This window comes from Sinimarinibacterium thermocellulolyticum (assembly GCF_040327995.1).
In the GTDB taxonomy this organism is placed as follows: Bacteria; Pseudomonadota; Gammaproteobacteria; order Nevskiales; family Nevskiaceae; genus Solimonas; species Solimonas thermocellulolyticum.
Genome location: NZ_JBEPIJ010000006.1, coordinates 1 through 54,895, shown reverse-complemented (window position 1 = coordinate 54,895; position 54,895 = coordinate 1). Strand labels below are relative to the sequence as shown.

57 protein-coding genes, 1 tRNA gene and 1 pseudogene (1 of these 59 cut by a window edge) are annotated in these 54,895 nt (G+C 66.3%); 27 read left to right on the top strand and 32 right to left on the bottom strand.

From position 1 onward, the window contains the following. Nucleotides 1–364, bottom strand: the beginning of a protein-coding gene (locus tag ABSH63_RS06995) for a neutral/alkaline non-lysosomal ceramidase N-terminal domain-containing protein (protein WP_352888581.1). 2,018 nt of this gene lie to the left of the window's left edge; 364 of the gene's 2,382 nt are visible here — the first part of the coding sequence; the start codon lies at nt 362–364; the stop codon falls past the left edge of the window. A gap of 252 nt (nt 365–616) precedes the next feature. On the opposite strand from ABSH63_RS06995, the gene ABSH63_RS06990 reads away from it, so the two are divergent. The 6 genes from ABSH63_RS06990 (at nt 617) to ABSH63_RS06965 (ending at nt 7,092) form a co-directional block, all read left to right on the top strand. Continuing rightward, nucleotides 617–1,063 carry a hypothetical protein gene (locus ABSH63_RS06990; RefSeq protein WP_352888579.1) on the top strand — a complete coding sequence of 149 codons (447 nt, stop codon included), beginning with the start codon at nt 617–619 and terminating at the stop codon, nt 1,061–1,063. 89 nt (nt 1,064–1,152) lie between these two features. Further along, nucleotides 1,153–2,973 (top strand): long-chain-acyl-CoA synthetase, encoded by a 1,821-nt coding sequence (locus tag ABSH63_RS06985; RefSeq protein WP_352888577.1) that lies wholly within the window; start codon nt 1,153–1,155, stop codon nt 2,971–2,973. A 195-nt stretch (nt 2,974–3,168) separates the two neighbouring features. Beyond that, nucleotides 3,169–3,633: an SRPBCC family protein gene (locus ABSH63_RS06980; protein ID WP_352888576.1), complete on the top strand. Its 465-nt coding sequence runs from the start codon at nt 3,169–3,171 to the stop codon at nt 3,631–3,633. Nucleotides 3,634–3,676: 43 nt separating this feature from the next. Continuing rightward, a complete protein-coding gene (locus ABSH63_RS06975; protein WP_352888738.1) occupies nt 3,677–4,984 on the top strand; it encodes an acyl-CoA dehydrogenase family protein in 1,308 nt (435 codons plus the stop codon). Nucleotides 4,985–4,995: 11 nt separating this feature from the next. Beyond that, nucleotides 4,996–6,216 (top strand): acyl-CoA dehydrogenase family protein, encoded by a 1,221-nt coding sequence (locus ABSH63_RS06970; RefSeq protein WP_352888575.1) that lies wholly within the window; start codon nt 4,996–4,998, stop codon nt 6,214–6,216. A 90-nt stretch (nt 6,217–6,306) separates the two neighbouring features. Further along, nucleotides 6,307–7,092, top strand: coding sequence for a MerR family transcriptional regulator (locus tag ABSH63_RS06965; RefSeq protein WP_352888573.1), 786 nt, complete (start codon nt 6,307–6,309; stop codon nt 7,090–7,092). Between the two features lie 53 nt (nt 7,093–7,145). Here ABSH63_RS06965 and ABSH63_RS06960 read toward each other — a convergent pair whose 3' ends face one another. The 10 genes from ABSH63_RS06960 to ABSH63_RS06915 form a co-directional block, all read right to left on the bottom strand. Beyond that, on the bottom strand, nt 7,146–7,985 hold the full coding sequence (locus tag ABSH63_RS06960) for an SDR family NAD(P)-dependent oxidoreductase (RefSeq protein ID WP_352888572.1): 840 nt from the start codon (nt 7,983–7,985) through the stop codon (nt 7,146–7,148). A 16-nt stretch (nt 7,986–8,001) separates the two neighbouring features. Beyond that, nucleotides 8,002–10,539: an efflux RND transporter permease subunit gene (locus tag ABSH63_RS06955; RefSeq protein WP_352888570.1), complete on the bottom strand. Its 2,538-nt coding sequence runs from the start codon at nt 10,537–10,539 to the stop codon at nt 8,002–8,004. Nucleotides 10,540–10,564: 25 nt separating this feature from the next. Beyond that, entirely contained in the window at nt 10,565–11,635 is a 1,071-nt protein-coding gene (locus ABSH63_RS06950) for a WD40/YVTN/BNR-like repeat-containing protein (RefSeq protein WP_352888569.1), read from the bottom strand. Nucleotides 11,636–11,657: 22 nt separating this feature from the next. Next, nucleotides 11,658–13,274 carry a DUF1329 domain-containing protein gene (locus ABSH63_RS06945; protein ID WP_434223255.1) on the bottom strand — a complete coding sequence of 539 codons (1,617 nt, stop codon included), beginning with the start codon at nt 13,272–13,274 and terminating at the stop codon, nt 11,658–11,660. 67 nt (nt 13,275–13,341) lie between these two features. Then, a complete protein-coding gene (locus ABSH63_RS06940; RefSeq protein ID WP_352888568.1) occupies nt 13,342–15,498 on the bottom strand; it encodes a DUF1302 domain-containing protein in 2,157 nt (718 codons plus the stop codon). Between the two features lie 148 nt (nt 15,499–15,646). Continuing rightward, nucleotides 15,647–16,705 (bottom strand): hypothetical protein, encoded by a 1,059-nt coding sequence (locus ABSH63_RS06935; protein WP_352888567.1) that lies wholly within the window; start codon nt 16,703–16,705, stop codon nt 15,647–15,649. A 10-nt stretch (nt 16,706–16,715) separates the two neighbouring features. Continuing rightward, the gene (locus ABSH63_RS06930; protein ID WP_352888565.1) at nt 16,716–16,943 is read right to left on the bottom strand and encodes a hypothetical protein; all 228 of its coding nucleotides are present in this window, start codon (nt 16,941–16,943) and stop codon (nt 16,716–16,718) included. A gap of 118 nt (nt 16,944–17,061) precedes the next feature. Further along, complete coding sequence (locus ABSH63_RS06925) at nt 17,062–18,066, bottom strand: AraC family transcriptional regulator (RefSeq protein ID WP_352888564.1); 1,005 nt, start codon at nt 18,064–18,066, stop codon at nt 17,062–17,064. 10 nt (nt 18,067–18,076) lie between these two features. Beyond that, nucleotides 18,077–18,544 carry a gamma-glutamylcyclotransferase family protein gene (locus tag ABSH63_RS06920; protein WP_352888562.1) on the bottom strand — a complete coding sequence of 156 codons (468 nt, stop codon included), beginning with the start codon at nt 18,542–18,544 and terminating at the stop codon, nt 18,077–18,079. After that, nucleotides 18,544–19,170: a 2-hydroxychromene-2-carboxylate isomerase gene (locus tag ABSH63_RS06915; RefSeq protein ID WP_352888561.1), complete on the bottom strand. Its 627-nt coding sequence runs from the start codon at nt 19,168–19,170 to the stop codon at nt 18,544–18,546. Before ABSH63_RS06915 ends, ABSH63_RS06920 begins: the two co-directional genes overlap by 1 nt. A 149-nt stretch (nt 19,171–19,319) precedes the next feature. Here ABSH63_RS06915 and ABSH63_RS06910 point away from each other — a divergent pair, with 149 nt between their 5' ends. The 3 genes from ABSH63_RS06910 (at nt 19,320) to ABSH63_RS06900 (ending at nt 23,378) form a co-directional block, all read left to right on the top strand. Continuing rightward, nucleotides 19,320–21,137, top strand: coding sequence for an acyl-CoA dehydrogenase C-terminal domain-containing protein (locus ABSH63_RS06910; RefSeq protein ID WP_352888560.1), 1,818 nt, complete (start codon nt 19,320–19,322; stop codon nt 21,135–21,137). Nucleotides 21,138–21,343: 206 nt separating this feature from the next. Next, nucleotides 21,344–22,699 carry a DUF1329 domain-containing protein gene (locus ABSH63_RS06905; RefSeq protein WP_352888558.1) on the top strand — a complete coding sequence of 452 codons (1,356 nt, stop codon included), beginning with the start codon at nt 21,344–21,346 and terminating at the stop codon, nt 22,697–22,699. 100 nt (nt 22,700–22,799) lie between these two features. Continuing rightward, complete coding sequence (locus ABSH63_RS06900; RefSeq protein WP_352888557.1) at nt 22,800–23,378, top strand: rhomboid family intramembrane serine protease; 579 nt, start codon at nt 22,800–22,802, stop codon at nt 23,376–23,378. 4 nt (nt 23,379–23,382) lie between these two features. On the opposite strand, the gene ABSH63_RS06895 is transcribed toward ABSH63_RS06900, so the two are convergent. From ABSH63_RS06895 to ABSH63_RS06885, 3 genes are all read right to left on the bottom strand, one after another. Continuing rightward, nucleotides 23,383–24,411 carry a TerC family protein gene (locus tag ABSH63_RS06895; protein WP_352888556.1) on the bottom strand — a complete coding sequence of 343 codons (1,029 nt, stop codon included), beginning with the start codon at nt 24,409–24,411 and terminating at the stop codon, nt 23,383–23,385. A gap of 316 nt (nt 24,412–24,727) precedes the next feature. After that, a tRNA-Leu gene (locus ABSH63_RS06890) sits at nt 24,728–24,814 on the bottom strand. Between the two features lie 42 nt (nt 24,815–24,856). Then, nucleotides 24,857–25,672 carry a hypothetical protein gene (locus ABSH63_RS06885; RefSeq protein ID WP_352888554.1) on the bottom strand — a complete coding sequence of 272 codons (816 nt, stop codon included), beginning with the start codon at nt 25,670–25,672 and terminating at the stop codon, nt 24,857–24,859. A 115-nt stretch (nt 25,673–25,787) separates the two neighbouring features. Here ABSH63_RS06885 and ABSH63_RS06880 point away from each other — a divergent pair, with 115 nt between their 5' ends. Then, on the top strand, nt 25,788–26,384 hold the full coding sequence (locus ABSH63_RS06880) for an NUDIX hydrolase (protein ID WP_352888553.1): 597 nt from the start codon (nt 25,788–25,790) through the stop codon (nt 26,382–26,384). A gap of 97 nt (nt 26,385–26,481) precedes the next feature. Beyond that, the gene (gene fdxA / locus ABSH63_RS06875; RefSeq protein ID WP_352888552.1) at nt 26,482–26,805 is read left to right on the top strand and encodes a ferredoxin FdxA; all 324 of its coding nucleotides are present in this window, start codon (nt 26,482–26,484) and stop codon (nt 26,803–26,805) included. Between the two features lie 23 nt (nt 26,806–26,828). Here fdxA and ABSH63_RS06870 read toward each other — a convergent pair whose 3' ends face one another. The 7 genes from ABSH63_RS06870 to ABSH63_RS06840 all read right to left on the bottom strand — a co-directional run bounded on the left by ABSH63_RS06870 (nt 26,829) and on the right by ABSH63_RS06840 (nt 34,820). After that, entirely contained in the window at nt 26,829–27,569 is a 741-nt protein-coding gene (locus tag ABSH63_RS06870; RefSeq protein WP_352888551.1) for a general secretion pathway protein GspB, read from the bottom strand. Further along, on the bottom strand, nt 27,566–29,194 hold the full coding sequence (locus ABSH63_RS06865; RefSeq protein WP_352888550.1) for an AAA family ATPase: 1,629 nt from the start codon (nt 29,192–29,194) through the stop codon (nt 27,566–27,568). Before ABSH63_RS06865 ends, ABSH63_RS06870 begins: the two co-directional genes overlap by 4 nt. Before the next feature lie 77 nt (nt 29,195–29,271). Further along, entirely contained in the window at nt 29,272–29,736 is a 465-nt protein-coding gene (locus ABSH63_RS06860) for a GNAT family N-acetyltransferase (protein ID WP_352888549.1), read from the bottom strand. 8 nt (nt 29,737–29,744) lie between these two features. Next, a complete protein-coding gene (gene astB / locus ABSH63_RS06855) occupies nt 29,745–31,103 on the bottom strand; it encodes an N-succinylarginine dihydrolase (RefSeq protein ID WP_352888547.1) in 1,359 nt (452 codons plus the stop codon). Next, nucleotides 31,100–32,587, bottom strand: coding sequence for a succinylglutamate-semialdehyde dehydrogenase (astD, locus tag ABSH63_RS06850; protein ID WP_352888546.1), 1,488 nt, complete (start codon nt 32,585–32,587; stop codon nt 31,100–31,102). Before astD ends, astB begins: the two co-directional genes overlap by 4 nt. Continuing rightward, the gene (astA, locus tag ABSH63_RS06845; protein WP_352888544.1) at nt 32,584–33,603 is read right to left on the bottom strand and encodes an arginine N-succinyltransferase; all 1,020 of its coding nucleotides are present in this window, start codon (nt 33,601–33,603) and stop codon (nt 32,584–32,586) included. The genes astD and astA overlap by 4 nt, the downstream gene beginning before the upstream one ends. 2 nt (nt 33,604–33,605) lie before the next feature. After that, the gene (locus ABSH63_RS06840) at nt 33,606–34,820 is read right to left on the bottom strand and encodes a hydrolase (RefSeq protein ID WP_352888542.1); all 1,215 of its coding nucleotides are present in this window, start codon (nt 34,818–34,820) and stop codon (nt 33,606–33,608) included. A gap of 63 nt (nt 34,821–34,883) precedes the next feature. Between ABSH63_RS06840 and ABSH63_RS06835 the strand changes: the two genes are divergently transcribed. The 7 genes from ABSH63_RS06835 (at nt 34,884) to ABSH63_RS06805 (ending at nt 39,040) form a co-directional block, all read left to right on the top strand. Next, nucleotides 34,884–35,690, top strand: coding sequence for a transporter substrate-binding domain-containing protein (locus tag ABSH63_RS06835; protein ID WP_352888540.1), 807 nt, complete (start codon nt 34,884–34,886; stop codon nt 35,688–35,690). Then, complete coding sequence (locus ABSH63_RS06830; RefSeq protein WP_352888538.1) at nt 35,677–36,639, top strand: amino acid ABC transporter permease; 963 nt, start codon at nt 35,677–35,679, stop codon at nt 36,637–36,639. Before ABSH63_RS06835 ends, ABSH63_RS06830 begins: the two co-directional genes overlap by 14 nt. After that, nucleotides 36,632–37,375 carry an amino acid ABC transporter ATP-binding protein gene (locus ABSH63_RS06825; RefSeq protein WP_352888537.1) on the top strand — a complete coding sequence of 248 codons (744 nt, stop codon included), beginning with the start codon at nt 36,632–36,634 and terminating at the stop codon, nt 37,373–37,375. Before ABSH63_RS06830 ends, ABSH63_RS06825 begins: the two co-directional genes overlap by 8 nt. 311 nt (nt 37,376–37,686) lie before the next feature. Next, on the top strand, nt 37,687–37,926 hold the full coding sequence (locus ABSH63_RS06820) for a FitA-like ribbon-helix-helix domain-containing protein (RefSeq protein WP_352888536.1): 240 nt from the start codon (nt 37,687–37,689) through the stop codon (nt 37,924–37,926). Further along, a complete protein-coding gene (locus ABSH63_RS06815) occupies nt 37,923–38,348 on the top strand; it encodes a PIN domain-containing protein (RefSeq protein ID WP_352888534.1) in 426 nt (141 codons plus the stop codon). Before ABSH63_RS06820 ends, ABSH63_RS06815 begins: the two co-directional genes overlap by 4 nt. A 100-nt stretch (nt 38,349–38,448) precedes the next feature. Next, entirely contained in the window at nt 38,449–38,727 is a 279-nt protein-coding gene (locus tag ABSH63_RS06810) for a hypothetical protein (protein ID WP_352888533.1), read from the top strand. Further along, nucleotides 38,714–39,040, top strand: coding sequence for a hypothetical protein (locus ABSH63_RS06805; protein ID WP_352888532.1), 327 nt, complete (start codon nt 38,714–38,716; stop codon nt 39,038–39,040). Before ABSH63_RS06810 ends, ABSH63_RS06805 begins: the two co-directional genes overlap by 14 nt. 266 nt (nt 39,041–39,306) lie before the next feature. On the opposite strand, the gene ABSH63_RS06800 is transcribed toward ABSH63_RS06805, so the two are convergent. Next, nucleotides 39,307–39,885: a hypothetical protein gene (locus ABSH63_RS06800; protein ID WP_352888530.1), complete on the bottom strand. Its 579-nt coding sequence runs from the start codon at nt 39,883–39,885 to the stop codon at nt 39,307–39,309. A gap of 52 nt (nt 39,886–39,937) precedes the next feature. On the opposite strand from ABSH63_RS06800, the gene ABSH63_RS06795 reads away from it, so the two are divergent. From ABSH63_RS06795 to mobF, 4 genes and pseudogenes are all read left to right on the top strand, one after another. Then, nucleotides 39,938–40,207, top strand: coding sequence for a TA system antitoxin ParD family protein (locus ABSH63_RS06795; RefSeq protein WP_352888528.1), 270 nt, complete (start codon nt 39,938–39,940; stop codon nt 40,205–40,207). A 390-nt stretch (nt 40,208–40,597) separates the two neighbouring features. Next, the gene (locus ABSH63_RS06790; RefSeq protein ID WP_352888527.1) at nt 40,598–40,813 is read left to right on the top strand and encodes an antitoxin VbhA family protein; all 216 of its coding nucleotides are present in this window, start codon (nt 40,598–40,600) and stop codon (nt 40,811–40,813) included. Continuing rightward, nucleotides 40,810–40,995, top strand: coding sequence for an AbrB/MazE/SpoVT family DNA-binding domain-containing protein (locus tag ABSH63_RS06785; RefSeq protein ID WP_352888526.1), 186 nt, complete (start codon nt 40,810–40,812; stop codon nt 40,993–40,995). The genes ABSH63_RS06790 and ABSH63_RS06785 overlap by 4 nt, the downstream gene beginning before the upstream one ends. Nucleotides 40,996–41,072: 77 nt before the next feature. Beyond that, nucleotides 41,073–41,855: pseudogene (gene mobF / locus ABSH63_RS06780) on the top strand (MobF family relaxase). Here the strand turns inward: mobF and ABSH63_RS06775 are convergent. After that, nucleotides 41,814–42,155, bottom strand: coding sequence for a hypothetical protein (locus ABSH63_RS06775; protein WP_352888525.1), 342 nt, complete (start codon nt 42,153–42,155; stop codon nt 41,814–41,816). The pseudogene mobF and the gene ABSH63_RS06775 overlap by 42 nt on opposite strands. A 30-nt stretch (nt 42,156–42,185) precedes the next feature. Between ABSH63_RS06775 and ABSH63_RS06770 the strand changes: the two genes are divergently transcribed. The 3 genes from ABSH63_RS06770 to ABSH63_RS06760 all read left to right on the top strand — a co-directional run bounded on the left by ABSH63_RS06770 (nt 42,186) and on the right by ABSH63_RS06760 (nt 44,002). Further along, nucleotides 42,186–42,617 carry a hypothetical protein gene (locus ABSH63_RS06770; RefSeq protein ID WP_352888523.1) on the top strand — a complete coding sequence of 144 codons (432 nt, stop codon included), beginning with the start codon at nt 42,186–42,188 and terminating at the stop codon, nt 42,615–42,617. 552 nt (nt 42,618–43,169) lie between these two features. Further along, a complete protein-coding gene (locus ABSH63_RS06765) occupies nt 43,170–43,499 on the top strand; it encodes a type II toxin-antitoxin system PrlF family antitoxin (protein ID WP_352888522.1) in 330 nt (109 codons plus the stop codon). Beyond that, nucleotides 43,496–44,002: a type II toxin-antitoxin system YhaV family toxin gene (locus ABSH63_RS06760; protein ID WP_352888521.1), complete on the top strand. Its 507-nt coding sequence runs from the start codon at nt 43,496–43,498 to the stop codon at nt 44,000–44,002. The genes ABSH63_RS06765 and ABSH63_RS06760 overlap by 4 nt, the downstream gene beginning before the upstream one ends. Before the next feature lie 28 nt (nt 44,003–44,030). Here the strand turns inward: ABSH63_RS06760 and gspG are convergent, their stop codons facing one another. From gspG to ABSH63_RS06735, 5 genes are all read right to left on the bottom strand, one after another. After that, nucleotides 44,031–44,579: a type II secretion system major pseudopilin GspG gene (gene gspG / locus ABSH63_RS06755; protein ID WP_352888520.1), complete on the bottom strand. Its 549-nt coding sequence runs from the start codon at nt 44,577–44,579 to the stop codon at nt 44,031–44,033. A gap of 194 nt (nt 44,580–44,773) precedes the next feature. Beyond that, nucleotides 44,774–45,082, bottom strand: coding sequence for a hypothetical protein (locus ABSH63_RS06750; protein ID WP_352888518.1), 309 nt, complete (start codon nt 45,080–45,082; stop codon nt 44,774–44,776). Between the two features lie 224 nt (nt 45,083–45,306). After that, on the bottom strand, nt 45,307–45,765 hold the full coding sequence (locus ABSH63_RS06745; RefSeq protein WP_352888517.1) for a DUF7673 family protein: 459 nt from the start codon (nt 45,763–45,765) through the stop codon (nt 45,307–45,309). Further along, complete coding sequence (locus tag ABSH63_RS06740) at nt 45,765–46,001, bottom strand: hypothetical protein (protein WP_352888516.1); 237 nt, start codon at nt 45,999–46,001, stop codon at nt 45,765–45,767. Before ABSH63_RS06740 ends, ABSH63_RS06745 begins: the two co-directional genes overlap by 1 nt. Before the next feature lie 428 nt (nt 46,002–46,429). Continuing rightward, a complete protein-coding gene (locus tag ABSH63_RS06735) occupies nt 46,430–46,735 on the bottom strand; it encodes a hypothetical protein (RefSeq protein WP_352888515.1) in 306 nt (101 codons plus the stop codon). 68 nt (nt 46,736–46,803) lie between these two features. Between ABSH63_RS06735 and ABSH63_RS06730 the strand changes: the two genes are divergently transcribed. Further along, nucleotides 46,804–47,112: a hypothetical protein gene (locus ABSH63_RS06730; RefSeq protein ID WP_352888514.1), complete on the top strand. Its 309-nt coding sequence runs from the start codon at nt 46,804–46,806 to the stop codon at nt 47,110–47,112. Nucleotides 47,113–47,177: 65 nt separating this feature from the next. On the opposite strand, the gene ABSH63_RS06725 is transcribed toward ABSH63_RS06730, so the two are convergent. From ABSH63_RS06725 to ABSH63_RS06715, 3 genes are read right to left on the bottom strand one after another with little or no spacing between them, the layout of a single operon-like run. After that, nucleotides 47,178–50,537 carry a conjugal transfer protein TraG N-terminal domain-containing protein gene (locus tag ABSH63_RS06725; RefSeq protein ID WP_352888513.1) on the bottom strand — a complete coding sequence of 1,120 codons (3,360 nt, stop codon included), beginning with the start codon at nt 50,535–50,537 and terminating at the stop codon, nt 47,178–47,180. 5 nt (nt 50,538–50,542) lie between these two features. Then, entirely contained in the window at nt 50,543–51,985 is a 1,443-nt protein-coding gene (locus tag ABSH63_RS06720) for a conjugal transfer protein TraH (RefSeq protein ID WP_352888511.1), read from the bottom strand. Beyond that, nucleotides 51,982–53,100: a replication protein RepA gene (locus ABSH63_RS06715; protein ID WP_352888509.1), complete on the bottom strand. Its 1,119-nt coding sequence runs from the start codon at nt 53,098–53,100 to the stop codon at nt 51,982–51,984. Before ABSH63_RS06715 ends, ABSH63_RS06720 begins: the two co-directional genes overlap by 4 nt. 403 nt (nt 53,101–53,503) lie before the next feature. Between ABSH63_RS06715 and ABSH63_RS06710 the strand changes: the two genes are divergently transcribed. Next, nucleotides 53,504–54,544: a hypothetical protein gene (locus ABSH63_RS06710; protein WP_352888507.1), complete on the top strand. Its 1,041-nt coding sequence runs from the start codon at nt 53,504–53,506 to the stop codon at nt 54,542–54,544. 98 nt (nt 54,545–54,642) lie between these two features. Here the strand turns inward: ABSH63_RS06710 and ABSH63_RS06705 are convergent. Then, a partial coding sequence (locus ABSH63_RS06705) for a transposase (protein WP_352888505.1) occupies nt 54,643–54,895 on the bottom strand: 253 nt, incomplete at its 5' end.

Sequence of the window (54,895 nt, the reverse complement as noted above, 5' to 3'; positions counted from 1 at the left end):
CGTATTGGCGCGTGTACAGGCCGCGGAACACCTGCGTCGGGTCCTCCCAGCCCATGCCACTGGTGTTCGCGACCGGGCCGGTGATGTCGTACAGGCCCGAGCCGAAGCGGAAGGCGCGGTTGTCGGCGCAAGCGCCGCCGGCGCGGCCGACGTTGCCGGGTTCCACTGCGAGCCGGCGTCCCGGTGCGTCGATGCCGGCGCCGACCTGAAGGTAGGGGCTGGAAAGCGTGCACGCGGCGCGCTCGACGTCGGCGACGCTGCGCGCGCTGCCGAGGCCGCCCGGCGGCGCCGAATCCCCGCAGGCACCGAGGCTCAGGGTCAGGGCGATGACGACGAAGCAGGGCGCTGGGGCTGGGCGTGACATCGTGGAAGCAATCGGCAACGGGGTCGCCCATCCTAGCCCGCGCGACGCGAGCGTGTCCGCTCGTCTTGCCGCATCGGCCCTTGATCGCGCCGCGGCCACGGCCGGCCGGTCGCCGGGGTATGAACCACAGCGTCGGCTCCGACGCTCGCGCCGGAGGCAGGGATGCCGGGGTCCGACACCAAGGTTTGCCCTCCGGGTCTTGCGGGACGCAGGCCCGAGAGCGCCAACGCCCCCGTTGGAGGTTGCAGGCTCGTGGGTCACGCAGTCCCCGTCGAATCGATCTGGCCGTTTCACCCGCGCGCCTTCCTCGAAACCTTGCGCGGCCGGCTGTTGCGCGTGACCACCGGCATGCCGCCCGGCGTGCAGCGGCTGGAGCTGGCGATCGAGGTGTTCTGGTATGCCGCGCTCGATCTGGGCGCGGGACGGCATCTGCGCTGGTTGGCGCTGACCCGCGACGGCCATCCGCTCGGCGAGCTGATCGGCCCGGTGCGGCTGATGCTGCGCTCGGAGCTGACCCACGCCGGCGCGCGGCAGCCGGACGCGCTGGTCGACGACGTGCTGCAGCAGGTGCTCGCCGTCGCCGAGCACGAGGCCCGACTGGGTCGCCGCGACTCGCTCCTGCGCGAGGACTTCACCACCTGGCTGCGCCGGCGCATAACCGGCGTCGGCGGCGAGCCGGCGTTCGCACGCTTGGCATAGGATCGCCACGGCGCGTTGTCGCGCCAGCGATTGCCGATTGCGCGGCGCTGCGGAACAGTAGCGGTCCGGCCCGTTACGTTCGACGCCCGATGAGTTCTTCCCCCACCGCAGACGTCATCCGTTTCCGCGACCTCGTGCGCGGCGCCGTCCACAGCTTGCCCGATGCGCTGACGGTCAACCGTGGCCTGTTCAACCTGATTTGGCTCAAACCGGATCATCGACACTCGATCGGCCGCGTGCTGGAAAAGCTCGCGGCGTCGCAGCCGCGGCATCCGGCGTTGCGCTTCGAGGAACGCGTCTGGACCTATTCTGAGTTCAACGCCTGGGCCAATCGCATCGCTAGCATGCTACGCCAGCAGGGCGTGCGCGCCGGCGACAGCGTCGCGATCCTGATGGAGAACCGCCCCGAGGTGCTGGCCTGTGTCGCGGCGACGGTCAAGCTCGGCGCGATCGCCGGCATGATCAACCACCAGCAGCGCGGCGAAGTGCTCGCGCACAGCCTTGCGCTCACCCGCGCGCGCGTCATCATCTGCGGCGAGGAATGCATGGCGGCGCTGGCGTCGAGCGGTTATACCCCGGACGAGATGCCCGGCCTGCGCTGGATCTGGGTCGGCGAGGGCAGCGCGCCGATCGGCTGGCTGCACCTCGCCGACGGCGTCGCCGGCGGCGAGCCGACCAACCCGCCCCAGACCGCGCGCGTGCGCCTGCGCGATCCGTGCTTCTACATCTTCACCTCGGGCACGACCGGGCTACCGAAGGCCTCGGTGATGACGCACTACCGCTGGATGCGCGGCATGGCCGGCCTCGGCCAGATGGCGCTGCGGCTCAAGCCGGCCGACGTGCTGTACTGCTGCCTGCCGCTGTATCACAACAACGCACTGACGGTGTCCTGGGGGGCGGTGCTCGGCACCGGCGCGACGCTCGCGCTGGGCCGCAAGTTCTCCGCCTCGCGCTTCTGGGACGAGATCCGCGCGCACGGCGCGACCAGCTTCTGCTACATCGGCGAGCTGTGCCGTTACCTGCTCAACCGTCCGGCGGATGCGCGCGATCGCGATCACGCGGTGCGCGTGATCGTCGGCAATGGCCTACGCCCGGAGATCTGGGACGCCTTCCAGCAACGCTTCGGCATCGAGCGCATCAGCGAGTTTTACGGCGCGTCCGAGAGCAATCTGGCCTTCGTCAACGGCTTCGATGTCTCGCGCACCGCCGGCTTCTGTCCGCTGCCGTTCGCGGTCGTCGCCTTCGATGCCGATTCTGAGGCGCCGCTGCGCGACGCGCGCGGCTTCATGCAGAAGGTCAAGCGCGGTGAGATCGGGCTTCTGATCTGCGAGGTCACCGACCGCGCGCCCTTCGACGGCTATACCGACGAGCAGGCCAGCCAGGCCAAGCTGCTGCGCGACGTCTTCAAGAAGGGCGACTGCTGGTTCAACACCGGCGATCTGGTGCGCGACCAGGGGTTCCGTCATATCCAGTTCGCCGACCGTATCGGCGACACCTTCCGCTGGAAGGGCGAGAACGTCGCGACGACCGAGGTCGAAGCGGCTTGCAACACCTTTCCCGGCATCGAGCAGGCGGTGGTCTACGGCGTGCAGGTGCCGAACGCCGACGGCCGCGCCGGCATGGCCGCGCTGTGCTTCGCGCAGCCGCCGGATGCACAGACCCTGCAACGGCTCGCGCAGCACTTGTGCGCGGCACTGCCACCCTACGCGGTGCCGCTGTTCCTGCGCCTGCGCAGCGAGCAGGAGACCACCAGCACCTTCAAGTTCCGCAAGAACACCCTCAAGCGGGAGGGTTTCGATCCGTTCCGGATTGCCGAGCCGCTCTACGTGCTGCGCGACCGCAGCGTCGGTTACGAGCCGTTGACGCCGGAGTTGTTCGCCGCGATCGGCAACGGCACCTTGCGTTTCTGAGCGATTCCGTCGGATCCCACGTTGGGAGGATCGGCGTCAAAGGCGCGTGGTTCGCCGCCAGGTCCGCGCGTTCGCCGGATGCAGCGCGCCGGATTGACCGAACCGACCCGGTGTCCCACCCTCGCGGCCAAGGTTGCCGTGCGTGGCGGATGCCAAGCTCTGCGGCATACCCATCCGTGGTTCAAGCAAAACGGTATGAAGGTCAACATCCAGATTTCGCGCAGTCTCGACGTGGATGCGCCGATCGAGCGCGTGCGTACGCTGCTCGACGACTACGAGAACACGATCCGGCGCTTTCCCAAGCTGCGCAAGCTCACTGCGCTGGAGCCGAACGCCTACCTGTGGGAGATGGCGCCGATCGGCTCGCGCACCGCCGGCATCTCCCATGAGGTGCGCTACGCGGCGCGCTACACGGTCAAGCCCGAGCAGGGCCTGCTCGAATGGACGCCGCTGCCCAAGCACGGCAACGCGACCATCGAAGGGCGCATGCAGCTCGCATCGCGCGGCCAGGGCACGCGCCTGTCGTTCGACGTCAAAGGCGAGCTGCGCGACGTGCCGGTGCCGCTGATGTACCGCCTGGTGGCGCCGCCCTTCATCCAGGGCACGTTCACGCGCCTGGTCGACATCTTCCTCGAACAGACGCGCGACGCCTTGATCTGACACGCCCACCACGGAGGCGCCCATGGGCATCGGCGGCAAAACGATGGGACTTGGCTTGCGGGCACTGAATCGATTCGCGGGGCTCGCGCTGATCGACCGGCTCGGTCTGCGCAAGCCGGCGGAGAAGGCGCTGTACCATGGCGCCCGCCTCGGCTTTCGCGGCGCCGGCTCGCTGGCGCGCGGACTTGGCGCGACGCAGAAGCTGCTCAAGCCGGCGCGTCTCGCGCGCGGATCGTCGAGCGGCCTGTTCGACCTGACGCCCACCGAGGAGCAAGCGATGCTGCGCGACGCGGCGGCGAGCTTTGCGCGCGAGACGCTGCGCAGCGCCGCAGCGGCGGCCGATGCCGCCGGTGCGGCGCCGCTGGAGGTGCTGGCCGGCATCAACGAGCTGGGCATCGCCGCGATGTCGATCCCCGAAGCCTTCAGCGGCGTCGGCAGCGAGCGTTCGGCGGTCACGCAGGTGCTGATTCACGAGGCGCTCGCCTATGGCGACATGGGCCTTGCGGTCGCCGGACTCGCGCCGTCGGCGGTGTCGACCGCGCTGGTGCTCTGGGGCGATGAGGCGCAGCAGTCGGCCTATCTGCCGGCCTTCGCCGGTGAACACGCGCCGGTCGCAGCGCTCGCGGTCAACGAGCCGCAGCCATTGTTTGATCCCCTCAAGCCGCAGCTGCGCGCGCGATGCACCGCCGAGGGCTTCGTGCTCGACGGCGTCAAGTCGCTGGTGCCGCGCGCCGATCAGGCCGAGCTCTTGATCGTCGCCGCGGCGCTCGACGATGGTGCGCCGCAGCCGCGACCGGCCCTGTTCCTGGTCGAGGCCGCCGGCGCCAAGCTGCGCTACGCGGCCGAGCCGGCGATGGGTTTGCGCGCGGCATCGACGATGCGCGTCGAGTTCGACGCCGTGAAGCTGCCGAGCGCAGCCCTGCTCGGCGGGGGCGATCCGACGATCTACCGCGACTGCATTCGTCTTGCCCGCCTCGGCTGGTGCGCGCTCGCGGTCGGCACCGCGCAGGCTGCACTGGACCACGTGATTCCCTACGTCAACGAGCGCGTCGCCTTCGGCGAGCCGATCAGCCATCGCCAGTCGGTGGCGTTCGCGGTCGCCGACATCGCCATCGAGCTCGAAGGCATGCGCCTGGCCACCTGGCGCGCCGCGAGTCGCGCCGAGCAGGGTCTGGACTTCGCCCGCGCGACCGCGATCGCGCGCCGCCTGTGCGCCGACAAGGGCATGCGCATCGGCTCGGACGCGGTGCAACTGCTCGGCGGCCACGGCTTCGTCAAGGAGCACCCGGTCGAGCGCTGGTACCGCGACCTGCGCGCGGCGGCGGTGATGGAAGGCGTGGTGCTGATTTAAGGGTGCAGCCGATGATCAACCTCGAAACGCCGAAGAAGTTCCGCAGGCTCGTCGAGCAGGCGCATCAGGTCGCCACCGAGCTGTTCCGGCCCAACTCGCGCCGCTACGACCGCGCCGAGCACGTGTATCCGAAGGAACTCGACATGCTCGGCGCGCTGCTCGACGGCATGAACGCGGGGGGCGGGGGCGGTGGTGCCGGCGCCGCCGGCGTGCGCCGCAACGGCGGCGAGGACGAAGGCAACCGCAATGGCAGCAATCTCGCGACCGTGCTCGGCACGATGGAGCTGTGCTGGGGCGACGTCGGCTTTCTGTTGACCATGCCGCGTCAGGGCCTCGGCAATTCGGCGATCGCCAGCGTCGCCACCGACGAGCAGCTCGAACGTTTCAAGGGCAAGTGGGCGGCGATGGCGATCACCGAGCCGCACTGCGGCTCGGACTCGGCGGCGATCCGCACGACCGCAAGGCTCGACGGCGATCACTACGTGCTCAACGGCGAGAAGATCTATGTGACCGCCGGCGAGCGCGCCGAGCTGGTGGTGGTCTGGGCGACGCTGGACCGCAACGCCGGCCGCGCCGCGATCAAGCCCTTCGTCGTCGAGAAGGGCACACCCGGCTTCGAGCTCGTGCGTCTCGAACACAAACTCGGCATCCGCGCCTCGGACACCGCGGCCTTCGTGCTCAAGGACGTGCGCGTGCCCAGGGAAAACCTGCTCGGCGATCCGGCCATCAACGTCGACAAGGGCTTCGCCGGCGTGATGCAGACCTTCGACAACACGCGTCCGCTGGTCGCGGCGATGGCCGTGGGTCTGGCGCGTGCCTGCCTCGAAGAGACGCGCAAGCTGATCGAGCAGGCCGGCATCGAACTCGATGACGATGCCCCGGCCTACGCCCAGCACGCCGCAGCGAGCGAGTACCGGCGTCTCGAAGCGGACTACGAGGCAGCGCGCCTGCTCACGCTGCAGGCGGCGTGGATGGCCGACAATCGCAAACCCAATTCGCTGCAAGCGTCGATGGCCAAGGCCAAGGCCGGGCGCAGTTGCGTCGAGGTCGCGCTCAAGTGTGTCGAGCTGGCCGGCACGCTCGGCTACGCCGAGGGCGAGCACGGCGCCGGTCTGCTCGAAAAATGGGCGCGCGATGCCAAGATCCTCGACATCTTCGAGGGCACCCAGCAGATCCAGCAGCTCATCATCGCCCGGCGCCTGCTCGGCAAGACCTCGGCGGAGCTGAAGTAGCCGCGCGAGCCGCGGCGGTCGGCCTTCGGGCTATCATCGACCGCCATGGCAGCCCCAAAGACACGCAGGACGACGGACAGCGCGCCGCTCGTGACCAAGGCGGACGAGCCGCGCCGGTCCGCCGAGTACAGCGTCGAGGACCTGGCGCGCGCCGCGCGGACCACGGTGCGCAACGTGCGCGCCTACCAGGACCGCGGCCTGATTCCGCCGCCGGAGCGACGCGGACGCATCGGTGTCTACAACGAATCCCATCTGTCGCGGCTGCGCATCATCGGCCAGATGCTGGAGCGCGGCTACACGCTGAGCAGTATCGGCGAGCTGCTCGAAGCCTGGGAACGCGGCTCGGATCTCGCCGGCCTGCTCGGGCTGGAATCGGCAGTGTCGAGTCCGTGGACCGACGAGACGCCCAAGCTCTATTCGCTGACTGAGCTGGTCAAGCTGTTCGGGGGCAGCTTCAAGCTGCCGTGGCTGGTCAAGGCCGCCGAGCTGGGCATCCTCGTCCCCGAGGGCGCGCGCTTTCGCGCGCCGAGTCCGCGCATGATCCAGGCCGGCGCCGAGCTGGTGAAGGCCGGCATTCCGCTCGACGAGATGCTCGACGTGGTCGCGCAACTGCGCGGTAATGTCGAGCTGGCGGCGGACCGCATGGTGCAGCTCGTCGAGCAGCACCTGTTCGACCGCTTCGGCAAAGGCCTGCCGCCGGCCGAGGAAGTGCCGCGGCTCGGTGAGATCATCTGGCGCCTGCGTCCGCTGGTGGAGATGGCGGTGCACGCCGAGGTCGCGCGCGCGATGGAGGCCGCGGCGACGCGCCACTTGGGGGACCGCCTCGCGGCGATCCTCGACCACATGACGCAGGCCAAGAAGAAGGCCAAGAAGTAGGGCAGAGCGAGTGTTGCGAGGCTCGAAGATTCGCGCTTGAGGGAGCTGCCTGCCTACCGTATCGACAGTCTCGTGAGCCCCGAGACCACGCGCTGGTAGGCGGTGGGCATCAGGCGCACGGCGAGATCGATGACGCGCGCATCCGCGCCGATCAGCACGCGCCGCGCATTGCGCTCGACGCCGCGCAGGATGGTCTTCGCCGCGCTCTCGGCGCTGGTGCGGAACAGCTTTTCGAAACGCGCCTTGGCTTCGTCGGGGTCGCGGCCGGTCAGCGCCCGCATGCTGTCGCTGTCGTAGCGCGCGGCGCGGGCGATGTTGGTCTTGATGCCGCCGGGGTGCACGCAGGTCGCGCTCACCGGCGCCCCCGCGAGCTCCAGCTCCTGGCGCAGGCATTCGGTGAAGCCGCGCACGGCGAACTTGGTGGCGTTGTAGGCGCCCTGGCTCGGTACCGCGACCAGTCCAAACACGCTGGAGATGTTGATCACATGGCCTTCGCCGGAGGCGCGCAACTGTGGCAGGAAGGCGCGCGTGCCATGGACCACGCCCCAGAAGTTGATGTCCATGATCCAGTGCAGGTCTTCGTCGCTGGCGCCTTCGATGCTGGCGCCGAGCGCGACACCGGCGTTGTTGAACACGAGGTTCGCCGGACCGTGGTCGGCTCGGGTCGCCTCGGCCCAGGCATAGATGGCATCGCGGTCGGCGACGTCGAGCGCCGCGGTGGTGACCTTGACGCCGTGCGCACGCGCCGCCTCGGCGGTCTGTTCCAGCGCCTGGGTGTTCACGTCGGACAGCGACAGGTGACAGCCGCGGCGCGCCAGTTCGATCGCGAGCGCACGGCCGATGCCGGACGCCGCGCCGGTGATGGCGGCGACCTTGTTCTGGAAGGTTTTCATGGACGAGACCGGAGCGTTAAGGTTTGACGGGTTTGTGGACGAACGAGGCCAGCGCTGGCAACAGCAGGATGGCGCCAAGCATGTTGGCGGTGAACATGAACAGCAGCAAAAGGCCCATGTCGATCTGGAACTGCAGTTCAGACCACAGCCAGGTCAGCACCGAGATGCCGAGTGTCGCGCCGGTGAAGATCACCGCCTTGCCGGTGCCGCGCAGGGTTTCGAAATAGGCTTCGCGCACCGGCTGACCTGCCTTGAGTCCACTGGCGAGCACGCCGTAGACGTAGACGCCGTAGTCCACGCCGATGCCGACCGCGAGCGCCAGAACCGGCAGCGTCGCCACCTTCATGCCGATGTCGAGCGTCGCCATGACCCCGTAGCCGAGCTGCGAGACGATCGCCAGCGGCAGCACGATGCACAGGATCGCGCGCCAGTCGCGGAACGACAGCCACAGCAGCACCAGGATCACGACGTAGACCCAGAGCACGACCTCGGTCTCCTTGTCCTTGACCACTTCGTTGGTCGCCGCCATCACGCCGACGTTGCCGGTGGCCAGCGCGAAGTTCACCGGGCAAGGCAGGTCCATCGCCTCGTACTCGGACAGCAGACGGTCGCGTTCGGCCGCTGCAGCGCGCTGCGCCTCGGGATCGCCGCTCGTCGCGGCATCGAGCACGCGCGCGCCGGCCGCCTTGTAGGCGCGGAACGCCGCGTACTTGGCGTCGCAGTACTCGGGCGTGACCTCGGGATGGCGCTCGAAGAAGTCGGCGCGGTTGGCCTCGTTGAAGGCCTTCACCTCGTCGACGATGTGGCTGATGGTGTCGGCCTTGTGGTCCTTGGTGAACAGGTAGACCGCGAGCGCGTCGCAGTCGTCGTTGAGCAGGCCGGTACTCGTCGGCACCAGAGCCGTGGCCTGCGCCAGCGCATAGCGGTTGCGCGGCAGGACCAGGGCGTTGAGCCGGCCTTCGGACAGGCCTTGGTAAACCAGCTTGGCAAAGGTCAGCAGCGACAGCGTCGACTGTACGCCGGGATTGTTTTCGAGCTGCCAGGCGAAGCGGTCGATCTGCTCGACCTGCTCGTAATCGATGCAGCCGTTCGGTGGCATCTCGGCGATCACCTTGAAGATGTCGACGGCGATGTCGTAGTTGTCGGTGATCGCGTTGAAGTCCTGGTTGAAGCGCGAGTCCGGGCGCAGTTCCGGCACGCCCTTGATCGCGTCGCCGATCTTCAGATCCTTGGCCGCCCAGAACGACCAGGCGGTGATGCCCGCGGCGACGACGAACACGCTGACCGCAACCGGCTTGTGGGTGACGCCGGAGAGCCACCACCAGAGTTTGTCGAGCACCGCGTCGCGCTTGTTCTGGCGCTCGACGAAGGCATCGACGTCCTTGATTCTGATCATCGTCAGCCAGATCGGCACGAACAGCTTGTTGGCGACGATGATGCCGATGCCGCCGAGCACGGCGTTGAGCGACATCTCGCGGATGATCTGGATCTCGATCAGATAGATCGTCGCGAAGCCGGCGATGTCGGTCAGCAGCGCGACGGTGCCGGCGATGGCGAGACGGCGGAAGGTGATCAGCGAGGCATCGTAACTGCTCTTGCCGGCGTGGACCTCATCGACCCAGGCATTGACGTACTGCACGCCATGGCTGACCGAGACCGCGAGAATCAGGAACGGCACGAGGATCGCGAACGGATCGAGACCGAAGCCGATCGTGCGCAGCAGGCCCATCTCCCAGATCACCGCGACGACCGAGGAGGCCAGCGGAATCATGCCGAGCTTGAACGAGCCGCAGTAGAGCCACAGCAGCAATCCGGTGATGATCAGCGCGAGGAAGAAGAAGCCGGCGACCTCGAGCGAGGCCTTGGTCATGTCGTCGACGATTTTGGCGAAGCCGATGATCTGGACGGTGATGCCGTCCTTCTCGTACTTCTCGCGCAGCTTTTCGAGATAGGCGCCGACGGCGCGGTAGTCGAGCTTCTCGCCGGTGGTCGGATCGATCTCCAGCAACTCGGTCATGATCATCGCGCCGCGCTGGTCGTTGGTGACCAGGCGGCCGATGACCTGCGCCTTGGCGACGTTGGAGCGCACCTTCTCCAGCATCTCCGGCGTCGGTTGGTAGTCCGGCGGGATCACGGTTGCGCCGGCCAGACCGCCCTCGACGTTCTCGACATAGTTGACGTTGGGCGTGAACAGCGACATCACGCGCGCACGATCGACGCCTGGGGTAAAGAACACGTCGTCGGTCGCCCGCTGCAGCGTGTTCATGAACTCGGGGTTGTAGATGTCGCCGTCTTCCTGGATCAGCGAGAACAACACGGTGTTGGCGCCGCCGAAGTCGCGGTAGTACTCGCGGAACTTCTGCATGTATGGGTGGTTCAGCGGTACCGCCTTCAGGTAGCCGGCATCCGGCTGCAGGCGTGCGGTCTGCACCAGGAAGAACGCCGTGAGGATCAGCAGGATCGCGTGCGTGAGGTGGCGTCGCGTGTAGACGATCGGTTCGACGACGCGCAGGATGCGGTCCGTAATCGGACCGCTGATGGCGGCTCCAGCCATGGTCTATTTCCCCGAAGAATGACGGTCAGGGCAGCGCGACGCGCTGCACGCCGGCGGTGCCGACGACGATCAACGCGTCGCCGTCGGCGATGCCGGCATTCATGTTGTTGTCCGGTACCACCGGCAGCCGTACCAGGCGGCCGCCATCCAGGTCCGCCTGCATCACGTGGCCGTTCATGCCGACCAGCAGCACGCGGCCGTCCGCGGTCACCAGGGCATCGAATAGGCTTTCGACCTGCTCGCTGGCGAGCGCACGCCAGCCGCTGACCTCGGTCACCGGGCTGGCACCGCTGCTGGCGGCGCCCGGATCGAGTGCGGCATCACGCAGCGCCTGCAGCGCCTCGGCGCTGAGCGGCTCGACGGCATCGAGGTCGGCGGCGTAGAAGGCGTTGCCGCGTAGGCCGAACACCAACACGCCGGACTGGCCAATCGGCAGCGCGCCGAAGTACGAGCCGGTGTACGGCGAGCGCAGGCGCTGCCAGCTCGCGCCGCGATCCCGTGAGCGCGCGAGAAAGCCCCGCTCACCGGCGATCAAGAGCGAGCCGTCTCCGAGCGCGACCAGGTTGTACAGGTTCGGCTGGTCCTCAAAGGCCTCGGACTCGATCGGCGAGAGTGTCCTGCCGCCGTCGTTGGTCGCCAGCAGACTGCCGTTGGCACCGACGAGCAGGCCGTGGTCGCGGTCGAAGAAGTGCAGGTCGAAGTACGGGCGTCCCCAGTCCGGGTCGAACTGCAGCAGCGTCCAAGTACTGCCGCCGTCCTCGGTGCGGAGCAGCGTGCCGTCGTAGCCCACCGCCCAGCCGTGGCGCTCGTCGAAGAAGTGCAGGCGCGTGAGCGTCGCGTCAACCGGCACTGCGACCTGCTGCCAGTCGCGGCCGTCCGCCGACAGCAGGATGTTGCCGCGCGCTCCGGCGACGACCCCGCCTTTGCCGGAACGCGCGACATCGAGCAGCAGCGCCGAGGCGGCGCGCGGCGCGATCAGCGCCGGACGCGGCCGGCGCGATGGGTCTTCACTCACGCCGCCCTGTGCTGCGGTCGCGAGTGGCTGCAGCAGCAGTGCGGCGCTCGCCGCCAGCACAACGCGATATGTTCGACACATCCGGCTTCTCCGCTGCGCTTTTTCAGCGACTCTGCGCCCGGCGCGATAGGCTGTTGGGAGCAAAGTCCTTGTCCTGCAGCTTGATCTTGAAGTCGCTGATGCGGTCTTCGTTCTGCAGCGCGGTGACGAAGTAACGGCCGCTCTGCAGGTCGTAGATGATCTCGGGGATGCCGGTGACCGTCGGCACGAACGGTACCGTCAGCAGCTGCGCCTCCTGCACTTTCCAGAGCTGGTCGCGGTTGTCGTAGCAATCGACCACCGCCACCGCCCAGGAGTCCTCGTCGATGTAGAAGCGGCGCTTCTTGAACTGGTGGCGCAGCCCGTCGCGCAGCGTCGCCTCGACGATCCAGACGCGGTGCAGCTCGTAGCGCGACAGATTCTGGTTGATGTGCCCGGGGCGGATGATGTCGGCGTACTTGATCAGCGGCGCATTGATCAGGAAGGAGTTGTACGCGATGTACATCTCCTTCTTGCCGATCAGCTTCCAGTCATAGCGGTCGAGCGCGCCGTTGAACATGTCCACCTGGTCGTTGAACTGCTCGCCGTCAGTGCCGATGTAGGGGTTGTCGTAACCCACGTCCGGCGCGCGGTTCACCCGGCCCAGGCCTGGGTTGTAGATCCAGGCATCGCGGCCGCTGCCGCCGGCACCGGAGGTTTCGTGCACCAGCGTGAGCTGGCCGGCGACGCGCGGCGGCGAGAGCACTTCCGAGAGGTAGTACAGCAGGATCTTGGTCCCCGGATTCGCTTCTTCGAGGTTGGCGTACTTGAACTTCACGTCCTCGACGAGTTTGGAGATCTTGTAGCTGCCGTCGAGTTTGACGATGGCCTGGTTGTTGAAGCGGCGCACCGCGCTGCCGCGGAAACGCATCTTGTGGTTCCACAGGACCTCGGCGCCGCTCTTGGGAATCGGGAACGGAAAGCCGAGCACTGCGCCCTTGACCTCGTCGGTGCCGATCAGCTCGGCGGTGCTCGCGTTCTTGATCGTTGCCTGCTCGATCTCGGGCGGGAAGTACGCGGTGCGCAGCGACGGATAGACGATCATGCGGTAAGAGGGGTACTTGGCGAACATCGCCTTGTGGCCCTCGGTGAGCTTGTCGGCGTGCTGGGCGAGGTTGTCCTTGGTGATGATGAACTGCGGCGCCTCATACTCCCCGCCACCGCCGATCTGCTGGCGCTGCTTCTGCGCCAGCGCCTGCAGATTGCCGTCGGCAGGCAGGCCTGGGATCTTCTTCGCCGCGTCCTGCTGGCCCTTGTCGAGCTCGGCGAGGCTCTTGGGAAGCTGGCCGATGATCGCGTCGATCTGCTTGGAGATCGCTGGATAGTCTTTGATCTCGAACTTGTCGAGATACTTCAGCAGCTCGTCGAACGCCGCTGGATTCTTGCTGCGCACGGCCTCGAACTGCTGGCGCACGAGCTCCAGGCTCTCCGGCGTCTGGCTGCGGATGGTGTCGTCGAAGTACTTGCCGCCGACCCACTCGGGAATGGTGCCGTCGGCGTTGCCGGCGCGCACGGCGCCGACCGCGGTGAGCTCCTTGCCGAGTTTGGCCGCCTCGTCGGCGCTGGCCTTGGCCAAGGCCGCCGAGCTCATGGTCAGTCCGGCTGCCGTCAGTAGCGTCATCCACCCACTTGCCTTACGCATGTCGCACTCCTCGTGTTGCCGACCGTCACCCGCGCGGCATGCGCCGGGTGCAGTCATCAGAACGCCTTCAGAACGTGTACGAAACCGCAAAACCCGCAAAATCCTTGTCGCGATAGCCGTTGACGGTGCCGCCGTCGGCCCATCCTTGATAAAACAACTGCGCGCCGAGCTTCTGCGTGATCTCGATGTCGGTGCCGACCTGCCAGAGCATCGTCCCTTCGATGAAGTTCTGGTTCGGGCTGGGCGCCACGCCGTAGACATCGTGCGACCACAGGATCTGCGGCTTGAAGTTCCAGCCGAAGATCACGTTGTTGTACTCCAGGCGTAGGATCAGGCGGTAACCGGCGGCGAAATCGTCGGCAAAGCCTTCGGTCTGCTGCGTCGGATTGAGACGCTGCGTCGGCTTGACGCCGGGATCGCCGACATCGCCACTGCCGTCGGCGCCGGGGCTGGCGTGGGTGTTGTTGTAGTCGCCGCCCTCGAACTGCAGCACGTCGCGCGAGGGCATGTCGGTGATCCAGGTGAAGCCGGTTTCGGCGATGATCTGCACCTGCTCGGCACCGATCGGGTTTTCGCTGTTGCCGAGTACGCGGATGCCGGTGAAGTCCATTTGCACGGCGTTGAGCCGCTCGTAGCCGGTGATGAGCTGGTTGGGTTCGATCCGGTCCCAGCCGCGATAGGCCATCAGATAGCTCGGTACCGCGACCGCACGTGGCGGCAGCGCGAAATCGTTCTCGGGATTGGCGATGAGTTGTGTGAGCAGACTGAGCGTGCGCGGCGAGGTCAGCACGCCGAGCGCCGTCGTCGGATCCAGGCCGATGCTGATCAGGCCGGGGAGCGTGAGATCGCCGACCGTGCCCAGACCAAGCACGATCTCGTTCTCGGGCAGCGCCGGCTGCAGTGCGGTGAACACCACGTCGGTGATCTGCACCTGCACCGGTAGGTTGGGGCGATACGCGACCTCACCGGCGAGCGACCACTTGCCGATGGTGGTGTTGAAGCTCACGCCGTAGAGCTGGATGTCCTCGGGATAGTCGAGGAAGATGCGCGCGCTGTCGATCGGCGTCGGTTCGAGGCCGCTCGGTGTCAGGCGCATGCCGTCGCAGTCGGCGGTGGCCTGCAGCACGTCGGTGGTCGTGTCCTGGATGCAGGTCGCGTCGGTCGCGTACATGCTCAGGTAGGGCAGGCGGCTGTGGTAGTTCAGCGCGTAGAAGCCGAACTCGGTGCTGATGTCGGCGGCATACCAGGTCAGTTTGACGCCGAACTGACCTGCGTCGCGCGGTTCGCCCTCGGTTTGGCTCACTGGCACCGTCAGCGAGGTGTCCGAGATCTCGGCGCCGATGCCGGGCAAGCGCTGCAAGCCGTTCGGGTCCTCGTGGAACTGGCCGAGCGAGACCGTCGCGTAGTCGCGACCGATGACATCGAAGGGGGCGAAGAAGGCGCCGCCCTCGGGTACTTCGACACCGCGCCAGCCCAGCAAGTAGATCAGGTCCACGGCGAGGCTGTCGCCCAGCGTCGTCGACAGCACCGCTGCCGGCGTGGTCTGGAACACCGCGGCGATCTGCGTACCCGGCTGATACAGAAAACGCGCGTCCGGCGCGTTGATCTCACTCAGACTGTTGATCGCGATCAGGGTCGATTCGCCCCAACGGATGGTCTGGTAGCCGATGGTCGCGACGAAGTCGCGGTCCAGCGCCTCGAAGGCGGTGCTGACCAGCAGATTGCCGATCTGGAAATCGTGACCGACACTGCCGCGCACGGCGTCGTTACGTGGCGTGCGCTGCGGCTGGTAGGTCGTGTCCGGATGGAATTCGTCGAAGTCGTCGTTGATCGGGTCGTAGAACAGTGTGCCGCCGGCCTTGAACACCCATTCGCCCCAGGTCAGCGACAGCTCGCTGCTGATCTTGGACACGGCGGCGACGACGTCGCCTTGGTCGTAGTTCAGGTTGCCGTCGTCCTTGTTCAGGCCGAAGAATGCGCCGGGGGCGTCGATCATCTTTTGGTTCAGCGCCGGATTCTCGTTGAACGAGATGCAGGCGTCGTCGACGCCGCTGCCGCACAGCGTCGGGTCGAGATTGTTCTTGTCGATCAGCGCCGGGTTGCGGTCCTCGACGCGCCACGAAGCGCCGAACGAGACGCGCGTCTTGAGATCGCCGAAGATTTCTCCGTATTCGAAGCGGAAGGCCTGGGCCGGCGTGGCCAGAGCCAGGCCGGCGATTCCCATCAAGGTCCAGTGGATCGACGTCCGCTGACGGACGGTCCGCATTCCGCACATGTTCACTCCCCCTGCGCTTGGTCTCGAGTGACCGCCGCGCGCCCCCTGCCGTCGGAGTGCGCGACGAACGCTACTGTGACAGCAAACGATGGTACTGTCACCCTGCTCGTGCCGCATTGGCCAAGTTGACGCCGCGCTGGGCGGCGAAGTCAGCGCGCGCCGCGTCCAGGCGCGCAAGGACGTCGCCGCCCTGGCGCTCGGCGAGCGCGGCGGCGCGTTGCTGCAGCGCTGGGTCCAGGTGGCCGACCAGCGGCAGGAGCTGCGGCCATAGTCCGCCGGCATCGGTGGCGCGGATCAGCGCGGCCAGCACCGCGTCGTCGTGCAGTCCCGGGGCACGCGCCAGGCGCGCGCACTCCGCCTCCGGCATCTCGGCGATCAGCATCAGCAGCTCGCCCCACAGGTTCTGGGTCTGGGTCAGCGCGAGCATGCGCGCGATCTGCGCGTCGTCGAAGCCCGCGGCGATCGTGGCCATGCGCTGCCTCGGCCGTGGCCCGACGGCGTTGATCAGCGCCAGCGCATCGGCCCAGAGTTCGGCGCCTTGCGCGATCGCGATCGCGATCATCTCGCGCAGCCGCGCATCCGGCAGCATCTCGATGACCGCGTCGAGCTGCGCCGGGTCTTCGACGTACAGGCCGATCCGCAGCAGCGCTTCGTCGTCCCGCAGGGCGTCGAGCACCGCACGCATCGCCGGCTCCGGCAGGCAGTCGACGAAGCGACCCATGACGATGTAGGCCTTGCGCTCTGCGAGTTCACGGGCCACGTCGACGATGCGTGCGACCGGCATGCTCGCGATCAGTTCGCGCACACGGCGCGGGTCCAGTTGCAGGCAGACGTCGGCGAGGAACGCCGTCGGCAGCCGCTTGGCGATGTCGACGGCACGATCCGGCGGCAGCTGGCCGGCGATGCGGGCGCACAGCAGTGGGCCGAGGGCCTTCTCGGCGATGACCGCGGACAAGGGCCCCGGCATCAGCCGGGTCGCCGCGGCGATGCGGCCGAACAGCTCGGCGTCGGCGTCGAACAGCACCGCCGTGATGCGCTCGCGCAGCGCGCGGAGCGTGCGCAGGTCGAGCTTGTCGAGAAACGGCAGGTCCGCGAGCGGCTTGCCGAGCAGCAGCGCGAGCTTGTGCACTTCCGCCTGATGGGCGAGTCGGGCCATGGGGTCGAAGCTAGTGGGGTAGCAGGATCTTGCGCACCGCCCCGCGTAGCAAAAGCGGCAGGTGGCCGAGCGCCGCATCCGTCGCCTGCGCCAGTTGCCGCTGCTGCTCGCGCCGCGCGCTGCGCACCGCGTCGACCAGGGTCTGCAGCTCGGCGTCGTCGAGTTTTTCCAGGCCGGGCACCGCGGCGCCGCCGAGCACCTCGGTCAGCGCGTCCAGCGGCCTTTTCTGTGATGGCATCGGCGGTGTCTCCTCGCGCCGGTTCGTGGCCGGCCGTTTAGCGGGGCAGGCTAGCAAGCGCGCCCGCGCACCGCATTGACCGGGCCGCCAGTGCGGATGTCGCGCCGGCAGGCGCGGCTCAGCCGCTGCGGTGGCGCTCGCGGTACTGCACCGGCGTCATGCCCGACCAGCGTTTGAACGCGCGGTAAAAGGTGCTCGGCTCGGAGAAGCCGGTGAGATAGACGATGTTGTCGATGGACTCGTCGGTGCGCGCGAGCAGGCGCCGCGCGAGCGCGTAGCGGAAGTCGGTGACGATCTGCGAAAAGCTGGTGCCGGCGCGGGCGAGCTCGAAGCGCAGGCGCCGCGGCGGAAGGCCGACCTCGGCGGCGACGTCTTCGAGGTCGCAGGACTCCAGTTCCAGACGCTGCGACAGCACTTTGCGGATCTGTTCGACCAGGTCGCGGCGGCGCAGGTCGGACAGGCGCTTGGCCGCCAGCTCCTCGTGCAGTTTGAGCAGATCCGGGTCCCAGCGCGGCGAGCGGTAGTCGAGCAGCGCCGGGTCGAACCAGATCTCGCTCTCGTGGCCGTCGAACTCCACCGGGCAGCCGAACACCGCTTCGTACTGCGCGCGCGGGCTGCGCGCGCTGCAGCGCAGCTTGACCTTCAGCGGCGGCGCGAAGCGGTTCTCGGTGACCGAGCGCGCGAACTGGATCAGCTCGTAGACCACGCAGATCTCGGTGTGGCGCAACTGCGGCGCCTCCAGCGCACTGCCGATCACGCCGATGCGCGCGCCGGCCGTATCGTGCACCAGACGCACCGACAGGGCATCGCTGATCAGGCGCAGGTACTTGAGTGCTCGCTGGATGCCGTCGCCGAAGGTCGGGCTGCTGAACATCAGGTACTCGATCACCTCGCCGCGGAACGGCGGCAGGTGCGGGCACAGGTGCAGACCGATGTCGGCGTCGCCGGTCACGCCTTCGACGATCTGCCAGAACAACGCCTGCTGCTGGTGCGGCGTGCGCAGTTCCTTGAGCGGCAGTTTGACGGCATCGTAGCCGAGCTTGCGGTAGACGGCGTCGACGTCGACGCCGGCCTTGACCATGGCCTCATGCACGACGAGCAGGAACTGTCCCGAATCACGCATGTCTGCTGGCTTATCGTTCTTGACGCGGCGATGGGCCCGTAGTGTGCCGCAAGCGCCGGTCGCGGTCACGGCGCCAGATGCGGGCGCGCCGCGCGCACGAGGATGCGTGGCGCCGGGCGAAGTCGTGCAGGGTCCAGGTCCTCGTGGTGGCGAGATGACGATGCGCTGGCGCGAGCAGATAGGCTTGGGCCGCGAGCACGCTGCCGTCGGTCATGTGCACGGTGACGGCGCTGCGCTCGAAGAAGTCGCTCTCCCAGTCATCGAGGTAGGCCAGCTCACGCACACCGACGGCGATCACGGCGCCGCAGGTGCGAGCGCCGCTCGCCGGCACGAGGCCAGGAAAGTCTTGGCCGCGCAGCGCGCAGCGACGATGCTCCGCGAGCTCTGCGGCCGCGAGCATCGGCACGCGGTCGAGCAGGGCGCGCAGCACCGCCGGGACCAGCAGACTGCCGTAGACGAACAGCGTGAGCGATCGCATCAGCGCTGCAGCGCATGCGCGCCGCGGGCCCAGGCGAGCGCCTCGTCGAGGCGGTCATTGCCCCAGAACAGTTCGCAGCCGGTGTCCTCGTCGCCGACGCGAAAGCTCGGCGCGCCGAACAGGCCGAGCGCCGCGGCGCGCTCGGTGTTCTCGCGCAGACGCTGCTTGAGCGGCGCAGACTGCGCTGCGGCGAGGCGTTCATCGGCGTCGGCGACACATGCGGCGAGCAGCTCGCGCACCAGCTCGGGCGCGTCGATGTCGCGGTCGAACTCGAAGTTGGCGCGAAACAGCGCGCGCACGAAGTCCGGCACCCAGGGCTCCCGTGCATAGGCGGCGACCACGCGCGCGCCGAGCACGCTGGTGCGCGGGAACGACGAGGGCTTGCGAAAACCGATGCCCTGCGCCGCGCAGATGCGTTCGAGATCGCGCCACATGTAGCGGCCCTTGGCCGGATACTGCACGAACGGCGAACTGTCGTAGCCCTGTTCGCGGAAGATCGGCCCGAGCAAGAAGGGCTTCCATTCGACCCGGACACCCGCCGCCCCGGCCGCGGCTTCGATGCGCATGGCGGCCGGGTAGGAATAGCTGCTGGCGAACTCGAACCAGAATTCGACGGCGGGGGGCATCGGCGGCTCCGGGGAGGTGGCCCGTGCATTGTAGGCGCGGGCACGCGATTTACCCGGCGGACGCGGCGCCGGCGATGTCCGGCCAATGCCCGCGCGTCGGTGCGTGCGCAGACTGCGCGACGTTCCCGATCCATCCCAAAGGTTCTGCCATGCCCGTGTACAAGGCGCCGCTGCGCGACATGCGCTTTTTGCTCAACGAAGTGCTCGATTTCCCGTCCCACTACGCCGGTCTGTCGAACGGCCACGACGCGGATCCGGACACGGTCAACGCGATTCTCGAAGAGTGCGCGAAGTTCTGCGAGGAGGTGCTCGCGCCGCTGAACCTGTCGGGGGACGCCGAGGGTTGTCGCTTCGAAAACGGCGCGGTGACCACGCCCACGGGCTTCAAACAGGCCTACGAGCAGTACGCCGCCGCTGGCTGGCAGGGCTTGTCGCATCCGCAGGAATACGGCGGCCAGGGCATGCCGATGTCGCTGGGCCTGATCAAGTCGGAGCTGACCGGGACCGCGAACTGGTCGTTCACGATGTATCCGGGACTTGCGCTGGGCGCGATGAACACGATCATGCAGCACGCCAGCGCCGAGCAGAAGGCGATCTACATGCCGCCCCTGGTCCAGGGGCGCTGGCTCGGCACCATGTGCCTCACCGAACCGCAGTGCGGTACCGACTTGGGGCAGATCAAGACCAAGGCCGAGCCGCAGGCGGACGGCAGCTACAAGCTCACCGGCACCAAGATCTTCATCTCGGCCGGCGAGCACGATCTGACCGAGAACATCATCCACATCGTGCTCGCGCGTCTGCCCGATGCACCGCCGGGCACCAAGGGCATCTCGCTGTTCATCGTGCCGAAGATGCTGGTCAAGGCCGACGGCTCGCTCGGTGAGCGCAACGGCATCCGCGCCGACGGCATCGAGCACAAGATGGGCATCAAGGCCTCGGCCACCTGCACGATGGTGCTCGATGGCGCGACCGGCTACATGATCGCCGAGCCGAACAAGGGGCTGGAGGCGATGTTCACCTTCATGAACACCGCCCGCGTCGGCACCGCCGTGCAGGGCGTGGCGCACGCGGAGCTGTCGTACCAGAACGCGCTGGCCTATGCCAAGGAGCGTCGCTCCATGCGCGCGCTGTCCGGCAAGAAGGAGCCGGAGAAGGTCGCCGACGCCATCATCCATCACGCCGATGTGCGCCGCATGCTGCTCACGCAAAAGGCGGTCGCCGAGGGCGGGCGCGCGATGATCTACTTCGCGGCCCAGTATGCCGATCACATGGTCAACGGCATCCTCGAGAACGATCCGCAGAAGTACCGGCACTGGGACGACAAGCTCGGTTTTCTGACGCCGATCCTCAAGGGCTTTCTCACCGAGATGGGCCTCGAGGCTGCGAACCTCGGCATACAGGTGTTCGGCGGCCACGGCTACATCTGGGAACACGGCATGGAGCAGATCGCGCGCGACGCGCGCATCAGCACGCTCTATGAAGGCACCACCGGCATCCAGGCGCTGGATCTACTCGGCCGCAAGGTGCTTTTGACCACGCGCGGCAAGGCGGTGCGCGACTTCACCGCGCTGATCGGCAAGTTCGCGGTCGAGCACATGCGCAACGGCAAGCTGCGTCGCTATGCGGCGGATCTGGCCCGCTACGCGGCCGAATGGAACGTGCTGACCATGCGCATCATGCTGATGGCGCGCAAGGACCGCGACGTGGTCAGCGCCGCGAGCCATCACTTCCTGATGTACTCGGGCTACGTGACCATGGCCTACTTCTGGGCGTTGCAGGCCGCGGTCGCCAGCCAGAAGCTGGCACAGGGCGGCGCCGAGACACCGGCGTTCTACAAGGCCAAGATCGCGACGGCGCGCTTTTACTTCGACCATCTGCTGCCGCGCGCCAAGGCGCACGCCGCATCCATGGTCAAGCCGAGCAAGTCGCTGATGAAACTGCCGGTCGAGTCCTTCGTTTTCGAGTGACGACACGGTCGATCGCGACGTCTGCGCAGCGCTGCACGTCCGACGCCGGCGGCACGCCGGCGAACGTCCTCGATCCTGGCACGGCGGCGCCGATCGCGAGCGCCGCCGTTTCCGCCGGCCGCTCCGTCGGTGTTAGCCTGTGCGCGCGAGCGGCCGCGCACAACGAGGGCGGCGGCTCGTATGAACACAAAATCGAGGGCGAATCCATGTTCAAGCTGATCCGAATCACGCTGTGCGCGGGCCTGCTCGCGACCGGCCCGGTGCTCGCCAAAGTCTCCGCCGACGAAGCCGCCAAGCTCGGCAAGGAGCTGACCCCGGTGGGTGCGACCAAGGCGGGCAACGCCGACGGCAGCATCCCGGCCTGGGACGGTGGCCTGACCCAGGCGCCGCCGTGCTTCAAGGGCGAGGGCACGCGATACTGCGACCCCTTTCCCGACGACAAGCCACTGTTCACGATTACGGCGAAGAACCTCGGTGAGCACAAGGCCAAGCTGACCCCGGGGCAGGTCGCGCTGTTCGAGAAGTACCCGGACAGCTATCAGATGAAGGTCTACAAGACGCGGCGCAGCTTCGCCAACCCCCAGTTCATTTATGACGCCACGTTTAAGAACGCGACCAGCGCGACGCTCGGCGGCAACGGTGAGGCGCTGCAGGGGGCGATCACCGGCATTCCATTTCCGATTCCGCAGAACGGCCATGAGGTCATCTGGAACCACAAGGTGCGCTATCGCGACATCGGCGTGCGTCGTTGGAACAACCAGTTCGCGGTGACCACCGCGGGCGACTACAACCTGGTGAAGATCCAGGAGGATGCCTTCTTCGTCTACAGCCAGCCGGGCATCGACCCGGCGTCGCTGAACAACAAGATCCTGTACTTTCTGCAGGTCACGACCGAGCCGGCGCGCCTGGCCGGCACCATCCTGCTGGTGCACGAGACCATGGACCAGGTCAAGGAGCCGCGCGGCGCCTGGCAGTACAACCCGGGCCAGCGGCGTCTGCGCCGCGCGCCGAACGTCGCCTACGACAACCCCGGTACGGCCTCGGACGGCCTGCGCACCAATGACCAGCTCGACATGTTCAACGGTGCCATGGATCGCTACCAGTGGAAACTGGTCGGCAAGAAGGAAATCTACGTGCCGGCGAACAGCTACGCGATCCACAGCGACAAGCTCAAGTACAGCGATGTGATGAAGAAGGCGCACATCAACCAGGAGCACGCGCGCTACGAGCTGCGCCGCGTCTGGGTCGTCGATTCCTTCGTCAAGCCGGGTGTGAGTCACCTGTACAAGCGCCGCACCTTCTACGTCGACGAGGATTCCTGGCAGATCGTCGCCGTGGACGTCTACGATCAGCGCGATCAGCTCTGGCGCGTCCAGGAAGGCCATCACGTGATCGCCTACGACAAGCCCTACCAGTTGCCGGTGCTCGAAACCGTATATGACCTGCAGAGCGCGCGCTATCTGGTCATGGCGGCGAACAACGAGGATGCCGAGACGGCGTCGCGCAAGTTCACGGTCGAGGATTTCAGCCCGACCAGCGTGTCGAAACTGGCGACCAAGTAGTCTTCCGGCGCTTTTGCATCCACGCCGCCGCTCGTGCCGACCGGCGGCGTTTTTTCAGGCCGTTACACTGCCGGCTCGTCCTTCAGATCAGGCACCGCCGATGGCCGTCGCGCCCGTCACCCACGTCCTTTTGATCGTCAACCTCCTCGTCTTCGGCTTGCAGATGACGGCTGCGGACGGGCTCATCCGGCAGTTCGCGCTGTGGCCGCTGGGTGCCGGCTTTCAGTTCTGGCAGGTGGTCACCAGCGCGTTTTTGCACGGCAGCCTGTTTCACCTCGCGGTGAACATGCTCGGCGTGTGGATGTTCGGCCGCGAGGTCGAGCGTGCGATCGGCTCGGCACGCTTCGTGCAGCTCTACACGGTGAGCGTATTCGCCGCCGCGATCGCCCAGCTCATCACCCAGGGCTTCGGCGAGCCGGTGCCCACGGTCGGCGCGTCCGGGGGGCTGTTCGGCCTGCTCGGCGCCTATGCGCTGCTGTTCCCGCGCCGGCGCGTGATGCTGCTATTCCCGCCGATCCCGCTGCCGGCGCCGGTGTTCGTCACGCTATACGCGGCCTTCGAACTGTACGCGGGCGTCACCGGCACGATGTCCGGCATTGCCCATTTCGCGCATCTGGGCGGGCTCGCCGGCGGCCTGCTGCTGCTGCGTTCGTGGCGCCGCCGCGCGCGGTGGCGCTGAAGACTCACCTGCGCGCGGGTTCGTCCGGCTCGCGCTTGCGCCGCGAGAACGGATAGCCGCCGCGCGGCCTGCCATCGCCCGTGGGCGGAATGTAGACGGACAGCAGCATCGTCACGCCGAGCACCAGCACGGTCGCGCCCAGCGACCAGGCGACCGGGATCTTGTACAGGTCGATCAGCAGCATCTTGCCGCCGATCAGCACCAGGACGATCGCCAGACCGTACGACAACAGATGGAAGCGCTCATGCACGCTGGCGAGCAGGAAGTACATCGCACGCAGGCCGAGGATCGCGAACACATTGGACGTGAGCACGATGAACGGATCGAGCGTGATCGCGAAAATCGCCGGGATGGAGTCCACCGCAAAGATCACGTCGACGATGCCGATCAGCACCACGACGACCAGTAGCGGTGTGGCGACGCGCGCGCCGTCGATGCGCGTGAAGAACTTCTCGCCGTCGTAGCCGGGCGCGATACGCATGCGCCGCTTGATCCACTTCAGCGCCGGATTGTCCTCGAGATCCGGCTCCTGGCCCGCAGCCCACCACATCTTGATGCCGGTGAAGACCAGAAAGGCGCCGAAGACGTAGAGAATCCAGTGGAACTTGGCGATCAGCCAGGCACCGATCAGGATCAGCACCGCGCGCAGTAGCAGCGCGCCGAGTATGCCGATCATCAGCACGCGCTTCTGGAACTCCGCCGGCACCGCGAAGTAGGTGAAGACCATCAGGAAGACGAAGATGTTGTCGACCGCGAGCGCCTTCTCGACCAGATAGCCGGTGATGAACTCCAGCGCCTTGTCGTTGGCGAGCGCGCGCGCCGCCGCATCGTCGCCGCTGCCGCCGAGTTCCCACCACAGCAAGGCGACGAAGACGAAGCTGACCGCGATCCAGATCAGCGTCCAGATCGCCGCCTCGCGCATCGACACCTTGTGTGCGCCCTGGCGGTTGAGCGCGAAGAAGTCGACCGCGAGCGCAACGACGACGAAGATCGTGAACAGCGTCCAGAGCAGCGGCGTGCCGATGGAGATCATGGAGAGATCATTTAAAAGTGAACGGGCGGCGCAAAGCCAACCGCCCAGTCGGTCTTACCGTCCGCACATTGGCGCGGTCCGCGACGCCGGGGTACGCGAGTACCCGTGCTGACGACGTCGCGGGAGCGGGTGAGGCCCCGGCTACTCCCCGTGAGCGGCGCGGTGATTTGAGCAGCGCCGCCGCGACGCCGTCAATGCGCGCCGTTTGTGCCGGGGACGGCACGCCGCACGCATCGACCCAGCGGCGCCGATCGACGCCGTGACCGCCGCGCAATCGAAGGCTGATCGGCGGTGCGCCGCGTGAACGCGGGATGACTGGTGCCGAAGGTGGGACTCGAACCCACACGCTTTTGAAGGCGGCGGATTTTGAGTCCGCTGCGTCTACCGATTCCGCCACTTCGGCGCGGCCGCGCATTATATCGGCCCGCCGCGCCGGTGCGGACCTTCAGACGCGGAAGTCGAGGCGCAGGCCGGCGTGGTAGCCGTAGATGCGGGCCGATGGCTGCGCGCGGTAGGTCGCGGCGCCGCCGCCGATACGCAGCTCGAGTGCGTCGCTGGTGTACACCGGGATCTCGACGTTGACGCCGAAGCTGGCGCCGTTGATCGCCTCGGAGGCGCCCGGCCGTTCGAGGTCCACGTGGGCATAGCCGATCGAGGCGCCGACTTCGATCAGATCGAGCAACACACCGGTGGGAACGAAGTAGACCGCGTAGAACCGTTCGGTGCTGAACTCGTCGGCCGCGAGCTCGCCGACGCCGCTGTCGCCGGCACCGAGCTGTGCTTCGAGACCGATCGCATCGAACAGACGCAGGCCGGCGCGCACGCGGTACATGCGCGAATCGAAGCGGTCGCCGCCGAACGCGTCGATCAGAGCTTGCGAGGAAAACGAGGCGGTGGTCCAGACGACGTCGGCGCCGGCGTAGAGCGCCCACGGCTGGGCCTCCTCGGGCGCGGCCTCGTCGCCGCTGGTGCCCGAGTCGTCGAAACCGTCGCCGAAGCTGTTGGCGTCCGAGCCGTCCGACGCGAAACTGTTTGCATCGCTGGTGTCTGAGGTGAAGCGGTTGGCGTCGGAGGTGTCGGACGTAAAGCGGTTGGCGTCCTGGGTGTCGGACGAAAAGCTGTTGGCATCCGGCGTGTCGCTGCTTTGATCGGCGGCGTTGATGTCGGCGAAGCTGTTGCCTGCCTGGGTGTCGCCGTCATCCTGTGCGAAGACCGCGTTGCAGAGCAGCAGGCCGGCAGCCAGACACGTGAGCTTGTTCATGCGCATCCCCCAGAGCGGTCCGATGTTCTTCGATCGCAACGCCGAATGTTCACCGATTTTCGGCGGCAATTCCACTTGAGCCGCTATAGTGCCGGCCTTGCTCATCCGCTGCCCCATGCACCCCCAAACGCGTTACTGCAATGTCTGCGGACATCCGGTCGAGTTCCGGGTGCCGGCCGACGACCACCTGCCGCGGCACGTCTGTACGCGCTGCGGTCACGTGCAGTACCGCAATCCCAAGGTCATCGTCGGTGTGATCGCCGAGTGGCGCGACGGCCGCGTGCTGATGTGCCGGCGCAACATCGAGCCGCGCCGCGGCTTGTGGACCTTCCCCGCGGGTTTCATGGAGATGGGCGAGACCAGTGCCGCCGGTGCCGCGCGCGAGGCGCGCGAGGAATCGCTGGCCGAGGTCGATGTCGGGCCTTTGCTGATGGTGATGAACGTGCCCTACGTCAGCCAGGTGTACATGGTCCACTGCGGCCGCCTGCTGTCGGAACGCTTCGGGCCGACCGCCGAGAGTTCCGAGGTCGTCCTGATGCACGAGCACGAGATCCCCTGGGACCACATCGCCTTTCCGACGATCTGGCACAGCCTGCGGCAGTACTTCGAGGATCGCCGCAACGGCCGCTTCGGTACCCACTTGCTGGACCTGACCTTCAAGCCACCAGCGCCGCAACGGCCCGAGGTGCCCGGCGACGACCCGTCCGCCTGATCTTGCGGCGGGCCGGTCGCCGATCGTGATCGGTTAGAATCCGGCGCCCTTGACGGCCGGCATCCGGCCCGCCCTTGCCCAACTGCGAGTTGCGCCCATGACCTTCGTCGTTACCGAAAACTGCATCAAGTGCAAGTACACCGATTGCGTGGAAGTCTGCCCGGTGGACTGTTTCCACGAAGGTCCGAACTTTCTCGTGATCGACCCCGAGGAGTGCATCGACTGCACACTGTGCGAGCCAGAATGTCCGGCCGAGGCGATCTTCGCCGAGGACGATCTGCCCGAGGACCAAGCGCACTTCAAGGCGATCAACGCGCAGCTGAGCAAGGAGTGGCCGGTGATCACCGAGCGCAAGGAGCCGCCCGCGGACGCCAAGGACTGGGACGGCAAGCCGGACAAGCTCGCGCTGCTCGAGCGCTGAGCCTCGCATCGGCGCTGCGGCAATCAGCGATTCAGCGGCCAGTAGACGCGCTGGCCTTCGAACTCGAAGATCACGCCGTCTGCGACGATCTCGGCGATGCGAAGTCCGCCGTCGAGCTGACCGCCCTCGCCGACGCGGCGGCTATCGACCATGATCCAGCGGCGCGCCGGGTCGGCATCGAAGACGTGCACCTGGATCAGCGGTGACGCAAAACGGGACTGCACCTCCGTCGGCAGCGCGTCCAGTCGCTGCGCGCGTCGAGCATCGCCCGGCGCGCCGGTCGTCGTCATAGGCTGGGACGTCGGGGGCGTGGTCTGGGTCGCGCTGGCCGGCGTCGAGTCGTGGACCAGCGTCGCGACGGGCGTCGGTCCGTCGGTAAGGGGCGTGTTGCCGGCGCGGGTGGGACTGCCCTGGAACACCGGCGTGACGTCGTCCAAGGTTTCGTAGACCCCAAGGGCTTCGATCTCGCCGAGCAGGGGTTGCCCGGTGAGCGGTTCCTCGGCTGGGGATGCGGCGCGTTCGGTTGGGGGCGCGGCGTCCGTGCTCGTTGCGCTCGTCGGCGTGGCAGCGAGCGGTGCCGGCGGCGGGCGCAGCAGCAACGCAGCGACGCCGACACCGGCCAGAAACAGCGTCGTTGCGGCGAGCACGAGGATGGTCGGCCGTGGCCGTGGCGTGGCCGGCGCGGTGGCCGCGCCCTGGGGTTGTGGCGCCGCGGTGCTGCGCTCGCGTTCGGCGCGCCGGAGCGCATCGAGAATGTAGCTCATGGGGTTCTCATGGCCAGCGTCGGCGTGCCGGGGAGTCCATCGCCGAGCTCGATCAGGGTGCGCACGCCGGCGATGCCGTCCACGGCCAGGCCGCGGTCTGCCTGGAAGCGGCGCACGGCATCGGCCAGCGCGGCGTCGAACACTGGGGGCGGCTCGCCCTGGGTATAGCCGAGTTCCGCGAGCCGCTGGTGCAGCCAGGCGATGTCGACGCTGCCGGCCTGGGCGTCGATGCGGATCGCGTGGGTCTCGCGGCGCCACAACAGCAGGAATTCGCCGGTCCACAGCGGGCGGAGTTCGGCGACGGCGATCCGCATCGGGCCGAGCACGGTGTGCAGCACGGCGTTGCGCGGATCCAGCGATTCGAGCAGCACGTACTGCGGACTGCCGTCGATCAGCAGGCTGAGCACCGCGGGGCGGTCCATCGTGAACAGATCCTGCCAGCTGCCGCTGCTGCGGTAGCACGCCAAGCCCTGGGTGTGCAGCGCGGCGCACAAGTCGGCCGTCGCATCCGCTGGCACTTCGGCGTTCCACAGCCGGATCAGGCGGGCCAGCGCCACCGCCAGCGGCTGTGCGCTGCGAGCGAGATCCTCGGCCGACGACAGCGGCAGCGCCGCCGGCACGATCGCCGCCGGCGTTGCGACGGGCGTGATCTGCGGTGTCGGTGTTGCGGCCGCAGTACGCGTCGGTTTGGCCGATGCCGAGGGCGTCGCCGCCGCCGATGGCGCCTGCGATCCCCAGGGATAGAACGTGTAGGCGAACAGGCCCGCGCAAGCGATCAGCGCGACCAGCCAGCCGGTTTCGATCGCGCGCCAGCGCCGCGGCGCGCCGGCTTCGAGCCGTTCGCGCTGCTCGCCCATGACCTCGCGCGCGGCGCGGCGCACGGTCGCGGCGTCGACGCGCAGGGCCTGCTGGGCGTAGGCGCCGAGCAGCGCGCGGTCGCAGATGACGTTGATCAGGCGCGGGATGCCCTGTGCATGGCGATGCACCAGCGCGCAAGCCTCGGGTTCGAAGATCGGTGAGCGCGCGCCGGCGATGCGCAGGCGATGGCCGATGTACTCGGCGGTTTCGCGTGCGGACAGCGGCGTCAGGTGGTAGCGCGCGGTGATGCGGCTGGCGAGCTGGCGCAGCTCGGGTCGTGCGAGCAGCGTCGCCAACTCCGGCTGGCCGACGAGCATGATGCGTAGCAGCTTTTCCTTGGCCGTTTCAAGGTTGGTCAGCAGCCGCACCTGTTCGAGCACGCCGGGCTGCAGGTTCTGTGCCTCGTCGATGATCAGGACCGTGCGCCGACCAGCGGCGTGAGTCTTGAGCAGATGCGCGTTCAAGGCATCGACCAGCAGCTTGATCGACGTCGTCTCGCGCGGCACCGCGACGCCGAGTTCGTCGCAGATCGAGTGGACGAACTCATGCTCGCTCTGGCGCGGGTTGTGGATCATCGCCACGTCGACATCGGGCAGCTTCTGCTCGAGCAGTGAGCGCACGATGGTGGTCTTGCCGGTGCCGACCTCGCCGGTGATCTGCACGAAGCCTCCGTACTGGCCGATGCCGTACAACAGATGCCCGAGCGCCTCCTGGTGGCGCGAGGACATGTACAGATAGGCGGGGTCCGGGGTGATCGCGAACGGCATCTCCCGGAGCTGGAAGTACTCGATGTACACGTGGGCGGGGCGGCGCCTGCTCGATCAGGGGCGCACGAGTATAGCGTTCAGGTCTGTGCCGGCCGCAGCATGTCGACGTGCGCAATGCCGTCTTCCAGATAAGGCGTCGAGATCGTCTCGAAGCCGAGCGAGCGATAGAAGTCTTCGAGATGCTGCTGGCCGGAGAGGAAGATCGGCTGTTCGGGATAATGCTGCGCGCAGGCGGCGATGCCCTGTGTCATCAGCTCGCGACCGTAACCGGCGCCGCGCCATGCCGGGGCCACGACCAGTCGGCCGAGCGCCGGCGCATCGTGCTTGATGCCGGGCGGCACCAGGCGCAGACCGGCCTGCACGCGGCCGTCGGCATCGCGGCCGACGAGATGACGGCAGCGCGGATCGAGGCCGTCCATGTCCGCGTAGGCACAGTTCTGCTCGACGACGAAGATGTCCGAGCGCAGCTTGAGCAGCGCATAGAGCGTGTCCGGATCGAACGCCGGCCAGTCGATCCATTGCCAGCACAAGCCTGCGCGCATCGGTGGCATCAGTTGCGCTGGAAGTCGTACAGGCTGCCGAGCTTGAGTAGCGCGGTCAGGCGGTCGAGCGCGGTGCGGCTCTCCTCGAGCAGTTGCGGGTCGGCCAGATCGTCGACCGTGAGGCGATCGCGATAGTGCGCGTCGACCCAGGCGAGCAGCTCGGCGTGGCGCTCGGGCGTGATCCAGACGCCGGGGGCGACGGCGGCGCGCTCGGCCGGTGTGAGCACCACGCGCAGTCGCAGGCAGGCCGGACCACCGCCATTTTGCATCGACTGGCGCAGATCGAACACGGCGATGCCGTTGATGGGGTTGCGGTCGTCGGCGAGGATGCGCTGCAGCGCGCTCCAGACCGCGGGCGTTTCCTCGCATTCGCGCGCGACGATCAGACGCATGCCGCCGTCCGCCGGGCAGACCAGTTGCGAGTTGAACAGGTACGAGGCGATCGCCGCGTCGAGGCTGACTTCGGTCTCGCTGATCTCGATGAACACCGGCCGCCGTTCACCGGGCAGATGCGTGCAGATCCAGCCGCGCAGGGCCTGTGCGTCGACGAAGGCCTGCTCGTGATAAAGCAGCACCTCGCGGTTGCCCACGGCGATGACATCGTTGTGGAACACGCCGGCGTCGATCGCCTCGGGGTGCTGCTGGGCGAAGAAGGTCGCCGCCGCGTCGAGTTCGTGCAGGCGCGCGATCGCCGCCGAGGCCATGCGCGTCTGCCGCGCCGGATAGCGCGCCGGCCGCGGCTCGTCGTCGCCACCGCGGCCGTAGACGAACAGCTCCAGCCCGGGGTCGCCGTAATCGCTGCACAGCCGCGTGTGGTTGGCCGCGCCCTCGTCGCCCAGCATCGGCGTCGCTGGTAGCGGGGCGTGGTGGACGAAGCGGCTCGGATCGGGGAACACGGCCTTGAGCACGCGCGCGGTGGTCTCGGTTTCGATCGCGCGATGCAGATTGCTGCACAGGTTGGCCGGGGTGATGTGCACGCGCGCGTCGGCGCAGTCCGCGCTGGGGGATACGGTCGCGGCATTCGCGGTCCACATCGCCGAGGCCGAGGACACCGCGGCGAGCAGTTCCGGTGCGCTGCGCGCGACGCGCGCGAGGATCTGCGCGTCGGTGCCGCTGTAGCCGAGCCGGCGCAGCGTCGGCAGGTGCGGACGCTCCTGCGGCGGCAGCACCGCCTGCGGCAAGCCGAGCGCGGCGAGCGCTTGCATCTTCATCAGGCCCTGACGCGCAGCCTCGCGCGGATTGGCGATGCGCCGCGCATTGCGCTCGGAGGCGACGTTGCCGAAGGACAGGCCGGCGTAGTGGTGGGTGGGTCCGACCAGGCCGTCGAAATTGGCTTCGAGCGTGGCTTCTGGCTTGGCTGTGCTCACAGGCTCACTCCCGGCGGCAGCTTGCTCGCGCGCTGCATGCGCGGCGCTTCGCTGCTCGCGACCGGATAGGCGCAATAGTCGGCGGCGTAGTAGGCGCTCGGCCGGTGATTGCCGCTGGCACCGATGCCGCCGAACGGGTAGGCGCCGGAGGCACCGGTGGTCGGCCGGTTCCAGTTGACGATGCCGGCACGGATGCGCAGGCGGAAGCGCTCGTATTCGGCGGCGTCCTCGCCGATGAAGCCGGCAGACAGGCCGTAGCGCGTGCGGTTGGCGCCGGCGATGGCCTCGTCGAGCGTGTCGTAGCGGATCACCTGCAGCAACGGGCCGAAGTATTCCTCGTCCGGAACCTCGGCCATGGCGCTCACGTCGACGATGCCCGGGGACACGAAGGCCCGTCCGAGATCGAGTCGGCGCATCGCCAGCAGGCTGCGCGCACCGGCGTCGAGCAGGCGTTGCTGCGCGGCGAGCAGGGCATCTGCGGCGCGCGCGCTGATCACCGGACCCATGTACGGCGGCGGTTCGGCGTCCCAGCGATCGATGCGCAGCGTCCGCGCGACGGCGATGAGCCGTTCGATGTAGGCATCGCCCCAGGCGCCGCGCGGTACGAACAGGCGCCGCGCGCAGGTGCAGCGCTGACCCGCGGTGATGAAGGCCGACTGCACGGTGTCGAGCACGGCGGCGTCGAGGTCGGCGACCGCGCGCACGATCAGCGGATTGTTGCCGCCGAGTTCGAGCGCGAGGATGCGGCCGCTGTCGTCGGCGAACTGGCGGTGCAGCAGTGCGCCGGTGCGCTGGCTGCCGGTGAAGTAGAGACCGTCGAGCTGGGGATGTGCCGCGATCGCCGCGCCGGTCGCGCGCTCGCCTTGCAGCAGTTGTAGCACGCCGGGCGGCAGGCCGGCCTGTTCCCACAGGCGCACGGTCGCCTCGGCGGTCGCCGGCGTCAGCTCGCTGGGCTTGAACAGCACGCAGTTGCCGGCGAGCAGCGCCGGCACGATGTGGCCGTTGGGCAGGTGTCCCGGAAAGTTGTACGGCCCGAACACGGCAACGACGCCGTGCGGACGGTGACGCAGCACGTGGCGGCCGAAATCGGTGGCCTGCTCGTGCTCGCCGGTGCGTTCGCGGTTGGCGCGGATCGACAATTCGATCTTGCCGACCATGGCCGCGACTTCGGTGCGCGCCTCCCACAGCGGCTTGCCGGTCTCCTCGGCGAGCAAGCGCGCCAGCGCCTCGGCCTGCGCCTCGAGCAGGGTCGCGAACGCGCGCGTGAGCGTCGCGCGCTCGGCGAAGCTGCGGTCGGCCCAATCATCGAAGGCCTTGCGTGCGGCGACGAAGGCGTCGTCGACGTCGCTCGCGCTGGCGGCGCAGCCCTGCCAGACGCGGTGCTCATCGTGCGGGGCGAGGCTCTCGAAAACCGGTCCGCTGCCGCGGCACCAGCGGCCGTCGAGATACAGCTCGCCGGTGAGATTCTGCAACGATCGCGTCATAGCGCCACCACGCGTGCGTTGTCGCCGTCGGCAAGACCCAGGGTCGCTGCCAGCGCCGGCGTCAGGCTCAGCCGGTCCTGCTGCACGCTCAAGGGCGCGAGCGCGCAGCGGAAGCCGCCGAGCGAAAGATTGGAGATCAGATGCGGCGTCGCGCGCGCCTTCGTCGTGCCGTCGCCCACACGCACGCGCAGCACGCGCGAGCGGCGGATCGAGCGCACCTGCGCGGTCGGTGCCTCGACCGTCGGTCCGCCGTCGAAGATGTCGATGTAGTTCTGGTAACGAAAGCCCTCTTGCTCCAGCAGCTTGAGTGCCGGCGCGGTCTGTTCGTGGACGCGGCCCATCACGCGCTGCGCCTCCGCCGGCAGCAAGCTGGTGTAGATCGGATGTGTCGGCATGAGCTCGGCGATGCAGGCCTTGTTACCCTGGCCGACGATGTGTTCGGCAAGCTCGTACTCGATGCTGAAGAAATGTCGGCCCAGACCTTCCCAGAACGGCGAGCGGCCGGCGGCATCGGAAACGCCGCGCATCTCGGCGATGATCTTGTCGGCAAAGCGCGCGCGATGGCTGGCGATGAACAAAAAGCGCGACTTGGACAGCAGGTGGCCCATGCCGGCCGCGCGAAACGCCGGCGCCAGATACAGCGAGCACAGCACGCTGCTGCCGGTCAGGTCGTTCGACAGATACAGCGTCGGCACGCGCGTGTAGACGTTCAACGTGCGGCTGGCGTGCACGGTCAGGCCGACGTGATAGTTGTAGAACGGCTCGTCGAGACCGCACGCGGCCTCGACCGCGCAGCAGCCGCCGACCTCGCCGGTCTCGGATTCGACAAGCACGAACATGTAGCGCTGATGCCCCGGCTCGTTGACCGGTTCGGCGAAGGACCGCAGCGAGCGCTCGATCTTGGCGCGCAGCGTGTCGCGGTCCGGCGGCAGCGAAGTGAAGCCGGCGCCGGCAGTGCGCGCCATCTGCAGCAGAGCGTCGAGATCGTCGGCTTGGATGGGGCGGATGTAGCGCATGGTCAGTTCCAGACCAGATCGCCGCTGGCACAGCGCAGCAGCAACAGCGCCGAGATCTTCGCGCGCTCGGTCAGCGAGGAGATGCGCATGCGCTCGGCGGCGGAATGGATGTCGCGGCCGACGACGCCGAGGTTGTCGACGTTGGGCAGGCCATAGGCGGCGAGGTTGTTGCCGTCGCAGCAGCCGCCGGTGGGCCTGAATGCGAGCGGTGTGCCGAGCGTTCGGCCGCAGTCGCCGAGCCAGTCGATCAGCGTGTGTGCGCGCGCGTCGACGATCTTCGGCGGGCGCGTGAAGCCGCCGCGCAGCTCGAAGCTCACCCCGTCGCGCTGCGCACGGGTGAGAATCAGGTCGAGCTGCTCCTGCACCCAGCATTCGTCGTCGGGCCGCGCCGTGCGCACGTTGAATTTGAACACGCACAGGTCCGGCACGACGTTGAGTGCACCACCACCGTGGACGTAGCCGACGTTGAGGGTCACGCCGTCGCGCACGCCGTTGAGCGCGTCGACCGCGCGTATCACATCGGCGGCCGCGCGCAAGGCATTGCGACCGTCCTCGGGATTGCGCCCCGCGTGCGCTGCGCGGCCGTGGACGATGACATCGAAGTTGCCGCTGCCCTTGCGTGCCGAGGCGAGCCCGCCGTCGGGGAAGGCGGGTTCGTAGACCAGGCCGAAGTGGTTGCGCGCGGCGGCTTCGCGCAGCAGGGGCGCCGATCCGGCCGAGCCGATCTCCTCGTCCGGGTTCAGCAGCACCTCCCAGCCGATGCGCGCGCGCCACGGGCTGCGCTCGAGTGCGGCGAGTGCGGCCCACATCACCAGCAGCCCGCCCTTGAGATCGGCGACACCGGGGCCGTGCAGGCTGTCGTCGCCATCCTGATGCGCCTGCTGGAACGGGTGGTCGATCGCAAAGACGGTGTCCAGATGGCCGCCGAGAAACACCTGCAAGGGTGCGTCGGGCCGCTGCCGCAACCGCAGCGCCGGGCCGATCGGGCGCTCGCACGGGCGGCCGTCGTCGGCGGTGGCGGTGAAGGCTGGCAGCTCGATCCACTCGTGGGTGCAGCCGAGCGGCGCGAAGCGTTCCAGCATCTGCGCGCCGACCGCGCGCACGCCGGCGGCGTTGAAGCTGCCGGAGTTCTGGTTACTGAGGCACAGCAGCGCGTCGCGCATTTCCGGCAACTGCGCGTCGATCCATTGCAGCCATGGGGTGAACGCCTCTCGCATCGGCCGGACCCGTTCTGCTCTAATCGGGCACTCTACATCCTGTCCTGCACGCCGATGTTACGCATGAGGGGAATCCTGGGGCTGCTCCTGGTCTTGCTGTGCGCGCCGGCACCGGCGAACGATCAGTCGCTGTGGGAAAAGTCGACGCTCAACCGGATCCTCAAGCGCGGCGAGCTGCGCGTGGGACTGGAGGCCGGCTACATGCCGTTCGAAATGCTCGACAAGAAGGGCAACATCATCGGCTTCGATGTCGATCTGGCGCGCCTGATGGCCAAGACGATGGGCGTGAAACTGACGCTGGTCAACACGCAGTGGGACGGCATCATCCCGGCGCTCTTGACCGACAAGTTCGACATCCTGATGGGCGGCATGACCATCACTGCGGAGCGCAACCTGCAGGTGAACTTCGCCGATCCGTACATCGTCATCGGCCAGTCGGTGCTGCTCAACCGTGCGCACGAGGACAAAGTGACCACCTACAGTCAGCTCGACGATCCGCGGTACACGATCGCGACCAAGCTCGGCACCACCGGCGACATCGCCGCGCGGCGCTTCATGCCCAGGGCGCGCATTCGCAGTTTCGAGAGCGAGGCCGAGGCGATGATCGAGGTCCGCAGCGGCCGCGCCGACGCCTTCGTCTACGACCTGCCGTACAACGTCGTCTACGCCGCACGCTTCCCCGACGCCGCGGTGCATCTCAAGGAGCCGTTCACGCGCGAGCCGCTGGGCTGGGCGGTGCGCAAGGGCGATCCGGACTTTCTCAACTGGCTGAACAACTTCCTGCGCCAGATCCGCGACGAGGGCGTCTACGACGCGCTGTATCGCAAGTGGTTCGAAAACACCGCGTGGCTGAAGCATGTCGCCGGCTGATTCCGCAGCACGCCTGCGCACCGCCGGCTGGTACGCGCTCTATCTCGCGGTAATCGCCGCGCTCGGCTACGGTATCTACGCCGCCGGCACGCGGGTGGACTACAACTGGCACTGGGAACGCATCCCGCAGTACATCGTCAGCTTCGAGGGCGAGGACGTCGTCGCGCCGTTCGACGGCTTCGTCAGGCTCGCCGACGACGGCAAGAGCCTGGAGATCGAATCGCTGCGTACCGCCGAGCGCGTGCGCGTGGACGGTTTCGACCGCATGCTGTCCGCCGACGGCGATCTGGTGTTCGAAGGCGATGCCATCGCGATGAAGTCCGGCATCGCCGCGGGACCGCTGGTCTGGGGGCTGTGGGTGACGCTCAAGCTGTCGGCGATCTCGCTGCTGTTCGCGCTGGTCGTCGGCGTCGTCGTCGGGCTCGGCCGCGTCGCCCACAATCCGGCGTCGCGCGCGCTCGCGGCGACCTATGTCGAGCTGATCCGCGGTACGCCGCTCCTGGTGCAGATCTTCATCTTCTATTTCTTCGTCGGCACCGTGCTGGATCTGTCAGCCTTCACGGCCGGCGTCGCCGCGCTGTCCGTGTTCACCGGCGCCTATGTCGCCGAGATCGTGCGCGCCGGCATCGAGGCGGTGCCGCGCGGACAGATGGAAGCCGCGCGCAGTCTCGGACTGTCCTACATGCAGGCGATGCGCCATGTGATCCTGCCCCAGGCCTTGAAGAAGGCCTTGCCGCCGCTGGCCGGGCAGTCCATCAACCTGATCAAGGACTCCTCGCTGGTGTCGGTGATGGCGCTCACCGACCTGACCAAGGCCGGGCGCGAGGTGGTCAGCTCGACCTTCAGCCCCTTCGAAGTCTGGTTCACCGTCGCGGCGATGTATCTCGTACTCACCGGCACGCTGTCGCTGTGGGTGCGCCGCCTCGAACGCCGGCTCGCCCATGACTGAAGTGTTGATCGAGGCGCGCGGCGTCCACAAGACCTACGCCAACGGCGTCGTCGCGCTGGCCGACGTGTCCTTGAGCGTGGCGCGCGGCGAGGTGATCTGCATCGTCGGGCCCAGCGGCTCCGGCAAGTCCACGCTGCTGCGCACGCTCAATGCGCTGGAGCCGATCAGCGCCGGTGAGATCCGCGTGCTCGGCGAGGCCGTCCACGACCGGCACACCGACCTCAATCGCCTGCGCGCGCGGGTCGGTATGGTGTTCCAGTCGTTCAACCTGTTCCCGCATCGCACGGTGCTGGAGAATCTGATGCTGGCGCCGCGCATCGTCGGCGGCCTGTCCGAGGCCGAGGCCGAGGCGCGTGCACGCGCCCTGCTGGACAAGGTGGGGCTTGCCGGCAAGCACGACCAGTACCCATCGCAGCTCTCCGGCGGCCAGCAGCAGCGCGTCGCCATCGCCCGTGCGCTGGCGATGAACCCGCAGATCATGCTGTTCGACGAGCCGACCAGTGCACTCGATCCGGAAAAGGTCGGCGAGGTACTCGACGTGATGAAGGCGCTCGCCGCCGAGGGCATGACCATGTGCGTCGTCACCCACGAGATGGGCTTTGCCCGCGCGGTCGCCAGCCGCGTGGTCTTCATGGACGCCGGCCGCATCTGCCATGTCGACGCGCCGGAACGGTTTTTCAACGGCGCCGGACATCCGCGCCTGGAAGCCTTCCTCGGCCAGGTTCTGCAGGGCTGAGGCGGCATCGACTACCATGCGCGCGGCGCACGCCCTTGTAGCTCAGTGGATAGAGCATCCGCCTCCTAAGGGAAGGCATATGATGCGCAACTGCCTGAAAATACAGACAGGCAACTGAAAGTAAATGAAAAATAGTTTGCGGCAGTTTGCGGCGAGTTGCGTAAATTTGCCCGGATTTGCCGCCTGAAAGCAGATGTGGAGCAGATAAGCCGATCCTTCGGCAGCACTTGAGCGTTTCGCATGCGAAACGATGCAGTCATATCGCTATTGTGCTGTTATTCCCGACAGCAAAACGTATCGGAGACTGCACCATGCCGACCCTGACGATCCGCGATCTGCCCCTGGACGTGCACCAGGCGCTGAAGACTCGCGCACGCGCGCATGGCCGCAGCACGGAAGCTGAGGTCCGCGCCATCCTGCAGGACGCGGCGCGGCCGGAAGGCGATGTGCGGGTCGGCGATCTGCTGGTCTCGATCGGCAAGTCGATCGGCGGCGTCGAGCTCGACATCCGCCGCGACCGCCAGCCGGCGCCCTACGCGGACTTCTCGTGATCCTGCTCGACACGAACGTCCTGTTCGAACCGCTCAAGCCGGCCTACAGCCAGTCCGTGATCGACTGGCTCAACGCGCAGCGGCCGGAAACGCTCGGCACGACCACGCTAACCCTTGCTGAGCTGTACGCCGGCGTCGAGCGCAAGCCGGACGGCAAGGCCAAGCAGCAGCTCCAAGTCGAACTGCGCAGCAAGCTCCCGCTGATCGTCGGCGATCGCGTCTACGCCTTCGACACCACGGCGAGCGAGTGCTACGCCCGCCTGACCGCCGAGACCGAACGCAAGGGCCGGCCGCTCGGCACGATGGATGCCCTGATCGCCGCCATTGCCCTGGCCCGTGGCCTGCCTGTCGCCACGCGGGACGTGCAGCCCTTCCTCGATGCCGGCTTGCGCGTCATCAACCCCTGGGATCACCGCCCCTAAATCGGGTCGGCGTCGTTTCGCATGCGAAACGCCAGTACGGCCGCACTGCGGCATTTAGTGTTATAGTGCCTTCGTATTTTAATATTTAACGGAGGCCGCCATGCCCGCCCTTGCCAGCCAGCCGACCGTCAAGGTGGTCGGCGCCAACGGGACGATTTCCCTCGGCAAGCAGTACGCCGGGCGCCAGGTGCTGCTCGAAGAACAGGAGCCGGGCGTCTGGCTGATCCGCACTGCCACGGTCATCCCTGACAACGAACGCTGGCTGCATCATCCGCAGGCCGCGGCAGACCTGCGCGAGGCACTGGCCTGGGCGCAGGCGCATCCTGTCGCCGATACCGACGATGAAACGCTGAAGCGCCTGCGCGATGAAGGCCGCTGAGCGCGATGCCACGGTCCGGCTGGATCTGAACAACCCCATTTTCCAGCGCGACCTCCTCGGATTGCAAAAGATCGAACGTCACGCCGCGCTGGACATGCTGGACAAGCTGCGCCAGCTCACCTGGAACCAGGTCTATCGGGACAAGGGACTACGCTGGGAGAAAATCACCAGCATCGAGCCGCCCGCCGGCGTCGCCGCCCTCTACAGTCTGCGTATCACCCAGGCACGCCGGGCCGTGGCGTACCGTGACGGCGATTTCATCCGCCTACTCTCCATTCCACCGGATCACGACGCCACCTACGGCAAAAAGTAGCCGTCGGCCGGGCCGCGTCCGTTTCGCATGCGAAACGCTCGCCCCAAGGATGTTCCGCGTGAAACATTGCGCATTTTGCGCATTTTGCGCACTCCGGCGGGGCGGACCCGGCCGCTTGCCGGACCTCGACCATGCGCGCTGCGCATCGAGTACACCGGCTCCGTTGCGCAGGCTGATCTGGCACTGCAGCCCGAACGCTCGAACGATCCCAATGACGCTACATCGGAGCGCACACTTTCGGGGATGCCTTGCCGAAGTGGACCACATCACTCGCCGGCAGTGCCGAGGTAGTCCATGAACCCATGCCGCAGCGCCAGCGCATCATGAAAAGCATTGTGGCGCCGATAGTCCTCGTTGAAGAAGGTATCCATCGCACGCGTGATACTCGGCATGCCTTCGAGCAGCAGCACATCGATGTCGGGTGGCAGCGCCTCGCCGAGCAGAAACGCATCCCCGGCCCAGTCGACGGCGATCGCCGGCGGCTTGCCGGTTGCCCGTCGGCGGTCTGAAAGGAATGCCCGGAGCTGCTTGCGCAACTCGGCCGACGAGCGGAAGCGGGCGGTCGGCGATACGGCTTCCAGGTGCGGTAGCACTTCGTCGATCACGAAGGTCGTGCAACGGCTGCGCAGCTTCTTGTCGAGCGGCCGAACGGCGTACAGGCCCGAAGGCGTGACCGATGCCTCAAGGCAGGTGATGCCCAGCGACAGCAGTTCGGTCTGCTTCACCCAGGCGAATACGCTCTCGGTCGGCAGCGGCAGTCGCGAGAACTCGGTGTCCGCGAACAGGACGTCGAACTCCTGAGCGATGCCGGGATGCGGCAAGATGAAGGGCTTGCGAGTGTCCATGAGACTCCAACGGATCGGCGCTGAGCGCCGCATGTGAGACGATACCAGTGCCATGAAGATCGAACTCGATGACCAGCTTTATGCTCAGCTACGCGACGACGCCGGTCGTGAATTGCGCAGCGTTGACGATCTGGCCGCCTCCTACATTCGGATCGGCCGCACGATCAGCCAATCTCCTTACTTCTCCGAAGAGGACGTGGCGCGCGCGCTGCCGCAGTACGACCCGGACATTGACGAAGTGCCCGACGCCGTATACGAGGCCATCCGCAAGCGCGTGCCGCAGTCGACCGAAGGCCGCGTGCTCAGCTCGATCATCGACTGATCGACCGGGCAGTGCGTCGTGACGCGCGCGCCGACCCCGAGCGGTGTCGGCTCACCGCTGACCATCATCGAGGACTTTGCGAGCGCAAGATCGTTCCGATCCGGACGAGCCGCCGGCGATCACCGTGGGCATTTCGCATGCGAAACGCTGCGGGGCACAGCTCCGGCCGCAGAGACGACAAAGGCCCACGTCACCGTGGGCCTTTGCGCTATCGTATGTCCCTCGGGGGAGGCTTGCGCCAGCAAAGTCCCGAAGCCCGCGATTTGAACCTAGAGAACGTGGCCGATGATGTCAGCGTCAGCCATCTTCGGCTTTTCGGTTTCGTATCGTATTTCGTAGTTGCGATACACAATACGATACGAAACCAGGCCGCCGAACCGGGAAAGCGCCATGAATCACAACTCAGACATCCATCCCGAAGGTGCCCGCGCCGTGGCCCTGGCCGCCGCCGAGCGCAGCAATATCCGCGAGGGCTTGCCGCCATCCAGCATGTTTTCCCGCGATCTCGATGCCAAGCTGATTCGCGGCGAGATCACCTATGCCCAGGCGATCGACGCCCTGGGCAAGCACTACCGGGCAGCAGTAGCGCGATCGGATACCCAATGAGCAGCGCCCGCAAACGCCGGCGCAGCGCGCCGTTGCCGAACTACAACCTCGACGACCTGCTGGCGCGCATCACGCCGGAGAACACGCACCCGGAAACGGATTGGGGCTCGCCGGTCGGGCGCGAATGCCCGAACCCAGGCTGGGATCAACTACCCAAGCAGGCACGTCGGCCGCGTAAGTAAATCGCGCAGCGCGGCCTGCCGCGGTACGATAGCGCGTAGAGCGACGGGATCGGCACCTTGCCAGGAGCAAGCTGCCGATGCTCACGATTTCGCGTCTCCGGGACAGCGCAGCTGCTGTCTCGTACTACGACAAGGACGACTACTACGCCGCTGGCGCCGAGTCTGCCGATGCGCAGGCTGCTGGTGGGGCGCAGCAGCACAGCGCCTGGGGCCTTTCCGGTGCTGTCGAACCCGACACCTTCAAGAATCTCCTCGACGGCAAGCTGCCGAACGGCACCGTGCTGAAGACCATGCCGGGCTGGGATCTGACCTTCAGCGCGCCGAAGTCCGTCTCGGTCATGGTCGAAGCCTTCGGCGACGCGCCCCTGCGCGAAGCGCACGAGCGCGCTGTCGAGAAAGCGCTGGCGCATCTCCAGGAGCACAGCATCGCCTACCGCCAGCGCGGTGGTTGGGGCTGGGAGGGGCGGCAGCGCTAAGGCGACAACCTGGTCGCAGCGCTGTTCCAGCAACACACCAGCCGCAACATGGACCCGCAGTTGCACACGCACGCGGTCGTCGCCAACGTCACGCAGCGGGCCGACGGCCGCTGGGTCGCCCTCGAATCGAAACCGCTCTACGAGGACCAGAAGCTCGGCGGGATGATCTATCGCGCCGAGCTCGCCGCCGACGCGCAACGTCTTGGCTACGCCGTCGAGAAGACGGCACGTGATGGCGGCTTCGAGCTGTCCGCCGTCCCCAAATCGCTGATCGAGACCTTTTCGACTAGACGCGAATACATTCGGCCGCGGGGTTATCGAACGACGCTAGCAGCGACCATTTTACAAACGCTCATCCGCTTGACTGCACCAGTCCTCCCATAACTTCCGGAACGCCATGTCATCGGCGCTTGGCTCGCGGTTGATCTGTTCTTGCAACCAGGCCGCACCGGCAGCCATCGCTTCATCGTAGCTGGGATACTCATTCTCGGTGCCGCACGTCTCAAGGCACCATGTAATGTTGGCCTCCCTGACGTTCACTTCCCACGCCTGACCATTGGGACTACGGCACACGGCAAATGCGAAGTAATCCGGGTTGGCATACAACTCGTCAAAGGCCGCTTGCAACTCGGGACGGAGAGGCGGCATGCCAAGGGCCGTGCCACATTTGCATTGGTCGTTCATGTCGGATTCCTGGCGCAGCACCAGCAGAGTGTGAAGCATTCAGGAAGGCATGACAGCTGGGCCAACCAAAATTCTTCCGAGATTGTCACTGCACCTGCGGATAGCCCTTGTACGGATGAGGAAGGCGCGATCGCGCGCGCGGCGCGCAACACGTGGCTGTTCTCTGCGCGGCTCGGCGAGCGTGAGGCGTGGACTACGCCGCAGTCCAAGGAACAGGAACGCCGCGTGCTCGAAGCGGTTCAGGACGGCCGCGATCCGAAAGACGCCGCCGAGCTGCGCGAGCGCTACGGCAAAGAGGTCCGGGACGTGGCGACGAAGGAAGCCGCCGGCCAGCATTGGGAGCATGCCTACGCCACGACGGTCTACAAGTCGCAGGGCATGACCAAGCAGCATGTCCTGGTCAATGCCGAGGCGAGCCAGAAGGAGCTGATGAGCCAGAAGGCGTTTCTGGTGTCGCGGTAAAGACCCCGCACGGCCGCCCAGCGCACCCAGGACGCGCGAGAAGCACCGCGCTGTCCTTGCCCTCACCAGCTGCCAAAATGCGCGAGAGACGCGCATTAACGAAGGGCCGGAAAGCTCGCGACCGCGCCGCTTTCGGCGGACGCGGGAAGGCGTTCGGGCTTCTTCGGTACAAGGCATTGATTCAGAAAGAATCTATGCTTCCGCCGAACGGCTGGCCTACAGATGTCCTACAAAGGACAGCAAGCCTGTAGGCCGCGTAACAGGCGCTAAGTCAACGACTTAGCGCCGCCCGTAGGGCACGCCACCCGTGCGTGGGGTGTGAGAGAGGATCAGACCGGCGCCGCCGGGGAGTTCCTTTGCTCCACCTGCGTCCAGATGGTCGAAGAGTTTGGTCGTTTTGAGGCGTTGATGCTGTCCAAGCCTGGTCGGCAGTGCTGGCCGAACCGGGACAACGCTCATGTGCAGTCCGGTATCGGCAATGCGAACGCATTGCCATGACAAGGCGATTGCATTACCATCGCTGCATCCATCCCGCTCTGATCGGAGTGCGCCATGCCTGCCGCCCTCGAAGTCGAATCGACGCTGACCGACCGTTACCAGACCACGGTGCCGGAGACCGTCCGGCGCGCCTTGCGCTTGAGCAAGCGGGACAAGATTCACTACACCATCCGTCCGAACGGCGAGGTGGTGCTGACGCGCGCGGAGGAGGCTGACGAAGCCGACCCGGTGCTCGGTCAGTTCCTGGGCTTTCTGGCGCGCGACATCGCCGACCACCCGGAACGCACCCAGGCCATCGACGCTGATCTGGTGCGGCGGCTCCATACGCTCGTCGGCGATGTCGAGGTCGATCTCCATGCAGCGTTGTCGGCGGACGATGAATGACCGGCGGCAAGCCAGCGCCGCTGGTCGTTCACGGCTGGACGATGTTCGCCCACCCGCTGTTCCTCGCACAGCTCGAAGCGCTCGCGCAGCAGGTCGAGGCGTTGAAGCAAAAAGACCCGACCGGATACGTCAGGAAGAACGCCACCAAACGCCTGGCGGCGATCACGAAGCTGGCGTTTGAAGTCATTCCGCAGGACCCGACGCGGTCGGAGTACCGGCAGGGCGGCACGCTCGGGGACGACTACAAGCACTGGTTCCGCGCGAAATTCTTCCAGCAGTACCGCTTGTTCTTCCGATACCACGCCCAGAGCAAGGTCATCGTGTTCGCCTGGGTCAATGACGAGGACACCAAACGCGCCTACGAAAGCAGCGACGATGCGTACCGGACGTTTCGCAAGATGCTCGAAAGCGGCCATCCACCGGACGACTGGAATTGGTTGTTGGCCGAGGCTCAGGCGGAACAGCGGCGCGTTCGGCAGTTCATATCCGCTGGTGCGCGGTAACGGGTCGCGCGTGGCCGGTCGGGCCTATCTATGGAAGATTCCAATTACCGATGTCCTCGGCCGCGCCTTCGCCATCGGGTTTGCCATCGGCACCGAACGAAAATAGATCAAACTCGCTGCGCGTTCCGGGATTGGCATACTGATAAGGATTGCCCCACGGATCGTTCGGAAGGTCTTGGATGTAACCACCGGACTTGTAGTTGACAGGCTTGGGTTCACTGTCCGGTGGATTCACCAGTGCGGCCAAGCCTTGCTCAGTACTGGGGTGGTGGAAGTTGTCCAGCTTGTAGAGGGCCAGCGCGCTTTCGAGCACTCGAATGTCCTGTCGCGCCCGTACGACGTTGGCGCGCTCGGCAATGTCCCGTTCGCGCTGCTGCGCGGCTTGCCGCTGCTCGTCGGTTTCACCGCTCACATCGGCCGCGTTCCAGCCATGCTCGGTGCGTACGAACGTAACCGTTCCGGTCACTTCCGTGGCACCTTTCGCCGGCCGGTCGACGCTCGCCGTGTATGCCAGCTCGTAGGCTTTCACGCCGTTCTTCTCATAGCCCAAGCCGTCGGTCTTCTTGAACGAACGCACCTGCGCTCGTTCTCCCCACTCGCTAGCGACTTTGTCCCGAAATGCGGCCTCGGCGTCGCTCTCAGTAGGGCGATCGTTGCATCCGGCCAAGATCGCAGACAGCGAGACAACAATGACCGCCGGCAGCCAGCGAGCGGGCACTCTCGATCCCATCGGCATCCCCCATTCCCATGATCTGAAACGATGGGAAAAGTCTACAACGCCTCGACCGAATCCGCGATCGGCATGTCCGTCAGACACGGGCGATACTGGTCGTTCACAACGTGAATACTGTGTCGAGAAAAATTCAACGCACAGGCAGGAACCGGAGCGGCCCGGACTATCGTCAGACCTCGCCCGTCACGGCTTATCTTCTCGGACGCGCTGCGCGCGTTCTGCTGCGCTTTCTGGACGATCTCCGGCTTCATCAATGCTGCGATTTGGCGCGTCAGCATGACGTTTCCCAGTATCGTCATCATCATCCGGCGGTGATAGGCCCCGGTCGCCGGGATACGCTGATCCAACGCAGCAATGCGCGCGTGCAGCTGCTGCGCCAGCTCGGCAGCATCGACGGCTTCGCCGACGAAGCATCGAGCCCGCGAGCCAGCAACTCGCGCACCGCCTCTGAGACCGTCCGGCCGTTGCGCCGGGCGTAATCGACGACCCGGCTATGCACCGAGTCGTCTGGATCGCGGACGTGAAGCTCAGGCATGGCCCGAACCACCTTCGTTTCGCATGCGAAACGCTGTCATGCGCAGCAGCCCTCGTCAGGGTGCCCATTCTCGCCGTAGCGCGCCCGGTACAACTCCCGTCCGATTCGGCGTTGCTGAGCAGCGTAGTACAGCCCATACGATTCCAGCAGCGCGTTCAACTCGTCACCGTCGATGACGCCCCACTCGTGGATCTCCGCCTGGCCGAAATGGTCATAGCGCAGAACATCGAGACATGCCGACGCCAACTCACCGTCCAGCGAACGCAGGTCCGTCAGATCGAACGGAAAACGCGGCCCGTTGTAAAGCCCGCCGAGAAATGCCACGAGACGGCGCACCTGGCCGGTTCCAGGATGTTGGCGGATCGCCGCTACGATCCTGTGCAGGCCCTCCATCGCCGGCGCCTTCGCTTTGCCGCGCGTCGCCGCAAGGGCCACCTGCCTGGCCGCGAACTCGGCCAGCACCGGGTCGCAGCGCCACTCTCTTGCCGTCGCCATCATGCGCTCCTGAGCTGGCAGGGGATTTTCTCGATCAGGTCCTGCTCGAACAGCACCGGCAGCTCGCGGATCAGTCGCAAAGCAGCCGCATCGAGCGCAGCGGCGCGCGTGATGTACGTCCTGTCCGTCTCGAACAGCCCGGTATTGTCCACGTCCACGAAGTAAGTCCAGCCGGTCCTGTGCCGCTGCGTCCGAATCTCGATTCGATGCACCTTCAAATCACGCACGTCGTTCATGTCCGTCTCCTATGGCCCTGGTCGCAAGCGCGGCAGAGGTCCGCCGCGCTTGTGATCGGAGACCGATCGCCACGCCGTCGAGCACGGGTCAATGACCGCCCCGCAGGGGCCGCGTAGCGGCTCATCGGCTCGCGGCCGTATACGAGGCGTTGAGCGGTCATTGACGCGCGCGGAGCCAGTGGCACCGAACTGACCCGCGGAGCGACCGAGCCTGGACACGGCGGCGTAGCACCGCCGCGGTGTCCCCCGGTTGGGACGACAGACGAAGCCGCAGGCTTGGTCTGACGGTGCTTCGGCCGAGGGATTGAAGCCCGCAGGGTCGAGACGCACAGCGGCTCGATGCGCAGCACGAAAGCCCGGCGCGCGCAGCGCGTGGCCCCCAGACAACGAGCGCCGACCAACCGGGCCAGGCATCGCACCAGCGTTGCTCAGGCCGCCCGAACGCTCGGAGACATCAGATCAAGCGCCTGCTCTTGCGCCGCTACACGAATGCCCAGCATCAAATCCTGGAGCCGGCGCAGCGGCTCGGCCGCCGCACCGTTGGCCTCGATGTAGTCGGAGAACTCCGGCCACTCGTCCGGCCCAAGCCGCGGCTTGCGCGGAAGCCCGCGGGCAATGCGCTCGCCGACGATTTCCAGGCCGAGAAACAGTGCGGCAAGGTCGTCGGACTGGAGCTGCAAGCTCATCACGCAGATACCGTCGTCCTGCCACTGGTAGGAAGGGATCGAATTCATGGGAGTTTCCCTCTGGGTGGAGTAAAATGGCCCTCAAAGCGTTTCGCATGCGAAACGGGAGGTGTGCCGTGTTCCGCAAAGTTCTGCGCTGGGCCTTCGGTCTGCCACTGCTGATTGGCGGCGGCGGTCTCTTCATGCTTGGCCTTCTGGCCGGCACGGTCCTGGCGGTTCCGGCGGGCCTTGTAGCTGTTGTTGGCTTCTGGCTCATTGCTCCGCACAAGTTCAAGCCGACAGATCGACTCGAAGTCGACGCGCTCGACTCGAGTCCGCACTGGAACGACGTCCACAATCGCACTGGTCCGTACTGGCACGACGTGTACGGCCACAGGCCGTACCCGAGCTGGCAGCCGCCGTACTATCCCGTGCCGCGTGACTAAGGCGTAGTTAACAAATGCCAGTGAGCCATGCTCGCTGGCATTTTTCGTTGCGGTGGACACTGTGATCACCATGACGAGAACTTGTCCTTGACGGCGTCGTAAACCTCGCGACCTTTATCCGCCAATCGATCCAGCTTGTTGTCTGATGCCATAAAGTCGCTCCACTCGCTTTCGCCCTTAGCGCGAGCAGCATCGTCAGCCGTTTCTGAGGTCATCTTGCTCTTCAGATCTTGGTACACGACTTCATTGCTGCCATGCCAACGTTCAGCAATTTCCCGTTCAGCAAGATCCCGTGTGCTGGAGTCCCAGGTATCAGGCGTGCCGTAGCGCTCGTACACAGCATCACGCGCTTGCTGATACCCAGATCCCATGGACCCAGAAAACTCTGTCAGCACATAGTTTTCTTCGGCGCTCCACCCATGTGCGGTTGTATTCGTTCCTGTAACACCGACGTTTAGGCCCAGTGCCCCCATGAGGGCTCCTGTGGCGCCTCCGCCCTTCGCTCCTGGGGTTTCGCCAGCATTCCCATTCGCCCCGAACCCTGCTGTTGTCACGGTATTCCGCTGGTCACTTTGCGACGCGCTTCCTGTCTGCCCTTCAGCGGCCAAACGCTGCGCGTACGCATTCGCGAGCGCCAGGCTGTCCGTTTGATCTAGGCCCGAATGTCCCTCATTCCGGCGCACAAATTCTTGTAGCGTCTGTATGCCGCTCTCGCCACGCATCGACATGCCCTGCCTGACCGCCGTGCTGTCACCCAAGGTCGTGGTATCGCCGCGGCCATAGTTCATGCCCACGGTATCGTCGTGCGTTGCACCGACCTGACCGCTATAACGACCATCGAAGTTGAACGACGCAACCTGGCCGCTCTCGCCAAATCCGACCGCGACACTGAACCCTTTGTCGGCCTTCGCGCGCAGGGCAGCAGCCTGGTCCGGTGGGATGCGACCGTTCTGCTCCGACCAATCCACCACGCGCCGCGCGGCGTCACCGGACAGCGTGCCGCTGAACACGCTGGCGCCTCGCTCATGTAGCTGCGCTAGGTCGGCCGTGCTGTCACCGAACAAGAAGTCCGCCATCTTCTGCTGCGCTGTCGCGCGGCCGAAATCGCCGGCGAGCTGGTTGCGTCCCGTGACGTCTGCCACCGGCGAGATCGAACCGCCACCGAGCTGCTGCGCTGTGGTGCCAATGACGGCGCTTTGCTCCTTGCCGTACTGAGCGCCGGCCGTCATCGCCTCGATGCCGCGATTGCGTAGCGTCGCTTCCGTCGCGCCCGTGGACACCGCCGCATCCACGCCCTGCGCTGCGCCCACCTGTCGCGGATCGAAACCGAACTGGTCGCGGTAGGTATCCAGGCGCCCGATCTGTTCAGACGTACCGGCGCCGTACATATCGCGCGCGACTTCCGGGCGACCGTTCGTGGCGTCGAGCACGCCGCCGAATGACGCCTGGTTCTGTCTGGCGATCGCGCCGATGCCGTCCGCCTGCCCTTTGTCCTCGAACTCCCCAGCGAATCCCCGCTGCACTTCGATGCCGGCAATGCGGCTTTGGCTCTCGAAGCTCGTCGCTTCGAAATACCCGCCTGGGACGTTCTGCTCGGCCCGTGTGCGCGCACCCATCGTGCTGCCGGCCGAGCCGACGGCGCTGGCCTGAGCGACCACCGATGCGGCCGCGCCGAGTGGCATGCCCATCCTGCCCGCATACTCCTCACCGCCGCGCACATTGCCGAGCGCTTGGCCGCCGCTCAATTCGCCGGCTCGATACGCCAAGTCACCCGTGACGCCGCCCGTGACGCCGGCGAGGTAGTCGTACTGCGCGAACTGCTGCTGTGCGCCATAGTTGGCACCACCGACAGCCGTGTCATAGCCGAACTGCTGGACGCGACCCATTGAGCCGGGCGCGTTGACGAGCTGATCCTGCAAGGCCGCCTGCTGCTCAACTTGCAGGCGCTGCTTGCCGGCCGCTTCACCGCCCTGGTTGAAGTCGCCCTGCCACTGCTGGCCCATCGACGTGAAGGCGTAGCTACTCGACAACTTGAACAACCCGCCACAGAGCACCGTTGCCAGCACCATCGCCATCGTGCGCGCCTTTCCGAACACGCCCAGGGCGGCGACGGCACCTTCCGGTGCATTCATGATGGCCTCGTAGCCGAGGAAATGCCGCTTGACCTCCGTGAACGCATCGAAAGCCGCATCCTGCTGCATTTGCACGGCGATCACGTCGCAGATGCCCCAGAGGGCCAACCAGATGTAAAGACCCACCACCACGGCAAGCGCCCGCGTCACCAGCGGCGTTGCCACGAACAGCAGGCAGATCGGCGTGACGCCCACCGCGACGGCGATCATGATGCCGCGCAGGCGTGGTATCCACTGATTCATCGCAGCCGACGCGCCAAATGCTTCGGACATCATCTGCCGGTTGACCAGCGTGTTGATCCCCACGTTGAAGTCGGGATCGTTGAGTGCCAGCGTGATCGACTTGCCCATCATGATCGCGCGCAGCAGCACTTCGGACGTGGCGGTCGGCGAATCGAACTTCGCCGCAGCGTCCTGAAGGATCGTGTCACACGCCGCTACCTGTGCGCCGTCGGACCAGTTGAAGCCGGCCGATTCGCAGGCGGCACGCTTCATCGGATTCATGACCGTGGTGATCTCACCGTTGAGCTTCGAGTCGAGATAGGCCCAGGAATCGGCGCAGCTGCCCGTGACGCCGGCATCGTTGCCTTCCTGGAACCAGACCGTTCCCCAAGCCGGGTGATTCCACTTCGAGAACGCCGCGTAAAGGTCGGAACCGGCCACGCCCTTGACGACTTCCTGCATGCTCGCGCCGTTGTAGCCGGAGCCAATCGCCGTCATGCCGCAATCCTTGAAATACTGCGCCATGCTCCGGTCCAGGTTGTAGAGCGGCGTCGATGCCTTCACCGCACCGAAGATCAGCGAGTAGGAAATGCCGCCGACATCGTCCTTGTAGGGATTTGCGCTGGCGGTATCGACCATCGTCGTCATGCCCTTCTCGACGGTCGAAAGGCCACCGGCGAGCAGCACGATCAGGGCCGGAATGTCCGGTACCGCTTCGGTCTTGTTTCGTACCGGGTCGTAGATTTGCAGGGTTCCCTTCGGAACCACGGCACCCCAGAACACCACCGTGCCGATGAGGAACGGGGCAAACATCGACATCGGATGGGCGCCCTGACCGCCGCGACCGATCGCGTTGGTCCCGAACATTAGCGTGGCGCCGATACCGGACACGGCCACGAAGCACCCGGCCAGGACGATGAACCCTGGATCGGACATGATCAGGCCCAGACGCTTGAACGCCGCCGCCGTCTCGTCGAAGGCGTTGTACGTCAGGTACTCCATCGTCAGCGCATGCGCTGACGCCGGCAGAAACATCAGCAGGACCGGAGCAAACCGCAGTAGCGTGCGCATGACCGTTATCTCGACGCGCTGGTCTTGACCTGCAAGTCGCGCTGCCGCTGATCGAGCATCTGCCGCGCCATCTGGATATTCGCGTTCAGATCCGTGACCTGCGCCGCATAGTTGGACTTCGCCAGTTCGCGGTACTTGAGCGAGCGCTCCGCCATGCTCCGAACCTGCCATAGCGCCGGTTCGATGAATTTTGTGTTGCACTTGTTGGGATCACCCGTCGAGTGCCGTTGCAGCTCCGCAATCTCACTGGCCTTCGACAGCACCAGTGCCGTCATCTTGTGAAGATCGTCGAACATGCGCGCGGCGTATGCTGTGGAGAGCGGGTAGATCAGCGCCTCGACGGTTTCGTTGATGTTCTGCATTGCGGTCGCGTCGCGCAGCAGGTTGTGCAGCGGGAACGGTGCGCGGCCCAGGAACTCCTTGTCCGCTGCCGACAGCAGCTGAGCGCCGCCCGCTGACATTTTCGCAGCGATCGCGGAGAGCTTGTCGGCAATCGCGTTGACGATCGGCGAGGCACCGGCGACCGTGCAGGCGCCCGCCGTGCCACCTGCCACGGGCGCGCGCTTCTCCATCTGTCCGACCACGAGGTCAAAGCCATCGATCTGATCGTTGCCAGCGCAGGGCTCGACGGGCATCACGATCCACTGCCGCGTAGCGTCGTCGTAACCCACGTTCACGTCACCGATCAGCCCGCGCGCAAGATCGGCATAGACGCCAAGGTCCAGCAGCTCGGCCGCGTTGCCGACCACCGAGCCGTTCGTGAACACGGTCTTGAACACGGTTGGGCACTCGGCCATCGCATCCGCCTGGCTAACCGGCGAGATGCCACCCGATGATCGGGTCTGGTCGGCGAAGTCCTGCGTGTTCTTCGTCACGCCTTCCCAGATCGCCTTGCCCTGCGCGGCCTTCTCGCGCATGCCGTCGAACACTGAGGTATCGCCATCCACCGCCAGCGCCGCGACCTGCTTCGCCATGCGGCAGTCGTTGACCTGGATCGAGTTCAGGTAGTCGGTGATCTGCTCCATCGTCTGCATCGCGCTGGAGCACGGCTTGCAGTATTCCTGCATCGCCAGCTCGAAGGCGAAAGCGGGTGCGGCCTGGATGATGCGCTGAAACTTCTCGACCAGGTATTCGCTGTCGAGGTACGAGAACGCGCCGCCGAACAGGTCGATGCCACCACAGCCGGCCTGCATGCGCGGTGGCTGCACCGTCAGCAGGTAATCATTCGTCATGCGCCAGCGGCCGGAGAAGCTGCCACCGTTGTAGTAGCCGCGCTCCTGTGTGTTGAGCGATGACGGGCCGCTGCTCGTGGATTGGTCGAACCAGTCGTCCACCCAATTCTGGGCCATTGCCTTCTGCGGGAGCAGCACCGCCGGCATCGCCGAGAGCAAGAAAAGCGGGGCTGCCAACTTGGTGACCAACCGCCGATACGCATCAAGCGTGTTCATGGAAGACCTCCTGCGGGGAGTTCCCCCGCTTCTTGCGAAGAAGGCGCCGTTTCGCATGCGAAACGGTCGCGGCGTCCAGCCGATGGCTTTTCCACAGCGGCCCGCGCCCTGCTATCGGTATTGCTATAGGGAACAGCTATAGGTTTTAGGGGGGTGGAAATGTCGCGTTCGGAATCGGCGGTAGGGGGTGGAAATGTCGCGTTGGAGGGGGTGGAAATGTCGCGTGGATAACTCCCGCCACTCAGAGGCTTTTCCACAGCAACCAAGGTGCGGGAAACCGGCGGCTTGGATGGCAAGAGCCGAACCCCTCCTGCCACGAGATCAGCATGCGCGTCTGGGTAGACCGCCAGAGCCCGCGCCAGGGCACGGCGCAGGTCCTTCTTGAGATTCCTTGCCGCATGCACGCCTACGCACTCCGATCCGAATTGCTCGCGGAGAGCCAACCACGGAATGAGCGTTGGCTTTTTCAGGCGGTGCAATCGCGCCGACAACCAGGTGTAGCAATCCATTGCGAGCGCCGAGCTCGACAATGCCTTCAGCGCGCGTAGATCAAGCGGAGTCGCGTGATCCAGGAGCCTGCGCAGGAATTCTTCCGACAGCACCAGTACCGGCGACCAGAGTGCGCGCTGGCTGTCATCGTTGCTGATCCATGCCTCGAAGCGAGTGACCGGCTGAAAATTGGAAGTCGAGATGGATCGCCCACGACTCCAACCGAACTGGAGACGGCACACCGCAAGAGCCGAGGCTTGTAGCCGGAGGGCGGCATAGGCGCCGCGCGTTTTTTGCCCGCCATCTGGCGTTTTTCCGAGAAGCCGGAGAAAGGCGGCTGCGCTGTCGCCGATCCAGATATCGGAGCGCCGCTCTCGCACGGCCTGAGTGCATATCCACGCCAGCATGAGCCGCGGAAGCGGGCCATAGGGAACGATTTGCTGCTGCCAGGCGGTTCCTGTCCATAGCCGCCCGGCTTCGATGCGTAGCGACGCATTACCGCTCGCACGCTCGAAGTAGTTTCCGGCCACTCGGGAACGTGGAAGGCCGACGGTGCAGAGCAGCCCATCCAGGAAAGTAAGGTCGTCGCCCAGCGGCGCACCGCCGGCGATCGACTCGGCAGCCACCACTATGCGGCGCTCGACTGCAGTAAGTGGGCTCGGAGCCGCCATAGAATCAGCGTCCAGCGACAACGCGCGGCCTGGAAACCGGGCGCATCAGCTCTTCTATGCGGCGCTGCTCGCGGTTTTCTTGGTCGGCGAGCCATCGCATGACGGCCTCGCGACGCCAACGCAGAGGCCGAGTCCGCCAAGGTGGCGGTACACGATCCGGTGCCCGTGCTCTCAGCGTCAGTACAGTGGCGGGGCTCAGTCCGAGGAGGATGCTCAGACCAGCTACGTCGAGCATGTCGCTGGCGGGATTGTGTAGTGAGTGCTGCATTGCGCCACCTATGTGCGTAGCGGGGGTGGCTCAGGAAGTTATGTGTGAAACCTTGGCAGTACCGACATTTGTCTGTCAGGATTACTTCCCATGCGTGCAGAAGTGATCGAAATGGTTGACGAAGACGCCTCAGCTCCGTTTTGCGCAGCTTGCGGCAGTCTGGTCCAGCCAGCCCGCCGCCAAGATGGCGGTCGCATCCGGCCGCGCCGAAAATATTGCGAGCGGCATTTCCGAACCCCGCCGGGGTTCAATCGGTGGGTGCAGCGGCTCAGCGACGCTGCCGACTCCGCGGGCATTGTTTCGCGGTGGACGAAGCACCTGATCGAGTTGGAGAAGGCCCGCAAGTCGTTTGCATTCGATCGTGATGCACCCCGCCTGCGTCGAGAGGCGCCGCAACGCCTCAATAGCGGTCTGCGGTATTTGGCCGCCGAGTTCTGTGGGGCTGGCCAGGGGACGGGGAAAATAGTTGACCGGGACGTGATGACATGGGCGGCTCGGCTTTGCGGTGCAACCGCGTCGGAGACAGCCCACGCTGTGGGAGCGTCGCGTCGCACCGTCTCTACATCGAACGACAAAGTCACACGGGCTGTCGCACGAGCGGCCGATTTGTGCGGCGACAAGATTGCCGCTGTGCGGGATGCGCTGCTCACGCTCGCAAGTGAGGCGGGCTACCTAAGCGCCTCGCCGGCGTCTCGTTGGGATGCGGCCGAGCTTCGCGAGCTCGCGGCCTTCATTGATGCGCAATCCAAGATGCGCAGAGCGTCGTGGCCCCGGCCGATCGATATACGCCCTACTGTCGAAGCGCTACTGAAAATCGGCCTAGTCGCGCTGATTACCCCAGTGGCGCTTCTCGCTGCATCGTCGGCCGCAGGCTTGCCAGATGCAGCGTTTGATCCAAAAGGATTTCTTCGCCGCCTTGTTCGGCGCTCACGGGTCGGAAAGCCACCAGAACTACGTTCAGTATTGGACGCCTACCTACTTGCAGCCAAGAAGCGCGAGCATGCGAAGTTGCCGTGGGATGAAGATCCCGCATTCGTGCTAGTCACCGGACTTTCTCTAGCCCGGATCCGTCACCAGCGAGCCGATAGACGCGCCTGGAGCACGGGCGGAGGCTTTCTGGTTTCGGAATGACCAATTTGACGACACGGTGAGGGTATTTTCGGCGCTTTGGACGCAGCTCCCCCAACCCCCGTTATTTGTCATCGTGCCGGGGCAGCACTCGGGAGGGGTCATCCGCTGTCGAGCGCGGCGACGACGCCGGCGAAGAGCATCTGCCGCGGATAGCTGCTCGACATCAGGATGCGGACGCGGCGCGTGTTGCGCACGATGGCGGCCCCGATCTTGAACAGCTGCAGGCGGATCGTGTTGACCTGCGCGCGTGCCAGCTGCGTGTTCTTCAGGCCAATGCGCCGGATCGTCTCGACCAGCACGTACGCGCAGCTCGACAGCAGCAGCCGGAATTGGTTGTGCCACCACTTGTGG

Excerpts from the sequence above, each read along its gene's own strand:
- ABSH63_RS06910 (WP_352888560.1), top strand. The coding sequence starts at position 19,320 with ATGCCCGTGTACAAGGCGCCGCTGCGCGACATGCGCTTTTTGCTCAAC.
- ABSH63_RS06940 (WP_352888568.1), bottom strand. The coding sequence starts at position 15,498 with ATGGGAATCGCCGGCCTGGCTCTGGCCACGCCGGCCCAGGCCTTCCGC.
- ABSH63_RS06835 (WP_352888540.1), top strand. The coding sequence starts at position 34,884 with ATGAGGGGAATCCTGGGGCTGCTCCTGGTCTTGCTGTGCGCGCCGGCA.
- ABSH63_RS06865 (WP_352888550.1), bottom strand. The coding sequence starts at position 29,194 with ATGCCGTTCGCGATCACCCCGGACCCCGCCTATCTGTACATGTCCTCG.
- ABSH63_RS06955 (WP_352888570.1), bottom strand. The coding sequence starts at position 10,539 with ATGGCTGGAGCCGCCATCAGCGGTCCGATTACGGACCGCATCCTGCGC.
- ABSH63_RS06930 (WP_352888565.1), bottom strand. The coding sequence starts at position 16,943 with ATGCCATCACAGAAAAGGCCGCTGGACGCGCTGACCGAGGTGCTCGGC.
- ABSH63_RS06820 (WP_352888536.1), top strand. The coding sequence starts at position 37,687 with ATGCCGACCCTGACGATCCGCGATCTGCCCCTGGACGTGCACCAGGCG.
- ABSH63_RS06880 (WP_352888553.1), top strand. The coding sequence starts at position 25,788 with ATGCACCCCCAAACGCGTTACTGCAATGTCTGCGGACATCCGGTCGAG.
- ABSH63_RS06915 (WP_352888561.1), bottom strand. The coding sequence starts at position 19,170 with ATGCCCCCCGCCGTCGAATTCTGGTTCGAGTTCGCCAGCAGCTATTCC.
- astD (WP_352888546.1), bottom strand. The coding sequence starts at position 32,587 with ATGACGCGATCGTTGCAGAATCTCACCGGCGAGCTGTATCTCGACGGC.
- ABSH63_RS06945 (WP_434223255.1), bottom strand. The coding sequence starts at position 13,274 with ATGCGTAAGGCAAGTGGGTGGATGACGCTACTGACGGCAGCCGGACTG.
- ABSH63_RS06710 (WP_352888507.1), top strand. The coding sequence starts at position 53,504 with ATGCGTGCAGAAGTGATCGAAATGGTTGACGAAGACGCCTCAGCTCCG.
- ABSH63_RS06830 (WP_352888538.1), top strand. The coding sequence starts at position 35,677 with ATGTCGCCGGCTGATTCCGCAGCACGCCTGCGCACCGCCGGCTGGTAC.
- ABSH63_RS06775 (WP_352888525.1), bottom strand. The coding sequence starts at position 42,155 with ATGAACGACCAATGCAAATGTGGCACGGCCCTTGGCATGCCGCCTCTC.
- ABSH63_RS06970 (WP_352888575.1), top strand. The coding sequence starts at position 4,996 with ATGATCAACCTCGAAACGCCGAAGAAGTTCCGCAGGCTCGTCGAGCAG.
- ABSH63_RS06975 (WP_352888738.1), top strand. The coding sequence starts at position 3,677 with ATGGGACTTGGCTTGCGGGCACTGAATCGATTCGCGGGGCTCGCGCTG.
- ABSH63_RS06805 (WP_352888532.1), top strand. The coding sequence starts at position 38,714 with ATGAAGGCCGCTGAGCGCGATGCCACGGTCCGGCTGGATCTGAACAAC.
- ABSH63_RS06740 (WP_352888516.1), bottom strand. The coding sequence starts at position 46,001 with ATGAACGACGTGCGTGATTTGAAGGTGCATCGAATCGAGATTCGGACG.
- astA (WP_352888544.1), bottom strand. The coding sequence starts at position 33,603 with ATGCGCTACATCCGCCCCATCCAAGCCGACGATCTCGACGCTCTGCTG.
- ABSH63_RS06810 (WP_352888533.1), top strand. The coding sequence starts at position 38,449 with ATGCCCGCCCTTGCCAGCCAGCCGACCGTCAAGGTGGTCGGCGCCAAC.
- ABSH63_RS06825 (WP_352888537.1), top strand. The coding sequence starts at position 36,632 with ATGACTGAAGTGTTGATCGAGGCGCGCGGCGTCCACAAGACCTACGCC.
- ABSH63_RS06895 (WP_352888556.1), bottom strand. The coding sequence starts at position 24,411 with ATGATCTCCATCGGCACGCCGCTGCTCTGGACGCTGTTCACGATCTTC.
- fdxA (WP_352888552.1), top strand. The coding sequence starts at position 26,482 with ATGACCTTCGTCGTTACCGAAAACTGCATCAAGTGCAAGTACACCGAT.
- ABSH63_RS06735 (WP_352888515.1), bottom strand. The coding sequence starts at position 46,735 with ATGAATTCGATCCCTTCCTACCAGTGGCAGGACGACGGTATCTGCGTG.
- ABSH63_RS06870 (WP_352888551.1), bottom strand. The coding sequence starts at position 27,569 with ATGAGCTACATTCTCGATGCGCTCCGGCGCGCCGAACGCGAGCGCAGC.
- ABSH63_RS06920 (WP_352888562.1), bottom strand. The coding sequence starts at position 18,544 with ATGCGATCGCTCACGCTGTTCGTCTACGGCAGTCTGCTGGTCCCGGCG.
- ABSH63_RS06785 (WP_352888526.1), top strand. The coding sequence starts at position 40,810 with ATGAGCAGCGCCCGCAAACGCCGGCGCAGCGCGCCGTTGCCGAACTAC.
- ABSH63_RS06885 (WP_352888554.1), bottom strand. The coding sequence starts at position 25,672 with ATGAACAAGCTCACGTGTCTGGCTGCCGGCCTGCTGCTCTGCAACGCG.
- ABSH63_RS06985 (WP_352888577.1), top strand. The coding sequence starts at position 1,153 with ATGAGTTCTTCCCCCACCGCAGACGTCATCCGTTTCCGCGACCTCGTG.
- ABSH63_RS06745 (WP_352888517.1), bottom strand. The coding sequence starts at position 45,765 with ATGGCGACGGCAAGAGAGTGGCGCTGCGACCCGGTGCTGGCCGAGTTC.
- ABSH63_RS06840 (WP_352888542.1), bottom strand. The coding sequence starts at position 34,820 with ATGCGAGAGGCGTTCACCCCATGGCTGCAATGGATCGACGCGCAGTTG.
- ABSH63_RS06795 (WP_352888528.1), top strand. The coding sequence starts at position 39,938 with ATGAAGATCGAACTCGATGACCAGCTTTATGCTCAGCTACGCGACGAC.
- ABSH63_RS06935 (WP_352888567.1), bottom strand. The coding sequence starts at position 16,705 with ATGGCCCGACTCGCCCATCAGGCGGAAGTGCACAAGCTCGCGCTGCTG.
- ABSH63_RS06800 (WP_352888530.1), bottom strand. The coding sequence starts at position 39,885 with ATGGACACTCGCAAGCCCTTCATCTTGCCGCATCCCGGCATCGCTCAG.
- ABSH63_RS06725 (WP_352888513.1), bottom strand. The coding sequence starts at position 50,537 with ATGCGCACGCTACTGCGGTTTGCTCCGGTCCTGCTGATGTTTCTGCCG.
- ABSH63_RS06765 (WP_352888522.1), top strand. The coding sequence starts at position 43,170 with ATGCCTGCCGCCCTCGAAGTCGAATCGACGCTGACCGACCGTTACCAG.
- ABSH63_RS06925 (WP_352888564.1), bottom strand. The coding sequence starts at position 18,066 with ATGCGTGATTCGGGACAGTTCCTGCTCGTCGTGCATGAGGCCATGGTC.
- ABSH63_RS06905 (WP_352888558.1), top strand. The coding sequence starts at position 21,344 with ATGTTCAAGCTGATCCGAATCACGCTGTGCGCGGGCCTGCTCGCGACC.
- ABSH63_RS06720 (WP_352888511.1), bottom strand. The coding sequence starts at position 51,985 with ATGAACACGCTTGATGCGTATCGGCGGTTGGTCACCAAGTTGGCAGCC.
- ABSH63_RS06980 (WP_352888576.1), top strand. The coding sequence starts at position 3,169 with ATGAAGGTCAACATCCAGATTTCGCGCAGTCTCGACGTGGATGCGCCG.
- ABSH63_RS06960 (WP_352888572.1), bottom strand. The coding sequence starts at position 7,985 with ATGAAAACCTTCCAGAACAAGGTCGCCGCCATCACCGGCGCGGCGTCC.
- ABSH63_RS06760 (WP_352888521.1), top strand. The coding sequence starts at position 43,496 with ATGACCGGCGGCAAGCCAGCGCCGCTGGTCGTTCACGGCTGGACGATG.
- ABSH63_RS06950 (WP_352888569.1), bottom strand. The coding sequence starts at position 11,635 with ATGTGTCGAACATATCGCGTTGTGCTGGCGGCGAGCGCCGCACTGCTG.
- ABSH63_RS06900 (WP_352888557.1), top strand. The coding sequence starts at position 22,800 with ATGGCCGTCGCGCCCGTCACCCACGTCCTTTTGATCGTCAACCTCCTC.
- ABSH63_RS06860 (WP_352888549.1), bottom strand. The coding sequence starts at position 29,736 with ATGCGCGCAGGCTTGTGCTGGCAATGGATCGACTGGCCGGCGTTCGAT.
- ABSH63_RS06790 (WP_352888527.1), top strand. The coding sequence starts at position 40,598 with ATGAATCACAACTCAGACATCCATCCCGAAGGTGCCCGCGCCGTGGCC.